The organism is Pseudomonas gingeri, from assembly GCF_013386165.1.
Lineage (GTDB): Bacteria > Pseudomonadota > Gammaproteobacteria > Pseudomonadales > Pseudomonadaceae > Aquipseudomonas > Aquipseudomonas gingeri_C.
Map to the genome: position 1 here is coordinate 282,300 of NZ_JACAOS010000016.1, position 56,621 is coordinate 338,920.

The 56,621-nt window shown below is 61.2% G+C and carries 51 protein-coding genes and 5 tRNA genes (2 of these 56 cut by a window edge); 38 read left to right on the forward strand and 18 right to left on the reverse strand.

The window, feature by feature from the left end; all coding sequences use genetic code 11:
- The 3 genes in view from HX866_RS17630 to HX866_RS17640 are tightly spaced (at most 19 nt apart) and all read left to right on the forward strand, a layout consistent with a single transcriptional unit that may run on beyond the window.
- Positions 1-79, forward strand: the 3' portion of a protein-coding gene (locus HX866_RS17630) for a hypothetical protein (RefSeq protein ID WP_177125115.1). The gene continues 62 nt to the left of window position 1, outside the view; 79 of the gene's 141 nt are visible here — the last part of the coding sequence; the start codon falls outside the window, past its left edge; the stop codon is at positions 77-79.
- Between the two features lie 6 nt (positions 80-85).
- Complete coding sequence (gene proB / locus HX866_RS17635) at positions 86-1,204, forward strand: glutamate 5-kinase (RefSeq protein WP_177096931.1); 1,119 nt, start codon at positions 86-88, stop codon at positions 1,202-1,204.
- Positions 1,205-1,223: 19 nt separating this feature from the next.
- Positions 1,224-1,685: a CreA family protein gene (locus tag HX866_RS17640; protein WP_177096025.1), complete on the forward strand. Its 462-nt coding sequence runs from the start codon at positions 1,224-1,226 to the stop codon at positions 1,683-1,685.
- A gap of 145 nt (positions 1,686-1,830) precedes the next feature.
- Here the strand turns inward: HX866_RS17640 and rpsT are convergent, their stop codons facing one another.
- Positions 1,831-2,109: a 30S ribosomal protein S20 gene (gene rpsT / locus HX866_RS17645; protein WP_016967023.1), complete on the reverse strand. Its 279-nt coding sequence runs from the start codon at positions 2,107-2,109 to the stop codon at positions 1,831-1,833.
- A gap of 253 nt (positions 2,110-2,362) precedes the next feature.
- Here rpsT and murJ point away from each other — a divergent pair, with 253 nt between their 5' ends.
- The 6 genes from murJ (at position 2,363) to ispH (ending at position 9,745) form a co-directional block, all read left to right on the forward strand.
- Positions 2,363-3,901: a murein biosynthesis integral membrane protein MurJ gene (murJ, locus tag HX866_RS17650; protein WP_177096027.1), complete on the forward strand. Its 1,539-nt coding sequence runs from the start codon at positions 2,363-2,365 to the stop codon at positions 3,899-3,901.
- Between the two features lie 130 nt (positions 3,902-4,031).
- Complete coding sequence (gene ribF, locus HX866_RS17655) at positions 4,032-4,982, forward strand: bifunctional riboflavin kinase/FAD synthetase (protein ID WP_177096029.1); 951 nt, start codon at positions 4,032-4,034, stop codon at positions 4,980-4,982.
- Positions 4,979-7,810 (forward strand): isoleucine--tRNA ligase, encoded by a 2,832-nt coding sequence (gene ileS, locus HX866_RS17660; RefSeq protein ID WP_177096031.1) that lies wholly within the window; start codon positions 4,979-4,981, stop codon positions 7,808-7,810. Before ribF ends, ileS begins: the two co-directional genes overlap by 4 nt.
- Positions 7,803-8,318, forward strand: coding sequence for a signal peptidase II (gene lspA, locus HX866_RS17665; RefSeq protein WP_177096033.1), 516 nt, complete (start codon positions 7,803-7,805; stop codon positions 8,316-8,318). The genes ileS and lspA overlap by 8 nt, the downstream gene beginning before the upstream one ends.
- A 7-nt stretch (positions 8,319-8,325) precedes the next feature.
- Complete coding sequence (gene fkpB / locus HX866_RS17670; RefSeq protein WP_177096932.1) at positions 8,326-8,763, forward strand: FKBP-type peptidyl-prolyl cis-trans isomerase; 438 nt, start codon at positions 8,326-8,328, stop codon at positions 8,761-8,763.
- Positions 8,764-8,797: 34 nt separating this feature from the next.
- Positions 8,798-9,745 carry a 4-hydroxy-3-methylbut-2-enyl diphosphate reductase gene (gene ispH, locus HX866_RS17675; protein WP_177096035.1) on the forward strand — a complete coding sequence of 316 codons (948 nt, stop codon included), beginning with the start codon at positions 8,798-8,800 and terminating at the stop codon, positions 9,743-9,745.
- On the opposite strand, the gene HX866_RS17680 is transcribed toward ispH, so the two are convergent.
- Positions 9,722-10,267, reverse strand: coding sequence for a GspH/FimT family pseudopilin (locus HX866_RS17680; RefSeq protein ID WP_177096037.1), 546 nt, complete (start codon positions 10,265-10,267; stop codon positions 9,722-9,724). The two genes, ispH and HX866_RS17680, sit on opposite strands and share 24 nt — an antisense overlap.
- Before the next feature lie 139 nt (positions 10,268-10,406).
- Here HX866_RS17680 and HX866_RS17685 point away from each other — a divergent pair, with 139 nt between their 5' ends.
- Genes HX866_RS17685 through thiO form a run of 7 tightly spaced genes read left to right on the forward strand, consistent with a single transcriptional unit; the run spans position 10,407 to position 17,254 of the window.
- Positions 10,407-10,892 (forward strand): GspH/FimT family pseudopilin, encoded by a 486-nt coding sequence (locus HX866_RS17685; RefSeq protein WP_177096038.1) that lies wholly within the window; start codon positions 10,407-10,409, stop codon positions 10,890-10,892.
- Positions 10,889-11,398, forward strand: a complete 510-nt coding sequence (gene pilV / locus HX866_RS17690) for a type IV pilus modification protein PilV (RefSeq protein WP_371319263.1) — start codon at positions 10,889-10,891, stop codon at positions 11,396-11,398. Before HX866_RS17685 ends, pilV begins: the two co-directional genes overlap by 4 nt.
- Positions 11,395-12,087 (forward strand): PilW family protein, encoded by a 693-nt coding sequence (locus tag HX866_RS17695; protein ID WP_177096040.1) that lies wholly within the window; start codon positions 11,395-11,397, stop codon positions 12,085-12,087. Before pilV ends, HX866_RS17695 begins: the two co-directional genes overlap by 4 nt.
- An 11-nt stretch (positions 12,088-12,098) precedes the next feature.
- Positions 12,099-12,605 (forward strand): pilus assembly PilX family protein, encoded by a 507-nt coding sequence (locus tag HX866_RS17700; RefSeq protein ID WP_177096042.1) that lies wholly within the window; start codon positions 12,099-12,101, stop codon positions 12,603-12,605.
- Positions 12,592-15,693 carry a pilus assembly protein gene (locus tag HX866_RS17705; RefSeq protein ID WP_371319264.1) on the forward strand — a complete coding sequence of 1,034 codons (3,102 nt, stop codon included), beginning with the start codon at positions 12,592-12,594 and terminating at the stop codon, positions 15,691-15,693. The genes HX866_RS17700 and HX866_RS17705 overlap by 14 nt, the downstream gene beginning before the upstream one ends.
- 8 nt (positions 15,694-15,701) lie before the next feature.
- Positions 15,702-16,100, forward strand: coding sequence for a type IV pilin protein (locus tag HX866_RS17710; protein WP_177140164.1), 399 nt, complete (start codon positions 15,702-15,704; stop codon positions 16,098-16,100).
- Between the two features lie 53 nt (positions 16,101-16,153).
- Positions 16,154-17,254, forward strand: a complete 1,101-nt coding sequence (gene thiO, locus HX866_RS17715; protein ID WP_177140165.1) for a glycine oxidase ThiO — start codon at positions 16,154-16,156, stop codon at positions 17,252-17,254.
- A 16-nt stretch (positions 17,255-17,270) separates the two neighbouring features.
- On the opposite strand, the gene HX866_RS17720 is transcribed toward thiO, so the two are convergent.
- From HX866_RS17720 to HX866_RS17735, 4 genes are all read right to left on the reverse strand, one after another.
- On the reverse strand, positions 17,271-18,614 hold the full coding sequence (locus HX866_RS17720; RefSeq protein WP_177096048.1) for a sigma-54-dependent transcriptional regulator: 1,344 nt from the start codon (positions 18,612-18,614) through the stop codon (positions 17,271-17,273).
- Positions 18,615-18,616: 2 nt separating this feature from the next.
- Positions 18,617-20,206 (reverse strand): sensor histidine kinase, encoded by a 1,590-nt coding sequence (locus HX866_RS17725; RefSeq protein WP_177140166.1) that lies wholly within the window; start codon positions 20,204-20,206, stop codon positions 18,617-18,619.
- On the reverse strand, positions 20,196-20,429 hold the full coding sequence (locus HX866_RS17730) for a PP0621 family protein (protein WP_177096051.1): 234 nt from the start codon (positions 20,427-20,429) through the stop codon (positions 20,196-20,198). The genes HX866_RS17725 and HX866_RS17730 overlap by 11 nt, the downstream gene beginning before the upstream one ends.
- Before the next feature lie 144 nt (positions 20,430-20,573).
- Positions 20,574-21,596 (reverse strand): outer membrane protein assembly factor BamD, encoded by a 1,023-nt coding sequence (locus HX866_RS17735; protein ID WP_177125122.1) that lies wholly within the window; start codon positions 21,594-21,596, stop codon positions 20,574-20,576.
- 150 nt (positions 21,597-21,746) lie between these two features.
- Here HX866_RS17735 and rluD point away from each other — a divergent pair, with 150 nt between their 5' ends.
- The 7 genes from rluD (at position 21,747) to HX866_RS17770 (ending at position 26,859) form a co-directional block, all read left to right on the forward strand.
- Positions 21,747-22,709 carry a 23S rRNA pseudouridine(1911/1915/1917) synthase RluD gene (gene rluD / locus HX866_RS17740; protein ID WP_177096054.1) on the forward strand — a complete coding sequence of 321 codons (963 nt, stop codon included), beginning with the start codon at positions 21,747-21,749 and terminating at the stop codon, positions 22,707-22,709.
- Complete coding sequence (gene pgeF, locus HX866_RS17745) at positions 22,706-23,431, forward strand: peptidoglycan editing factor PgeF (RefSeq protein ID WP_177140167.1); 726 nt, start codon at positions 22,706-22,708, stop codon at positions 23,429-23,431. The genes rluD and pgeF overlap by 4 nt, the downstream gene beginning before the upstream one ends.
- A 130-nt stretch (positions 23,432-23,561) precedes the next feature.
- A complete protein-coding gene (clpB, locus tag HX866_RS17750) occupies positions 23,562-26,126 on the forward strand; it encodes an ATP-dependent chaperone ClpB (protein WP_177096058.1) in 2,565 nt (854 codons plus the stop codon).
- A gap of 320 nt (positions 26,127-26,446) precedes the next feature.
- A tRNA-Asn gene (locus tag HX866_RS17755) sits at positions 26,447-26,522 on the forward strand.
- Positions 26,523-26,531: 9 nt separating this feature from the next.
- Positions 26,532-26,608 (forward strand) — tRNA-Pro (locus tag HX866_RS17760).
- A gap of 5 nt (positions 26,609-26,613) precedes the next feature.
- Positions 26,614-26,689, forward strand: a tRNA-Lys gene (locus HX866_RS17765).
- A 93-nt stretch (positions 26,690-26,782) separates the two neighbouring features.
- Positions 26,783-26,859 (forward strand) — tRNA-Pro (locus HX866_RS17770).
- A gap of 166 nt (positions 26,860-27,025) precedes the next feature.
- On the opposite strand, the gene HX866_RS17775 is transcribed toward HX866_RS17770, so the two are convergent.
- From HX866_RS17775 to HX866_RS17785, 3 genes are all read right to left on the reverse strand, one after another.
- Positions 27,026-28,324 (reverse strand): NAD(P)/FAD-dependent oxidoreductase, encoded by a 1,299-nt coding sequence (locus tag HX866_RS17775; RefSeq protein WP_177096060.1) that lies wholly within the window; start codon positions 28,322-28,324, stop codon positions 27,026-27,028.
- Between the two features lie 63 nt (positions 28,325-28,387).
- Complete coding sequence (locus HX866_RS17780) at positions 28,388-28,561, reverse strand: DUF3094 family protein (RefSeq protein WP_100941192.1); 174 nt, start codon at positions 28,559-28,561, stop codon at positions 28,388-28,390.
- A 67-nt stretch (positions 28,562-28,628) separates the two neighbouring features.
- Positions 28,629-29,258, reverse strand: coding sequence for a DUF1780 domain-containing protein (locus HX866_RS17785; RefSeq protein ID WP_177096062.1), 630 nt, complete (start codon positions 29,256-29,258; stop codon positions 28,629-28,631).
- A 131-nt stretch (positions 29,259-29,389) separates the two neighbouring features.
- Here HX866_RS17785 and HX866_RS17790 point away from each other — a divergent pair, with 131 nt between their 5' ends.
- A complete protein-coding gene (locus HX866_RS17790; protein WP_177096064.1) occupies positions 29,390-30,076 on the forward strand; it encodes an energy-coupling factor ABC transporter permease in 687 nt (228 codons plus the stop codon).
- A 62-nt stretch (positions 30,077-30,138) separates the two neighbouring features.
- Positions 30,139-30,354 (forward strand): hypothetical protein, encoded by a 216-nt coding sequence (locus tag HX866_RS17795; protein ID WP_177125138.1) that lies wholly within the window; start codon positions 30,139-30,141, stop codon positions 30,352-30,354.
- An 11-nt stretch (positions 30,355-30,365) separates the two neighbouring features.
- On the opposite strand, the gene yacG is transcribed toward HX866_RS17795, so the two are convergent.
- Genes yacG through pilB form a run of 5 tightly spaced genes read right to left on the reverse strand, consistent with a single transcriptional unit; the run spans position 30,366 to position 34,986 of the window.
- Positions 30,366-30,569, reverse strand: a complete 204-nt coding sequence (gene yacG / locus HX866_RS17800) for a DNA gyrase inhibitor YacG (RefSeq protein ID WP_177140168.1) — start codon at positions 30,567-30,569, stop codon at positions 30,366-30,368.
- A complete protein-coding gene (gene coaE, locus HX866_RS17805) occupies positions 30,566-31,189 on the reverse strand; it encodes a dephospho-CoA kinase (protein WP_177140169.1) in 624 nt (207 codons plus the stop codon). The genes yacG and coaE overlap by 4 nt, the downstream gene beginning before the upstream one ends.
- On the reverse strand, positions 31,186-32,058 hold the full coding sequence (locus HX866_RS17810; RefSeq protein ID WP_177140170.1) for a prepilin peptidase: 873 nt from the start codon (positions 32,056-32,058) through the stop codon (positions 31,186-31,188). Before HX866_RS17810 ends, coaE begins: the two co-directional genes overlap by 4 nt.
- Before the next feature lie 3 nt (positions 32,059-32,061).
- On the reverse strand, positions 32,062-33,279 hold the full coding sequence (locus HX866_RS17815) for a type II secretion system F family protein (RefSeq protein ID WP_177140171.1): 1,218 nt from the start codon (positions 33,277-33,279) through the stop codon (positions 32,062-32,064).
- A gap of 3 nt (positions 33,280-33,282) precedes the next feature.
- Positions 33,283-34,986: a type IV-A pilus assembly ATPase PilB gene (pilB, locus tag HX866_RS17820; protein ID WP_177140172.1), complete on the reverse strand. Its 1,704-nt coding sequence runs from the start codon at positions 34,984-34,986 to the stop codon at positions 33,283-33,285.
- Positions 34,987-35,213: 227 nt separating this feature from the next.
- Between pilB and HX866_RS17825 the strand changes: the two genes are divergently transcribed.
- The 6 genes from HX866_RS17825 (at position 35,214) to HX866_RS17850 (ending at position 41,028) form a co-directional block, all read left to right on the forward strand.
- A complete protein-coding gene (locus HX866_RS17825; protein WP_177140173.1) occupies positions 35,214-35,624 on the forward strand; it encodes a pilin in 411 nt (136 codons plus the stop codon).
- Positions 35,625-35,744: 120 nt separating this feature from the next.
- A complete protein-coding gene (locus HX866_RS17830; protein ID WP_177140174.1) occupies positions 35,745-37,391 on the forward strand; it encodes a tetratricopeptide repeat protein in 1,647 nt (548 codons plus the stop codon).
- 41 nt (positions 37,392-37,432) lie between these two features.
- Positions 37,433-38,851, forward strand: a complete 1,419-nt coding sequence (locus HX866_RS17835) for an O-antigen ligase family protein (protein ID WP_256344946.1) — start codon at positions 37,433-37,435, stop codon at positions 38,849-38,851.
- Positions 38,852-38,890: 39 nt separating this feature from the next.
- Positions 38,891-38,966: transfer RNA gene (locus HX866_RS17840), tRNA-Thr, on the forward strand.
- Between the two features lie 71 nt (positions 38,967-39,037).
- On the forward strand, positions 39,038-40,534 hold the full coding sequence (locus tag HX866_RS17845) for a DNA-3-methyladenine glycosylase 2 family protein (RefSeq protein WP_177140175.1): 1,497 nt from the start codon (positions 39,038-39,040) through the stop codon (positions 40,532-40,534).
- Complete coding sequence (locus tag HX866_RS17850; RefSeq protein WP_177103502.1) at positions 40,531-41,028, forward strand: methylated-DNA--[protein]-cysteine S-methyltransferase; 498 nt, start codon at positions 40,531-40,533, stop codon at positions 41,026-41,028. The genes HX866_RS17845 and HX866_RS17850 overlap by 4 nt, the downstream gene beginning before the upstream one ends.
- Before the next feature lie 187 nt (positions 41,029-41,215).
- Here the strand turns inward: HX866_RS17850 and nadC are convergent, their stop codons facing one another.
- Positions 41,216-42,064, reverse strand: coding sequence for a carboxylating nicotinate-nucleotide diphosphorylase (gene nadC / locus HX866_RS17855; protein ID WP_177096085.1), 849 nt, complete (start codon positions 42,062-42,064; stop codon positions 41,216-41,218).
- Between the two features lie 373 nt (positions 42,065-42,437).
- Between nadC and HX866_RS17860 the strand changes: the two genes are divergently transcribed.
- The 4 genes from HX866_RS17860 to HX866_RS34825 all read left to right on the forward strand — a co-directional run bounded on the left by HX866_RS17860 (position 42,438) and on the right by HX866_RS34825 (position 48,406).
- Positions 42,438-44,645 carry a DUF1631 domain-containing protein gene (locus HX866_RS17860; RefSeq protein WP_177140176.1) on the forward strand — a complete coding sequence of 736 codons (2,208 nt, stop codon included), beginning with the start codon at positions 42,438-42,440 and terminating at the stop codon, positions 44,643-44,645.
- 129 nt (positions 44,646-44,774) lie between these two features.
- Complete coding sequence (gene ampD / locus HX866_RS17865) at positions 44,775-45,338, forward strand: 1,6-anhydro-N-acetylmuramyl-L-alanine amidase AmpD (protein ID WP_177096089.1); 564 nt, start codon at positions 44,775-44,777, stop codon at positions 45,336-45,338.
- Entirely contained in the window at positions 45,335-46,171 is an 837-nt protein-coding gene (gene ampE / locus HX866_RS17870) for a regulatory signaling modulator protein AmpE (protein WP_177140177.1), read from the forward strand. The genes ampD and ampE overlap by 4 nt, the downstream gene beginning before the upstream one ends.
- A 1,530-nt stretch (positions 46,172-47,701) precedes the next feature.
- The gene (locus HX866_RS34825) at positions 47,702-48,406 is read left to right on the forward strand and encodes a methyl-accepting chemotaxis protein (protein ID WP_371316747.1); all 705 of its coding nucleotides are present in this window, start codon (positions 47,702-47,704) and stop codon (positions 48,404-48,406) included.
- A 133-nt stretch (positions 48,407-48,539) separates the two neighbouring features.
- On the opposite strand, the gene HX866_RS17880 is transcribed toward HX866_RS34825, so the two are convergent.
- On the reverse strand, positions 48,540-49,340 hold the full coding sequence (locus HX866_RS17880) for a TatD family hydrolase (protein WP_177140179.1): 801 nt from the start codon (positions 49,338-49,340) through the stop codon (positions 48,540-48,542).
- A 2-nt stretch (positions 49,341-49,342) separates the two neighbouring features.
- Entirely contained in the window at positions 49,343-50,338 is a 996-nt protein-coding gene (gene cra / locus HX866_RS17885; protein WP_177096096.1) for a catabolite repressor/activator, read from the reverse strand.
- Between the two features lie 414 nt (positions 50,339-50,752).
- Between cra and ptsP the strand changes: the two genes are divergently transcribed.
- The 3 genes from ptsP to HX866_RS17900 are packed head-to-tail and all read left to right on the forward strand — an operon-like array spanning position 50,753 to position 56,323.
- Positions 50,753-53,614, forward strand: a complete 2,862-nt coding sequence (ptsP, locus tag HX866_RS17890; protein WP_177140180.1) for a phosphoenolpyruvate--protein phosphotransferase — start codon at positions 50,753-50,755, stop codon at positions 53,612-53,614.
- On the forward strand, positions 53,614-54,555 hold the full coding sequence (pfkB, locus tag HX866_RS17895; protein ID WP_177140181.1) for a 1-phosphofructokinase: 942 nt from the start codon (positions 53,614-53,616) through the stop codon (positions 54,553-54,555). Before ptsP ends, pfkB begins: the two co-directional genes overlap by 1 nt.
- Positions 54,556-54,568: 13 nt before the next feature.
- The gene (locus tag HX866_RS17900) at positions 54,569-56,323 is read left to right on the forward strand and encodes a PTS fructose-like transporter subunit IIB (protein ID WP_177125155.1); all 1,755 of its coding nucleotides are present in this window, start codon (positions 54,569-54,571) and stop codon (positions 56,321-56,323) included.
- Between the two features lie 229 nt (positions 56,324-56,552).
- On the opposite strand, the gene HX866_RS17905 is transcribed toward HX866_RS17900, so the two are convergent.
- Positions 56,553-56,621 carry the end of a PepSY domain-containing protein gene (locus tag HX866_RS17905; protein ID WP_177125156.1) on the reverse strand. Its footprint extends 2,463 nt past the window's final position, so 69 of the gene's 2,532 nt are visible here — the last part of the coding sequence; its start codon lies beyond the right edge, outside the window; the stop codon is at positions 56,553-56,555.

A 56,621-nucleotide genomic window follows, 5' to 3' on the forward strand; every position in this document is an offset into this window, starting at 1 on the left:
GTTCTGGTTTCTGGGAACCGGCTACCCTGAACAATCGCATGGGCAGCGCTCGGTCGCGCTGTCCGCAAGCCAAGGTTGAAAGATGATGCGGAGCAAGGTGACAGGTGCGCAGCGTTGGGTCGTTAAGATCGGCAGCGCACTGCTGACGGCGGATGGCAAGGGCCTGGATCGCGCCGCCATGGGCGTCTGGGTTGAGCAGATGGTGGCGTTGCATGAGGCGGGCGTCGAGTTGGTACTGGTGTCTTCCGGTGCGGTGGCAGCGGGGATGAGCCGCCTGGGCTGGACGGTGCGACCGAGTGCCATGCACGAGTTGCAGGCCGCTGCTGCCATTGGTCAGATGGGCCTGGTTCAGGCCTGGGAGTCGAGTTTTGCCGAGCATGGCCGGCATACCGCGCAGATCCTGCTGACCCATGACGATCTGTCCGACCGCAAGCGCTACCTCAATGCGCGCAGCACCTTGCGGGCGCTGGTGGAGCTCAAGGTGATCCCGGTGATCAACGAGAATGACACCGTGGTCACCGATGAAATCCGTTTTGGCGACAACGACACCCTGGCGGCCCTGGTGGCCAACCTGGTGGAGGCGGACTTGCTGGTGATCCTTACGGACCGCGATGGCATGTTTGACGCCGATCCGCGCAACAATCCCGATGCGCAGTTGATTTATGAAGCCCGTGCCGATGATCCGGCGCTGGATGCGGTGGCTGGCGGTACCGGCGGTGCGCTGGGGCGTGGCGGCATGCAGACCAAGCTGCGTGCGGCGCGGCTGGCGGCGCGTTCCGGGGCGCACACGATCATTGTTGGTGGGCGCCTGGAGCGGGTGCTGGATCGCCTGAAGTCGGGCGAGCGCATCGGCACCTTGTTGTCGCCTGAGCGCGAGATGCTGGCGGCGCGCAAGCAGTGGCTGGCCGGGCATCTGCAAACCCGCGGCACGCTGGTGCTCGATGAGGGGGCGGTGAATGCATTGGCACGGGATCACAAGAGCCTGCTGCCGGTGGGAGTGAAGCTGGTCCAGGGCAGTTTCCGTCGCGGTGAGATGGTGGTGTGTGTGGCGTCGGACGGTCGTGAGATCGCTCGTGGGCTGGCGAACTATAGTGCCCTTGAGGCGCAGAAAATTATCGGCCAGACGTCGGATGCGATTGTCGGTGTGCTGGGGTATATGGCGGAACCTGAACTGGTTCATCGCGATAACCTGATTCTGGTGTGATGGATTGAGGAATATGGGTATGGGTATCGCAAAGGGATTGTTGGGGTTGCTGCTGGCGATGCCGTTGTTGGCATCGGCGGAAGAGATTGGTCAGGTGTCGACGGTCTTCAAGTTTGTCGGGCCGAATGATCGTATCGTGGTCGAGGCGTTTGACGACCCCAAGGTCGAGGGTGTGACCTGTTACCTGTCCCGGGCCAAGACTGGCGGCCTGAAAGGTGGTCTGGGGTTGGCTGAGGATCGTGCCGAGGCATCGCTGGCTTGCCGTCAGGTCGGGCCGATTCGCTTCAGTGGTGAGTTGAAGGATGGTGAGGAGGTGTTCAAGGAGCGCACCTCGCTGGTATTCAAGACCATGCAGGTGGTGCGTTTCCTCGACAAGAAGCGCAATACCCTGGTGTATCTGGTCTACAGCGATCGCTTGATCGAAGGCAGTCCGCAGAATGCGGTGACGGCGATTCCGATTCTGCCTTGGCCGCATCAGTAAGGGGTTGAGGTGGCTCCTGCGGGGTGGTGTGATTCTCTGTAGGAGCGAGCTTGCTCGCGATGGCAGCCTGTCAGGCGACGAATGTTGCGGAATTGCAGGCAATAAAAAACCGACCCTAGGGTCGGTTTTTTAACACGCGTGTCGCTTAGGCTGCAGCAGCAAGGTTCAGAGCCTTGATGTGGCCGTTCAGACGACCCTTGTGACGAGCGGCCTTGTTCTTGTGGATGATGCCTTTATCGGCCATACGGTCGATAACAGGAACAGCCAGAACATAAGCGGCTTGAGCTTTGGCAGCGTCTTTTGCGTCGATGGCTTTAACTACATTCTTGATGTAGGTACGAACCATGGAACGCAGGCTGGCGTTGTGGCTGCGACGCTTCTCAGCCTGTTTTGCACGTTTTTTGGCGGAAGGTGTGTTGGCCACCGTCGAGCTCCTCGAAAGACTTTTTAGGGAATAGCAAACAAAATAGGCCGCGAATCATGCCGATGAGTTGGGGACTTGTCAAGGGCGGTTGATGCGCTCCGCTGAGTGGTCGATCGTGAAGAGACGGGATATTTATTTCCGGCGCCTGACCTGTAAACTCGCGAGCTTTGGCTCTGTGCTGTTGCGGCGCGGAGTATCGCACAACTGGGCGCTTTGTTCGCCTGCTCTTTCTCCAAAGGCGCACACTCTTTTAATGAATCTGCTCAAATCGTTGGCTGCCGTCAGCTCTATCACGATGATTTCCCGGGTTCTGGGCTTCGTTCGCGATACGATTATCGCGCGTATTTTCGGGGCCGGAATGGCCACGGATGCCTTCTTTATCGCTTTCAAACTGCCGAACCTGTTGCGTCGGATCTTTGCCGAGGGGGCGTTTTCCCAGGCTTTCGTACCGATCCTGGCGGAATACAAGAGCCAGCAGGGCGAGGAGGCGACCCGCACGTTTATCGCTTATGTCAGCGGCCTGCTGACCCTGGTGCTGGCCCTGGTGACGGTGCTGGGCATGGTCGCCGCGCCCTGGGTGATCTGGGCCACGGCGCCCGGATTCACCGACACGCCGGAGAAATTCAAGCTGACCTCCGACCTGTTGCGGGTGACGTTTCCTTATATATTGCTGATCTCGCTGTCTTCCCTGGCGGGGGCGATCCTCAATACCTGGAACCGTTTTTCGGTGCCGGCCTTCGTGCCGACGCTGCTGAACGTGAGCATGATCATTTTTGCCCTGTTCCTCACGCCGTACTTCGATCCGCCGGTCATGGCCCTGGGGTGGGCGGTGCTCGCCGGTGGCCTGGCCCAGTTGCTCTACCAACTGCCGAGCCTGAAAAAGATCGGCATGCTGGTGCTGCCGCGCCTGAATCTGCGTGATGCCGGAGTCTGGCGGGTGATGAAGCAGATGCTACCGGCGATTCTCGGGGTTTCGGTGAGCCAGATTTCCCTGATCATCAACACCATCTTCGCCTCTTTTCTGGTGGCGGGCTCGGTGTCCTGGATGTACTACGCCGACCGGTTGATGGAATTGCCGTCCGGTGTGCTGGGCGTGGCCCTGGGTACGATTTTGTTGCCGATCCTGTCCAAGACCTATGCCAGCAAGGATCGCCAGGAGTATTCGCGGATTCTCGACTGGGGCCTGCGCCTGTGCTTCGTGCTGGTGCTGCCGTGCTCCCTGGCGCTGGCGATCCTCTCCGAGCCGCTGACGGTGGCGCTGTTCCAGTACGGCCAGTTCAGTGCCTTCGACGCTTCCATGACCCAGCGTGCGCTGGTCGCCTACTCGCTGGGGTTGCTGGGCATCATCATGATCAAGGTGCTGGCGCCCGGTTTTTACGCGCAGCAGAACATTCGCACGCCGGTGAAGATCGCCATTTTCACCCTGACGGTCACGCAACTGCTCAACCTGGTCTTTATCGGCCCCTTGGCCCATGCCGGGCTGGCACTGGCGATCAGTGCCGGGGCCTGCATCAACGCCGGGCTGCTGTTCTGGCAATTGCGCAAGCAGCAGTTGTTCGTGCCGCAACCGGGCTGGGGCGTCTACCTGGCGAAACTGGTGTTGGCGGTGGCGGTGATGTCGGCGGTATTGCTGGGGTTGATGCAGGTCATGCCGGCTTGGGACCAGGGGCATATGTTCGAGCGTTTCCTGCGCCTGGGCGCCCTGGTGGTAGCCGGTGTAGTGGCGTATTTCGGCATGCTGGCGGCGATGGGTCTGCGCCTGCGGCATTTCAATCGCAAGCTGTTGACGTAGTGCCAGGCGCCCCTGCGGGGGTGTCGTGGATGAGAGTTTTGTCGGTTCGATCGATTTGGGTAGCGCTGTTGCCTGTCGTCGGCCGCCGGGTGTGGTTATAATCGACCACTTTATGAGCAAGAAGCGCGTTATGCAGCTGGTTCGAGGCCTTCACAACCTGCGCCCCCGGCATCGGGGCTGCGTCGCCACCATTGGCAACTTTGACGGTGTTCACCGTGGTCACCAGGCTATCCTGGCCCGACTGCGTGAGCGTGCGCTGGAGTTGGGTGTACCCAGCTGCGTGGTGATTTTCGAGCCGCAGCCCCGCGAGTTCTTTGCCCCTGACACCGCGCCGGCGCGTCTGGCGCGTCTGCGCGACAAGCTGAAACTGCTGGCGGCCGAGGGCGTCGACCGGGTCCTGTGCCTGGCCTTCAACCAGCGTCTGAGCAAACTCAGCGCCGCCGAGTTCGTCGATACCATCCTGGTGGACGGTCTTGGCGTGCAGCATCTGGAGGTCGGTGACGATTTCCGCTTCGGCTGTGATCGCGTCGGTGATTTCGAGTTCCTGCAACAGGCCGGCAGTGCCCGCGGTTTCACCGTCGAGGCGGCGCAGACCGTCGAGCTCGATGGCCTGCGGGTCAGCAGCACCCAGGTGCGTAATGCCCTGGCTGCGGCAGACTTTCCCCTGGCCGAGCGTTTGCTTGGCCGCCCGTTCCGCATTGCCGGACGGGTGCTGCATGGCCAGAAGCTGGCGCGCCAACTGGGCACGCCGACCGCCAACGTGCAGCTCAAGCGCCGTCGCGTGCCGTTGACCGGGGTTTACCTGGTCAGCGTCGAACTCGACGGCCAGCCGTGGCCGGGCGTCGCCAATATCGGCGTGCGACCCACGGTTTCAGGTGATGGCAGCGCTCACCTGGAAGTGCATCTGCTGGATTTTACCGGTGATCTGTATGACCGGCGTTTGACCGTGGTTTTCCACCACAAGCTGCGCGATGAGCAGCGATTCGCCTCTCTGGAGGCGCTCAAGACGGCGATCAATGCGGACGTCGCCGCCGCCCGTGCCCACTGGCAGGGTTCACCGCTTAAAAAGAGCCTGAAATGACCGACTACAAAGCCACGCTTAACCTCCCGGACACCGCCTTCCCAATGAAGGCCGGCCTGCCACAGCGCGAACCGCAGATTCTGCAGCGCTGGGACAGCATTGGCCTGTACGGGAAGTTGCGCGAGATTGGCAAGGATCGTCCGAAGTTCGTGCTTCACGACGGTCCTCCGTATGCCAACGGCACGATTCACATCGGTCATGCGTTGAACAAGATTCTCAAGGACATGATCATCCGTTCCAAGACCCTGGCCGGCTTCGATGCCCCTTATGTGCCGGGTTGGGACTGTCATGGCCTGCCGATCGAACACAAGGTCGAAGTGACCTACGGCAAGAACCTGGGCGCGGACAAGACCCGCGAGCTGTGCCGTGCCTACGCCACCGAGCAGATCGAAGGGCAGAAGTCCGAGTTCATCCGCCTGGGCGTGCTGGGTGACTTCGCCAACCCCTACAAGACCATGAACTTCAAGAACGAGGCCGGTGAAATCCGCGCCCTCGCCGAAATCGTCAAGGGCGGTTTCGTGTTCAAGGGCCTGAAGCCGGTGAACTGGTGCTTCGATTGCGGTTCGGCCCTGGCTGAAGCCGAAGTCGAATACCAGGACAAGAAGTCCTCGACCATCGACGTGGCCTTCCCGATTGCCGACCAGGACAAGCTGGCCGCCGCTTTCGGCCTGTCGTCGTTGGCCAAGCCGGCGGCGATCGTGATCTGGACCACCACCCCGTGGACCATCCCGGCCAACCAGGCGTTGAACGTTCACCCGGAATTCAACTACGCCCTGGTGGATGTCGGCGACCGGCTGCTGGTGTTGGCCGAAGAGCTGGTCGAGTCGTGCCTCGCACGCTACAAGCTGGAAGGCTCGGTGCTGGCCATCGCCAAGGGCGAAGCCCTGGAACTGATCAACTTCCGTCACCCGTTCTATGACCGTCTGTCGCCAGTGTATCTGGCCGACTACGTCGAGTTGAGTGCCGGTACCGGTATCGTTCACTGCTCCCCGGCCTACGGCGAGGACGACTTCAAGATCTGCAAGCAATACGGCATGGTCAATGATGAGATCCTCAACCCGGTGCAGAGCAACGGCGTCTATGCCGATGCCCTGGAGTTCTTCGGCGGCCAGTTTATCTTCAAGGCCAACCCGGCCATCGTCGACAAGCTGAGCGAAGTCGGCCACCTGCTGCACACCGAAACCATCAGCCACAGCTACATGCACTGCTGGCGCCACAAGACCCCGCTGATCTACCGCGCCACCGCGCAGTGGTTTATCGGCATGGACAAGGCCCCGGTGGCCGGTGACACCCTGCGTGAGCGGGCGTTGCAGGCCATCGAGCAGACCCAGTTCATCCCGGCCTGGGGCCAGGCGCGCCTGCACTCGATGATTGCCAACCGCCCGGACTGGTGCATTTCCCGCCAGCGCAACTGGGGCGTGCCGATCCCGTTCTTCCTCAACAAGGAAAGCGGCGAGCTGCACCCGCGTACTGTCGAATTGATGGAGCAAGTGGCCCTGCGTGTCGAGAGCGAAGGGATCGAGGCCTGGTTCAAACTCGACGCCGCGGAGCTGCTGGGCGACGAAGCGCCGCTGTACGACAAGATCAGCGACACCCTCGACGTCTGGTTCGACTCCGGCACTACCCACTGGCACGTGCTGCGCGGTTCGCACCCGATGGGTCACGACAGCGGTCCTCGGGCCGACCTGTACCTGGAAGGCTCGGACCAGCATCGCGGCTGGTTCCACTCGTCCCTGCTGACCGGTTGCGCCATCGACAACCACGCGCCGTATCGCGAGCTGCTGACCCACGGTTTCACCGTCGACGAGGCTGGTCGCAAGATGTCCAAGTCCCTGGGCAACGTGATCGCGCCGCAGAAAGTCAACGACACCCTGGGCGCCGATATCATGCGCCTGTGGGTCGCCTCGACCGATTACTCGGGCGAGATCGCGGTGTCCGACCAGATCCTGCAACGCAGCGCCGACGCCTACCGGCGTATCCGCAACACCGCGCGTTTCCTGCTCTCCAACCTGAGCGGCTTCAACCCGGCCACCGACCTGTTGCCGGCCGACGAGATGCTCGCCCTGGACCGCTGGGCCGTGGACCGCGCGCTGCTGCTGCAACGTGAGCTGGAGCTGCATTACGGCGAATACCGTTTCTGGAACGTCTACTCCAAGGTGCACAACTTCTGTGTTCAGGAGCTGGGCGGGTTCTACCTCGACATCATCAAGGATCGCCAGTACACCACCGGCGCCAACAGCAAGGCCCGGCGCTCCTGCCAGACCGCGCTGTTCCACATCAGCGAAGCGCTGGTGCGCTGGATCGCGCCGATCCTGGCCTTCACCGCCGACGAGCTGTGGCAGTACCTGCCGGGCGAGCGTAACGAATCGGTCATGCTCAATACCTGGTATGAAGGCCTCAGCGAGCTACCGGAAGGTATCGAACTGGACCGCGCCTACTGGGAGCGGATCATGGCGGTCAAGGTCGCGGTCAACAAGGAAATGGAGAACCTGCGGGCGGCCAAGGCCATCGGCGGCAACCTCCAGGCCGAAGTGACCCTGTTTGCCGAAGAGGCGCTGGTAGCCGACCTGGGCAAGCTGAGCAACGAACTGCGTTTTGTCCTGATCACCTCCACCGCGACCGTTGCGCCATTGGCGCTGGCCCCGGCGGATGCGGTGGTCACCGAAGTCGCCGGGCTGAAGCTCAAGGTGGTCAAATCCGCCCACGCCAAGTGTGGCCGTTGCTGGCATCACCGCGAGGATGTCGGGGTCAACCCGGAGCATCCGGAGATCTGCGGTCGTTGCGTGGACAATATCAGCGGCAAAGGCGAGGTACGCCACTATGCCTAATGCCAGCGTCGGCCGTTTCGGCCGCCTGGGCTGGTTGTGGTTGAGCGTGCTGGTCCTGGTCATCGACCAGGTCAGCAAGCTCCACTTCGCAAGCTCGCTGTCCCTGTACCAGCAGATCGTGATCATCCCCGATTACTTCAGTTGGACCCTGGCCTACAACACCGGTGCGGCGTTCAGCTTCCTGGCCGAAAGCTCCGGCTGGCAGCGCTGGCTGTTTGCGCTGATCGCGCTGGTGGTCAGTGCCGTGCTGGTGGTCTGGCTCAAGCGTCTGGGGCGCAACGAAACCTGGCTGGCGATTGCGCTTGCCCTGGTTCTCGGCGGTGCCCTGGGTAACCTGTATGACCGCATGGCCCTGGGGCATGTGATCGATTTTGTCCTGGTGCACTGGCAGAACCGCTGGTACTTCCCGGCGTTCAACTTTGCCGACAGCGCCATCAGCGTCGGTGCGGTGATGCTGGCGCTGGACATGTTCAAGAGTAAAAAGTCCGGAGAACCCGTTCATGACTGAACACGCAGTGGCTGAGCAACGCATCGGTCAGAACACCCAGGTTACCTTGCACTTCGCCTTGCGCCTGGAAAACGGTGACACCGTCGACAGCACCTTCGACAAGGCGCCGGCGACCTTCAAGGTCGGCGACGGCAACCTGCTGCCGGGCTTCGAGGCGGCGCTGTTCGGCTTCAAGGCCGGTGACAAGCGCAACCTGACCGTGGCCCCGGAAAATGCCTTTGGCCAGCCGAACCCGCAGAATGTACAGGTCATCCCGCGTTCGCAGTTCCAGGACATGGAGCTGTCGGAAGGTTTGCTGGTGATCTTCAATGATGCGGCCAATACCGAGCTGCCCGGTGTGGTGAAGGTATTCGACGACGCCCAGGTGACCGTTGACTTCAACCACCCGCTAGCGGGCAAGACCCTGACTTTCGATGTCGAGATCATCGAGGTCAAGGCGCTTTAATCTTTCCCCTTGCGCGCAAGACACGAGGCACAGCATGCATATCAAACTCGCCAACCCCCGTGGCTTCTGCGCCGGCGTGGACCGGGCGATCGAAATCGTCAATCGGGCCCTGGAAGTCTTCGGCCCGCCGATCTACGTGCGCCATGAAGTGGTTCACAACAAATTTGTCGTCGAAGACCTGCGCGCCCGCGGTGCCATCTTCGTCGAAGAGTTGGAGCAGGTTCCGGATGACGTGATCGTGATCTTCAGTGCCCACGGTGTTTCCCAGGCCGTGCGCACGGAAGCCTCGGGGCGTGGCCTGAAGGTGTTCGACGCGACCTGTCCGCTGGTGACCAAGGTGCATATCGAAGTGGCGCGCTATAGCCGCGACGGTCGTGAATGCATCCTGATCGGCCACGCCGGACACCCGGAAGTCGAGGGCACCATGGGTCAGTATGACGACAGCAATGGGGGTTCGATCTACCTGGTGGAAGACGAGAAAGACGTCGCCGCCCTGCAGGTGCGCAACCCGGAGAAGCTGGCGTTCGTGACCCAGACCACCTTGTCCATGGACGACACCAGCCGCGTCATCGATGCCCTGCGCACGCGCTTTCCGTCGATTGGTGGGCCGCGTAAGGACGATATTTGCTACGCCACGCAGAACCGCCAGGACGCGGTCAAGCAACTGGCAGACGAATGCGATGTGGTGTTGGTGGTGGGCAGCCCGAACAGCTCCAACTCCAATCGCCTGCGCGAGCTGGCCGAGCGCATGGCGACGCCGGCCTATCTGATCGACGGTGCCGAAGACCTGCAGCGCAGCTGGTTCGACGGTGTCGAGCGGATCGGCATCACCGCCGGCGCTTCGGCACCGGAAGTGCTGGTGCGCGGCGTGATCCAGCAGCTCCAGGCCTGGGGCGCGACCGGTGCCGATGAACTGGCTGGGCGTGAGGAGAACGTGACCTTCTCCATGCCCAAGGAACTACGCGTTCGCTCCTTGCTGTAAGCCGGCGGAGGCGCAGAGTGCCTCCGGCACTGCTCTCTTTTCATGTCTGATCCGACCGGTCGCCGCCAGCACGATTTGATGATGGCTGACGGCACGGTCCGTGGCACAGATATGCACTGTCCCGCCCATCGAGGCGCCGTTCTGCGGATTGATTGAGCCGAGAGCGGTGAAGCGGACAAACTGCTCGAGCCACCGGTTACCCTTGATCGGTGTCATCCCATCGCTACGTCGTTCAACCAGCACCGGATTGTTCGGGTCCAGGTGACCTTGTCCGCTGCGGTCGATGATGATCCGCCAGCCTCGACTCCAATCCTCTTCCAATGCGTGGATCACCACATCGCGCTGGCGCAGGATCGCTTCGGTCCTGGCGGTACGCAGGCTGGTCACCAAGGCATCGGCCGATACCTGTCGGCGATGGGCATCGATGGTTTCCCGGAAGGAAGGCAGGGCCAGGTGCGCGAGCAGGGCGATCAGGCTCAGGCCGATCAAGAGTTGAATCAGGCTTAGGCCACGCTGGGGCATGTCGAGAAACCTCCTTGTTTATTTTCATTGCAGTGTCTGTGCGCACTGGTCCATCCAAAACAACCGTATATCCTGTCGCCGGGTGGTTCGGCTGGTAAGGCTAGTTATAGTCCAGGGCAGTGGGCGGGGGAGTGCGCATATGTTTCAAGGTGCCAAAGGATTTACCTTGGTCGAGTTGTTGGTCGCGATTGCCGTGCTGGCGATCCTGACGGCAATTGCTGCGCCGTCCTTTAACAGCACCATCCAGAAGTCTCGGGTCGATTCCGAGGCGAGTGACCTGCAGCGTGCCTTGAACTACACCCGTCTGGAAGCCATCAATCGCGGGGTGAACGTGCGTATCGGACCCACGAGTGGCGCTGGGAGTAATTGGACGACCGGGCAGAGCACCACGACGGGTGCAACCACCGGGACCAATTTGCGGACGAAGGTATTGCGGGTGATTCCGGCCATGTCGAGCACCACGACGATGGCGGCCAGCACGGTCACCTTCATCGAGTTCAACAACCTCGGGGCCCTGGTTTCCCCGGCGACAGCGGTGAGCCTGTCCTTTGTCGAGGGTTCCTACACCAATACCCTCAGTGTCTGTCTCACGGGGCGGATCGCGCTCAACGGGAGCTGCCCATGAAGCGTCATCATCAGGTTGGAGTGAGCCTGATCGAGGTCCTGGTCGCCATGTTGGTCATGGCTATCGGTCTGCTAGGGGCGGCCGCGCTGCAACTCAATGCCCTGAGGTACACCGACAGCTCGACGATAAGTACCCAGGCCAGCTTCATCGCCTATGACCTGCTCGATCGCATTCGTGCCAACCCATGCTCGAACGCGTCGTCCAGCCCGTGTTCGAATCCTGGTGGGGATTATCAACTGGCCAATGTGGCTGCGGCGCCGACCACGATATCCGGCGTGCGGGACCAGGACTTGTCCGACTTTGCCAGCAACGTGAGGAACTTGGGGGGGACGTCACCCGACGGATCGGTTTCGATCACCGGCGGTGTGGTCACCATCAGCGTCATCTGGGACGACTCGCGGGCGGCCAATGCGGCCAATATCGCGGCAGGGAGCTCCAACGCGGGTATCGCAAGAGTCACCTTTACCCTGGTCAGCCAGATCGCCACTGTATGGACCGGAACATGAAACGTCATTCCCGAGGCTTCGGCCTGATCGAACTCATGATTGCCCTGACCTTGGGATTGGTGGTGACTGCGGGTGTCATCCAGATTTTTTTCGCGGCCAAGTCCACCTACAGCAGCCAGACCGCCTCTGCGAGCATGCAGGAGGATGCACGTTTTGTGCTGAGCAAGATGCTCCAGGAAATCCGTATGGTGGGTATGATCGGGTGCGTGGGTACCGTGGCGGACTCGACTGCTTCCAATACCTATACCACGGCGATGGCGAACCCGATCACCTGGGACAGTACCAACAATATCCTGACCCTGGTCACCGCGGATGTCGGGGCGAACGGCATTGGCCAGAACTGGACGGTGCTGTCCGACTGCCTGGTGCTTTCCACTGCAAACGACGGGGTGGTTGCGCCGGCGGCAGGGCAAATCGCCATTCCGCTCCGGCAAGTGGCCTACACCTTCAAGACCAACCAGATCTATCTCGGCGCGCAGGCCCTGATCAACAACGTGAACGCGTTCAGCGTGCTTTTTGGCATGGCGAAGACACCGCTCGACACTGTGGCCTCCAGTTACTCCGCCACCCCAAGCAACCCGGCATTGATCCGCAGCGTGCGTCTGACCCTGACCTTGCAGGACCCCACCAGCAAAGTACGCAACCAGACCTTCAGTGTCGTGGCGGCCGTACGCAATCGGTTGAGATAAGGGGGATGTCCATGAATCACTACTCTGCTTCGGGTGCACGCGCGCAACGCGGCATGGCCCTGCTGGTCAGTCTGGTGTTCCTGCTGCTGCTGACCCTGATCGGTATCTCGTCGATGCAGAACGCCAATCTGCAGGAGAAAATGGCCGGCAGTACCAAGTTGCGCAACGAATCCTTCCAGTTCGCCGAAACGGCCCTGCGAGCCGGGGAAACCATTGTGCAAGCGCAAGCCTATAGCCTGGCGGTGTGTCCGAACACGACGAAATGCGCGCCGCCGGCCGAGGCGGTGGACCCGAATACACCCTTGGTTGCGGGAGCGAACGCCACTTCCGGGGTGACCTGGGTTACAAGCACCGGCGGTTTATATGGCATCCAGAAGCTGGGTACCACCAAGGACCCGGTGAACATGAACCTGGCGGGCATGGAAGATAGTCTGGGCTGGACCCTGTACCGAATTACCGGCGTAGGTGTGCAAGGCACCTCGAAAACCGTGCTGGAGAGCATCTATGTCAAGAAGTAAGCGCCTGGATCGACTGCGCTCGAAGCTGATGCCCTGGCTGGCCGGCGGGCTTCTGGGGCTGTACCTCAGTGCTCCGGCCTACGCCTTCACCCCCTCCGACTCGCCGTTGTTGAGCGCCGGTTCCGTGCCGCCGAACGTGATGTTGCTGGTGGACGACTCCGGCAGCATGAACAATCTGATCTGGCCGACAGGTTACGATCCTACGGTCACCACCCGACCTCAGGTCTACAACTGCTACTCGTACTCCAACTGCAATACGGTCACCACGCTGGACATGACCAGTGACAACCAGTTCATCAGCAGCTTTTACCCGGGGCCCTGTGCATCGAACTACGACGGCTTCAAGATCGGCACCAGCAACACGGTCTACTGTCTCAAGTTGCCCGACCCGGTGGGCAGCGGCAATACGCGTATTGCCAACAAATACCTGGCCTACCTGATCACCCAGATGACGGGCACGACCAAGGACTACACCGACGGTTCGATCCCCAATGACTACCGGGTCAACGTGGCGCGTAACGTGTCCTCGGCACTGGTGACCAGCAACCGTAACCTGCGTATTGGCCTGGCGACCTTCAACCCGCCCAACAGCCGCGATTCCGGCCCCGGCGGTTATATTGCCCGGGCCATCAGCGACCTGTCGGTGACCAGCTCCACCACCCAGGCCCAGGCGGATACCAACTACAACGCGCTACTGACATCCATCAGCGGCCTGGCGGCCATCGCCAACACGCCACTGGCCGAGACCTACTACGAGATCACCCGTTATTTTCGCGGCATGACGCCCTACTACAACTCGACGCCGACCACCTACACCAGCCCGATCCAGTACCGTTGCCAGAAAAACTACGGCGTGGTTATCACCGACGGCTTCCCGACCTACGACCGGACCTTTCCCAGCAATGATCCGCTGGGTGGGTCGAATCTTCCAAACTGGGACGGTGTCAACAACGACGGCAACAACCCGTTGGGCGGGGACAACGAGGGCGACTCGCTGTTCCTGGATGACATTGCCAAGTTCGCCTATGACATCGACATGCGCTCCAGTGGCAACGATGCCGCTGGCAAGAGCTGGGATGCGACGGACTTCCCCAAACAGAACATGTTCACCTACTCCGTGGGTTTCACCGCCGCCAATCAGATGCTCGCCGATACCGCGACCTATGGTCACGGCATCTACTATCAGGCCACTGACAGTGCCGGCCTCAACGCCGCGTTGTCGTCAGCCCTGAACGACATCACGTCCAAGGCCGGATCCGGTGGCGGTGGTGCCACGAGTGCGTCGAACTTCACCACCAGCTCGGTTTACTACACCTCCCAGTACGACCCGACCGACTGGCGTGGGACCATCAAGTCCTTTGGATTCGGTACTGATGGGTCGCTCAACGCCAATGCCAACTGGACGACCGACACCACCATCATTCCCGGGAGCACCAATACGGCGACCTTCCAGTCCTGGAATACCAGCACAAACCTGGGGATTACCCTGGCATACGCCAACTTCTCCACCACCCAGCAGACGGCCCTCAGCGCCAGCCTACCCTCGGGGATCAGCGGCACCGATCTGGTGCAATGGAGCGTGGGTGTCAACAAGACCGGCCTCAAGGTTCGCACCGTACTCCTTGGCGATATCATCAATTCGCGTCTGGTCTATGCATCACCCACCGACCATACGGCGTCCGACCTCACCGGGGATACCAGCTATACCGCTTACCTGGACGGCAAGTCTTCCTCGACAGGGATGAGTCCACGCCTGGTGGTGAACGCCAACGACGGCTTCTTCAACGTCATCAATCCGACCTCGGGCAATCGTCTTTATGCCTATATGCCCTCCAGTGTGATGACCAACCTGCACTACGTGGCCGACCCGGCCTACATCAATGGCACGACCCACAAATTCCTCGCCGACGGCCAGATTTCCGTGGTGGACGCCAAGCCTGGCACGACCTGGAAGACCATTGCCGTGGGGGGCGTGGGGGCGGGCGGCAAGGCGTTCTTCGCGATTCAGCTGTACGACGCGACGGCTGGCAACAGCATCAATGCCTTGTGGGATATCAAGGCCCCCGATGTTTCCACCGCCGGCAACAAATACAACAACCTGGGATATGCCTACGCCAAGCCGGAAGTGGCGCGTTTACAGGACGGTCGTTGGGCGGCGTTTATTGGCAACGGCTACGGCAGCTTCAACGGTGTCGCTTCGCTGCTGGTCCTGGATATGAAAGATGGTTCGGTGATCACCGAGATTCCCGTCGATACCACGGGCAACAATGGCTTGAGTTCAGTGAAGCTGCGCGTCAATGCGCAAAGCCAGGTGCTGTATGCCTACGGTGGTGATCTCAAGGGGCAGATGTGGAAGTTCGACCTGACTGCTTTGTCCCCGGCCAGTTGGAAAGTCGCCTTCTCGGGGGCGCCGCTGTTCACCGCCTCGGGTGGCACGGCGCAACCGATTACGGCACAACCGGTGATCGGTAATCTGCCAGGGCAGGGCAAGCTGATCTACTTCGGCACCGGCAAACTCAGCGAAACGGCAGACAAGACCAGCACCGCGCGCCAGGCGTTCTACGCCGTGCTCGACAACGATGGCACCACCGCCAGTATCACGGAAGGCAGCCTGGTGGCGCAGACCATCAATGCGCCCGCCGCTGGCAGTGTGCTCTTCACCTCCAGCCAGAACACGGTCGACTACACCAGCAAGAAAGGGTTCTACTTCTCCCTGGTGATCAACAGTGTGCTGACCGGGGAGCGGGTGATCTATCCGGGGGTGCTGACTTTTGGCCGACTGCTTTTCACCACGGCGATTGTCGATACCACTGATCCCTGCTCAAGTTCGGGGTCGGGGCGCCTCATGGATGTCGATGCCGTCACCGGGGCGATGCTGACCTATCCGGTGCTGGACACCAATGGCGACCGCAAGGTCAATGCCAGCGACCAGATCGTCAGCGGCATGAACTTTGTGGGCGGGGTGCCGAACCTGTCCGGGCAAATGAGCTATTCCGATGGTTCACAAGCATTGCTGGGCCTGCAGGGCGCACCTGTAGAGTTCGGCGGTGTGACCAACCGTCGTATCATGTGGCGTCAATTACAGTGAGTGACTCAATGCGTAGAACCAGTAGCGGTTTCACCCTGATCGAGTTGATGATCGTCGTGGCCATTGTCGGCATCCTGGCTGCCGTGGCTTATCCCAGCTACATGGCATATCTGCAAAGGACCCATCGGTATGAAATCGCCGAGCTTATTTCCGAACAGGCGCAAACCCTGGAGCGGTTCTACACCAGGAACGCGACCTACGTCGGTACGACTGGTTTGAGTGCGGGCAATAACTACTACAACATTACGATAGCACCCGCTGCCACGACCTTCATTTTGACGGCAACACCGATCGCCGGGACGATGATGGCGGGCGACATGTGCGGCAATTACACGCTCGACAATACCGGCGCGCGGGCCAATCCTGGCTCTGTGGGTGCGACGGCCAAGGACTGCTGGGGACGTTGAGGCTTTCATAGGCGCAGTTTGGCGCCTGTTTCCTTTTCTGGTTGGATGATGAGATGGCCGGGCAACAACACGTGGTAATCATCGGCGGCGGCGTGATTGGCCTGCTGACTGCTTTCAATCTGGCTGCCGAAGTCGGGCGAGTGACATTGATCGACCGTTCCGGATTGGGCCAGGAGTCTTCCTGGGCCGGTGGCGGGATCGTTTCTCCACTCTACCCCTGGCGCTACAGCCCGGCGGTCACGGCGCTGGCCCATTGGTCCCAGGATTTCTATCCGCAACTGGGTGAGCGCCTGTTCGCCGCCACGGGTGTCGATCCCGAGGTTCACACCACCGGCCTTTACTGGCTCGATCTGGATGACGAAGCCGAGGCCCTGGCCTGGGCCGAGCGTGAGCAGCGGCCCTTGAGCGCAGTGGATATCTCGGCGGTTCACGACGCGGTGCCGGTCATGGGCAGCGGTTATTCCCGGGCCATCTACATGGCCGATGTCGCCAATGTGCGTAATCCGCGTCTGGTGAAGTCCCTCAAGGCTGCGTTGCAGGCCCTGCCCAATGTGACGATCCACGAGCAGTGCGAAGTAGCCGGGTTTCTCCGTGAAGGCGAACGGGTGGTCGGTGTGCGTACAGCCACGGGCGAACTGCATGCCGACCAGGTGGTGCTGTCGGCGGGCGCCTGGAGTGGGGAGCTATTGGGCGGCCTGGGGCTGACGCTGCCAGTGGAGCCGGTCAAGGGCCAGATGATCCTCTACAAGTGCGCGGCGGATTTTCTTTCGAGCATGGTCCTGGCGAAAGGTCGTTATGCGATTCCCCGGCGTGACGGGTATATCCTGGTGGGCAGTACCCTGGAGCACGAAGGCTTCGACAAGACACCGACACTGTCGGCGCTGGAAAGCCTCAAGGCCTCGGCGGTCGAATTGATTCCGGCGTTGGCGCAGGCCGAGGTGGTCGGGCACTGGGCGGGATTGCGGCCGGGCTCACCCGAGGGTATTCCGTATATCGGTCGGGTGCCGGGGTTCGAAGGGCTATGGCTGAACTGCGGGCATTATCGCAACGGGCTGGTGCTGGCGCCGGCTTCCTGCCATCTGTTTACCGATCTGTTGCTGGGACGTGAGCCGATCATCGATCCAGCACCTTATGCGCCTGAGGGCCGGATCTGAGGTGAGCGGCTAGGTCTCAGTCCAGCCCGAGCTTCTTGAGCCGATAACGCATCGAACGAAACGACAGGTTCAAGCGCTGGGCCGCTGCTGTGCGGTTCCAGCGGGTTTCCTCCAGCGCCTGGAGAATCAGTTTGCGTTCGACGCTTTCCAGGTAGTCCTCCAGATTGTCGATCTGCGCCAGGCTCGGTTCGCCGACTTGCGCGCAGCTCCCGCCGCCTTCGGCCAGGCGCAGGTCGCCGGCTTCGATCTGCTCGTTTTCACACAGGGTGTAGGCCCGTTCGAGCATATTCTCCAGTTCCCGGACGTTACCGGGAAAGCGGTAGCCCTTGAGCGTATCCAGCGCCAGCGGATGCAGACGGGCCGCCGGCATGCCGCTGCCCGAGGCCAGTCGCTTGAGGACATTGGTGGCCAAGGGTTCGATATCGTCGCGGCGTTCGCGCAAGGATGGCACCCGTAATTCAATGACATTCAAGCGATAGTAGAGGTCTTGGCGAAAACGCTCTGCGCTGACCTCGGCGTTCAGGTCCTTGTGGGTGGCGCAGAGAATCCGCACATCGACGATTTCTTCCTGCTGCCCGCCAACGCTGCGCACGGCTTTTTCCTGGATGGCCCGCAGCAGCTTGACCTGCATCGCCAGCGGCAAGTCGGCGACTTCATCGAGAAACAGCGTGCCGCCATTGGCCGCCTGGAACAGACCGGGTTTGTCCTCCACCGCGCCGGTAAAACTGCCTTTGCGATGGCCGAAAAATTCGCTCTCCATCAGTTCGGCCGGAATCGCCCCGCAGTTCACCGGGACGAACGGCCGCTCGGCGCGCGGTCCCTGTTCATGGATCAGGCGCGCCACCAGTTCCTTGCCGCTGCCCGATTCGCCGCTGATATACACCGGTGCCTGGCTGCGGGCGAGTTTGTCGATCTGCTTGCGCAGGGCGCGCATGGGCAGTGAGTCACCCAGCAGGCGGCTGTCGATGGACGGCGGTTTACCACCGCTGGTCGGCAAGCGCAGGGCGCTGGCGACCAGCTCGCGCAGGCGCGCCAGGTCCACCGGTTTGGTCAGGAAGTCGAAAGCCCCGGATTTCAGGGCGTTGATTGCCGTATCGAGGCTGCCATAGGCGGTGATCATCGCCACCGGCACCTGGGGATAACGTTGCTGGATATGCTGCACCAGCTCAAGGCCGGTACCGTCCGGCAGGCGCATGTCGGTCAGGCACAGGTCGAAACTTTCCTCGGCCAGCTTTTCCCGGGCTTGTGCGACGTTGCGGGCGCTGCTGGTGTCGAGCTTCATCCGTCCCAGGGTTATTTCCAGGAGTTCGCGGATATCCGGTTCATCATCGACGATCAGGATTCTTTGCCGTGGGCCCATGTTCAACTCTGTTTGCGTGCGTGAGCGAAGGTGATGCGAAAGCAACTGCCGCCTTGGCGTACCGAGTAGTCTAGGCGGGCCTGGTTGCTTTCGCATAGCTCGCGGGACAGGTAGAGGCCAAGGCCGGTGCCTTGGTTCTCGGTGGTGAAGAAGGGTTCGAACAGATGTTGGCGTTGTTCGGCGTCGACGCCGGGGCCGTTATCCAGGACTTCCAGGGTCGGCAGCCCGTTGTTCGGGTCCACTGACAAGGTCAGCCAGACCTGCGCCAACTCGTGCAACTGGGCGCTGTAGCGCAGACCGTTTTCCAGCAGGTTGTTCAGCACCTGGGCCAGTTGCAGCGGATCGGCGCGGGTCTGCAGGGACGTGTCGTCGATCTGCAGGTGCAGGCACTGTCTGGGCCGGTCACGCTCGCGCCATTCGTTGGCAAAGGCCTGCAGCCACTCATTGAGGTCGAGCAATTGTGCTTGTGCCTGGCGTCGTCGGGACAACTGGAGCACGTTCTCGATCACCAGGTTCATGCGTTTGGATTGGTCCTGGATGATCTGGGTGAGACGTTGATCAGCCTCCGGCATCAGCTCCGACTCTTGCAGCAATTGGGCCGCGTGGCTGATGGCCCCCAGCGGGTTGCGGATTTCATGGGCAATACCGGCGGTCAGGCGCCCGAGGGCGGCCAGCTTCAGTTGCTGGGCCTGCTGGGCGATCTGCGACAGGTCTTCCAGGAAAACCAGTGTCTGGGTTTGCTCGCCGCGTTTCAGTGCAATGAAGCTGGGTTGCAGAATCGGACCGGCGCCGAGAATTTTCAGGCTGCGGGGGCGCAGCGTCGGGTTGCTTTGCCACACGTGCAGCCGCTCGACCAGTTCCAGGGAATAAGCGTCGATCACCTGGCCATTCAGTTCATGTTCCCCCATCAGCGTCAGCGCCCCTTGATTGGCGAGCTGTACCCGGTGTTGCTCGTCGAGCACCAGGATGCCGGTGCGCATGCGTTGCAGGATCAGGGCGTTGAGTTCTTCCAGGTTGGTGACATCGCTGGCCCGTTGCTCGGCGAGGGTTTCGCTCACCGCGAGCAGCCGGGTCAGGCCCTGTACCAGTACCGCGGCAGCGAAGCACAAGATGCCCAGCAAGCCGGCCTGCACGTAATAGCCGGCAGCGTCCGGGCGGCTGAAACTCAGGTAGAACGTCAGGTAGATGATGCCGATGGCCGAGACGGCGGCGATCAGCAGGCCGATGCGGCCGCGCAGCAGCACGTTGCTGATGGCCACGGAGGCGATCAGCAGGTTGCCGATGCCGCTCGGTGCGCCGCCGGCGGCATAGAACAGCCCGGACAGCATCACCGCATCCGCCAGCGCCAGGGCGAAGACCTGTGCCTGGCGCTTGGGGTTTTCCAGCAGGGCCACCACCAGGATATTCAGGATCAGGTAGATCCAGCTGCCGGTGCGAAACAGTTCGCCGTCGGCCAGCGCCAGCAACTTGTCGTCCATCTTGCTGGAGATCAGCAACACCAGGGCGATGCCGATACTCAGACGGTAGAGATGATAAAGCCGTAGCAGGCGTTGGGCCTGGGCACCGCCGAGACTGAAGGTCTCAGCGCTCACGAGGGCCCGGGCCTTGCTCGAGGTGGGCCTGGCTGCAATACCAGTCCTGTTGCACGCTCAGGGCGCGGTCGCGGGGCAGGTGCACGCCGCAATGGGCACAGCGGACCATGGGTGCGGCTTCCAGGGTGTCTGCCGGGCGGGTGGGGGCGGTGGGCCGATTGAATTTACGCCAGAACCACACGGCGGCTGCAATCAGTGCAATCCAGAACAGTAGGCGAACCATGGCAACCCGCTTATTGGCAAATGATCCGGCAGTTTAGCCAAGGACATGCCGGGCGCACAGCGCATTCGGTGGGGGGCGCCGCGAAGGCAAAAAAAAGAGCCCCGAAAGGCTCTTTTCTGAATCAGACCGCAGGGGACGCAGGACTCAGTCGAACACGCCGAAGGTCATGTAGCTGAACCAGGAGCGGTCGTTGCTGCCTTTGCTGCCCTCGGCCTGGTGCTGTTCTTCCTGGACCGCATCGCCTTCAAGCGGCTTCAGGTCCGCCGGAATCGCATCCTTGGCGTCCTGGAACTGCTTGACCACGTCCTGGTTGGCGCGGGTTTCTCCCGGCGGCAGCGGTGGACGGGATTCGATCAGGCCCAGGGTGTACTTGCTCAGCCACGAACGGTTGTCGGCTTCGGCCACCCGTGGCACGAACTTGCCGTCCACCAGCGTTGGGTGGTTCGGGTAGTTGGCTTTCAGCACTTCAAGGCTCGAGGCCGCCAGTTCGTCGAGGTGCAGACGCTGGTACGACTCGACCATCACCGCCAGGCCGTCGCCGACCGCAGGGGTTTCCTGGAAGTTTTCCACTACGTAACGACCACGGTTGGCGGCGGCAACATAGGCCTGACGGGTCAGGTAGTAGTCGGCCACGTGGATCTCGTAGGCCGCCAGCAGGTTGCGCAGGTAGATCATGCGCTGCTTGGCGTCCGGTGCGTAGCGGCTGTTCGGGTAGCGGCTGGTGAGCTGGGCGAACTCGTTGTAGGAGTCGCGGGCAGCGCCCGGGTCACGCTTGGTCATGTCCAGCGGCAGGAAGCGCGAGAGCAGGCCGACGTCCTGGTCGAACGAGGTCAGGCCCTTGAGGTAGTAGGCGTAGTCCACGTTCGGATGCTGCGGGTGCAGGCGAATGAAACGCTCGGCGGCCGACTTGGCAGCTTCCGGTTCGCCATTCTTGTAGTTGGCGTAGATCAGTTCAAGCTGGGCCTGGTCGGCGTAGCGACCGAACGGATAACGCGACTCCAGAGCCTTGAGCTTGGCGGTGGCGCTTGAATAGCTGTGGTTGTCCAGGTCGGCCTGCGACTGCTGGTACAGCTCGACTTCGCTCAAGTTTTCGTCGACGACTTCCTTCGACGAGCAAGCAGCAGTCAGTGCGAGGATGGCGATCAGCAGCAGGTGTCTCACTTGCATGGCGGCTTGCGTCCCTATGACGGCCGCTGTCTTGGGCGGGGCCGTCCTGTTATGATGAGTGCCCCGTTGATAGCCTCGGGGCAAAAGACGCCGTATTTAACCACAAGCGCGCAGCCGAAACCAAAGGCTGTGCCGACGCCTAGTCCGAGCATGTCCGATAAAATTGAACTTCGCGCAGAGGTGCCGTCCGAACTGGGCGGCCAACGCCTCGATCAAGTCGCCGCCCAACTCTTCGCTGAGCACTCACGCTCGCGCCTTTCCGCCTGGATCAAGGACGGCCGCCTGACGGTGGACGGAGCCGTGATCCGACCACGCGATATCGTACATGGCGGTGCCGTGCTCGAGCTGACTGCCGAGCAGGAAGCCCAGGGAGAATGGATCGCCCAGGACATCGAGCTGGACATCGTCTATGAAGACGACGACATCCTGGTGATCAACAAACCTGCGGGCCTGGTGGTGCATCCGGCTGCCGGTCACGCCGATGGCACCTTGCTCAACGCCTTGCTGCACCACGTGCCGGACATTATCAATGTGCCGCGCGCGGGTATCGTGCACCGCCTGGACAAGGACACCACCGGTCTGATGGTGGTCGCCAAGACCATCCAGGCCCAGACACAGCTGGTGACGCAGTTGCAGAGCCGCAGCGTCAGCCGGATCTACGAATGCATCGTGATCGGCGTGGTCACCGCCGGTGGCAAGATCAACGCCCCCATCGGTCGTCACGGCCAGCAGCGCCAGCGCATGGCGGTGATGGAAGGCGGCAAGCAGGCGGTGAGTCACTATCGCGTGCTGGAGCGCTTCCGTTCCCACACCCATGTGCGGGTGAAGCTGGAAACCGGTCGCACGCACCAGATTCGCGTGCACATGGCCCACATCAACTTTCCGTTGGTCGGCGATCCGGCCTACGGTGGTCGCTTCCGTATTCCCCCTGCGGCCAGCGTGACCATGGTTGATTCGCTGAAAAACTTCCCACGCCAGGCCCTGCACGCGCGTTTCCTCGAGTTGGATCATCCGACGAGCGGTAAGCGCATGAGCTGGGAATCGCCACTGCCGGACGATTTCGTCTGGTTGTTGACGCTGCTCAAGCAGGACCGCGAGGCGTTCATCGGGTGAGTGACTTCCTGATTCCCGACTGGCCTGCGCCGGCACGGGTCAGGACCTGCGTGACCACGCGGGCGGGCGGCGTCAGTCTGGCGCCGTTCGACAGTCTCAATCTGGGCGATCATGTCGACGACGATCTGCTCGCCGTCACGGAGAATCGCCGTCGCCTCACTGATACCTTCGCGATTCGCCCGGCCTGGTTGCGTCAGGTGCACGGTGTCGGGGTGGTTGAGGCCGATCCGACGCTGACCGCCGAAGCCGATGGCAGTTGGACCCGTACGCCAGGCGTTGCCTGCACCGCCATGACCGCCGATTGCCTGCCAGCATTGTTTTGTGACCGTGCCGGTACCCGCGTGGCCGCAGCCCATGCCGGTTGGCGTGGACTGGCCGCGGGTGTGCTGGAAGCTACCGTCGACCGGCTTGACGTGCCGGCCTCGGAAGTCCTCGTCTGGCTGGGTCCGGCCATCGGTCCCGGGGCCTTCGAAGTGGGGGCGGAAGTGCGCGAAGCCTTTCTCTCTACGCATCCTGAAACAATCGAAGCCTTCGTCCCCAGCGTCAATGCCGGACGCTTCATGGCCGACATTTATGCCCTGGCGCGCCTGCGTCTGGCCGCCTGCGGAATCACCGCCGTCCATGGTGGCGGGCTGTGTACGGTCACTGATCCGCGCTTTTTCTCCTACCGGCGCAGTCCGCGTACCGGTCGCTTTGCCTCCTTGATCTGGCTGCAAGACTAGACTCTTCTGATCTTCGTCAAGCTGATGACGCTTGAATCTCCCAGAATAGGCCGCATCTACTTGGGCATCTGGCAGGTTTCTTTATTCAGGTGCGTCCTTTGCTCCGGCCTGCTCCAAAGGAAGGTGACTCATGCGTATAGATCGTTTAACCAGCAAGTTGCAGTTGGCGTTGTCAGACGCCCAATCCCTGGCGGTCGGCCTCGATCATCCGGCCATTGAGCCTGCGCATTTGATGCAGGCGCTGTTGGAGCAGCAGGGCGGCTCGATCAAGCCCCTGCTGCTGCAAGTCGGTTTCGACATCAACAGCCTGCGCAAGGAGTTGAGCAAAGAGCTTGATCACTTGCCGAAAATCCAGAATCCCACCGGCGACGTGAACATGTCCCAGGATCTGGCGCGCCTGCTCAACCAGGCCGATCGCCTGGCCCAGCAGAAGGGCGACCAATTCATTTCCAGCGAGCTGGTGCTGCTCGCCGCCATGGACGAGAACAGCAAGCTGGGCAAGTTGCTGCTCGGTCAGGGTGTGAGCAAGAAGGCTCTGGAAAATGCCATCAACAACCTGCGCGGCGGCGAGGCGGTCAATGACCCCAACGCCGAGGGCGCACGCCAGGCTCTGGACAAGTACACCGTCGACCTGACCAAGCGCGCCGAAGAGGGCAAGCTTGACCCGGTGATCGGCCGCGACGACGAGATCCGCCGGACGATCCAGGTGCTGCAACGGCGGACCAAGAACAACCCGGTATTGATCGGCGAGCCTGGCGTGGGCAAGACTGCCATTGCCGAAGGCCTGGCCCAGCGCATCATCAACGGCGAAGTGCCGGATGGCCTGCGCGGCAAGCGCCTGCTGTCCCTGGACATGGGCGCACTGATTGCCGGTGCCAAGTACCGTGGTGAGTTCGAAGAGCGTCTGAAGTCGCTGCTCAATGAGCTGTCGAAGCAGGAAGGGCAGATCATTCTGTTTATCGACGAACTGCACACCATGGTCGGCGCCGGCAAGGGCGAAGGTTCGATGGATGCGGGCAATATGCTCAAGCCGGCCTTGGCCCGTGGCGAGCTGCACTGCGTCGGGGCGACCACGCTCAACGAGTATCGCCAATATATAGAGAAGGACGCGGCCCTCGAGCGGCGCTTCCAGAAGGTGCTGGTGGATGAGCCGAGCGAGGAGGACACCATTGCCATCCTTCGCGGCCTGAAAGAGCGTTATGAAGTGCACCACAAGGTGGCGATCACCGACGGTGCGATTATCGCCGCGGCCAAGCTCAGCCATCGCTATATCACCGACCGTCAGTTGCCGGACAAGGCCATCGACCTGATCGACGAGGCCGCCAGCCGTATCCGCATGGAGATCGACTCCAAGCCGGAAGTGCTGGATCGTCTGGAGCGCCGTCTGATCCAGCTCAAGGTTGAATCTCAGGCCTTGAAGAAAGAAGACGACGAGGCGGCGAAAAAACGCCTGGAAAAACTCCAGGAAGAAATTGTCCGCCTGGAGCGCGAGTACGCCGACCTGGAAGAGATCTGGACCTCGGAAAAAGCCGAAGTGCAGGGCTCGGCGCAGATCCAGCAGAAAATCGAACAGTCGCGCCAGGAACTGGAGGCGGCCCGTCGCAAAGGCGACCTCAACCGCATGGCCGAGCTGCAATATGGCGTGATTCCGGATCTGGAACGCAGCCTGCAGATGGTCGACCAGCACGGTAAGAGCGAGAACCAGCTGCTGCGCAGCAAGGTGACCGAAGAGGAAATCGCCGAAGTCGTGTCGAAGTGGACCGGTATTCCGGTGTCCAAGATGCTTGAAGGCGAGCGCGACAAGCTGTTGAAGATGGAAGGTCTGCTGCATCAGCGCGTGATTGGCCAGGACGAGGCAGTGGTGGCCGTGTCCAACGCGGTGCGGCGTTCCCGGGCCGGCTTGTCCGACCCGAATCGTCCGAGCGGTTCCTTCATGTTCCTCGGCCCGACCGGTGTCGGCAAGACCGAGCTGTGCAAGGCGCTGGCCGAGTTCCTCTTCGATACCGAGGAGGCCATGGTGCGTATCGATATGTCGGAGTTCATGGAGAAACACTCCGTAGCCCGTCTGATTGGGGCGCCACCGGGCTATGTTGGCTATGAAGAGGGCGGCTACCTGACCGAGGCCGTGCGGCGCAAGCCTTACTCGGTGATCCTCCTGGACGAGGTCGAGAAGGCTCACCCGGATGTGTTCAACATTCTGCTGCAAGTGCTGGAAGATGGCCGCCTGACGGACAGCCACGGTCGTACCGTGGACTTCCGCAACACTGTGATCGTCATGACCTCCAACCTGGGCTCGGCGCAGATCCAGGAGCTGGTAGGGGACCGTGAAGCGCAACGGGCGGCGGTGATGGATGCGGTGAGCACGCATTTCCGCCCGGAGTTCATCAACCGGATCGACGAGGTGGTGATTTTCGAGCCCTTGGCCCGGGATCAGATCGCCGGGATCACCGAGATCCAGTTGGGTCGCCTGCGCAGTCGCCTGGCGGAGCGCGAGCTGAAGCTGGAACTGAGTGGCGAGGCCTTGGACAAGTTGATCGCGGTGGGTTACGACCCGGTCTATGGTGCGCGGCCGCTTAAACGCGCGATCCAGCGCTGGATCGAGAACCCGTTGGCGCAGTTGATCCTGTCGGGGCAGTTCCTGCCGGGCACGAGCGTGACCGCCTCGGTTGCCAACGACGAGATCGTATTTGCCTGAGTCCCCTCGGGGATCTGCACGATCCCCTTGTAGGAGGATTGCGATTTCAGAGAGTTTTTTTCAATAGGGCGTTGAACTCGGGGGCAAAGGCTTGTAAAGTGCGCCCCGCAGTACGTCACCCCTCGGATTTCTCCCACAAGGGAAACCCGGAAAAAGATTGCAAATCATTGTCTTGAAAGCAATTTAGGGGGTTGACAGAGGTTTTCAGAGTTGTAGAATAGCGCGCCTCAGACAAGCGAATGCAGCGATGCAAAAGCCTGGATGAGGAAGCTTTCAGCGATGGAAGTCTGCGGTAAAGGTTGTAACTTGAAATATGTAGTTCCGTGATAGCTCAGTCGGTAGAGCAAATGACTGTTAATCATTGGGTCCCAGGTTCGAGTCCTGGTCACGGAGCCAATTTCAAATCGGGGTATAGCGCAGTCCGGTAGCGCGCCTGCTTTGGGAGCAGGATGTCAGGAGTTCGAATCCCCTTACCCCGACCATTTTTGGGTCGTTAGCTCAGTTGGTAGAGCAGTTGGCTTTTAACCAATTGGTCGTAGGTTCGAATCCCACACGACCCACCATTTTTGAAACCAGTTCGCTGGGATTAAATCTTAAGAACAGAGGCCAAAAGCACTGTTCGCAGAAGGCGCCTTTCAAAGGTGCCTTTTTTTTACCGGGGTATAGCGCAGTCCGGTAGCGCGCCTGCTTTGGGAGCAGGATGTCAGGAGTTCGAATCCCCTTACCCCGACCATCTTCAGAAAAAAAGCACCCGAAAGGGTGCTTTTTTTTGCCTGTATTTTACCCCGCGCTTCAATGTCCCTGGGCGCCTCTGCGGCGCAGGTCTTAGTGGGGGGGGCTGGCTTGCCAACGAAGATTTGGCGGTCACAAGGACCTTTTCTTCGCTGGCAAGCCCGCTATCAGTGCAACTTCAACCGCGGATCCGTCCCGCGCCCGATCCGGCTGCCGAGCATCAGCATCAGGGTGCGGAAGGTGCCATACAGCGCCATCTGGTGCATCCGGTACAGCGACACGTAGAACATCCGCGCCAACCAACCTTCCAGCATCACGCTACCGGTCAGGTTACCCATCAGGTTGCCGACGGCGGAAAACCGCGACAGCGAAATCAGCGAGCCGTAGTCGGTATAGCGATACTCCGGCAGGGTCTTGCCTTCGATGCGCAGTTTCAGCGACTTGGCCAGCAAGGACGCTTGTTGGTGGGCCGCCTGGGCCCGTGGCGGCACATTGCGGTCGGTGCCCGGCTGTGGGCAGGCCGCGCAATCGCCGAAGGCGAAGATATTTTCGTCGCGGGTGGTTTGCAGTGTCGGCAACACCTGGAGCTGGTTGATCCGATTGGTTTCCAGGCCATCGATGTCCTTGAGAAAGCCCGGTGCGCGAATCCCGGCAGCCCAGACCTTGAGGCTCGCCGCAATCACCTGACCGTCGGCGGTCACCAGGTTGTCCGCGGTCACTTCGCTCACGGCCGAATTGGTCATGACCCGGACCCCGAGTTTTTCCAGGGTCTTGTGCACCGGTCCGCCGATACGCTCCGGCAAGGCCGGCAACACGCGAGGGCCGGCCTCGATCAGGGTGATATGCATGTTTTCCGGCTTGATCCGATCCAGGCCATAGGCCGCCAGCTCGTGGGCGGCGTTATGCAGTTCGGCCGCCAGCTCCACGCCGGTGGCACCGGCACCGACGATGGCGACGCTGATCTGTTCCTCTGCATCGGTTTGTCCGGCATGGGCGCGCAGGTAGTGGTTGAGCAACTGCTGGTGGAAGCGCTCGGCCTGTTTGCGCGTGTCGAGGAACAGGCAATGTTGCGCCGCGCCCTGGGTGCCGAAATCGTTGGTGGTGCTGCCTACCGCGATCACCAGTGAGTCGTAGCCCAACTCACGGGCAGGCAATAGTTCTATGCCGTTTTCGTCGTAGGTGGCGGCCAGCTGGATCTTTTTCTGCTCACGATCGAGCCCGCTCATGCGCCCCAGCTGGAACTCGAAGTGGTTCCATTTCGCCTGGGCAACATAGTTGAGCTCGTCGGCCGAAGAGTTGAGGGAACCGGCCGCTACTTCGTGCAGCAGGGGTTTCCAGATATGGGTCAGGTTCGCGTCGACCAGCATGACGCTGGCAATGCCGCGTTTACCCAGGGTTTTACCCAGGCGGGTCGCTAGTTCCAGGCCGCCGGCGCCGCCGCCGACGATCACGATACGATGGTTCATGGGGATATCTCGCAAGGCTAAAGGAAATCTGTGCCTGCGTTATCCGGGCGAGCGCGAGGCAGCTCATAGCACCAGGTAACTCAGGAAACGGCTCAACAGGCCCAGGCCGATGACCACGGCGAGCACCACCACCAGGAGCATCCACGGCCGAAAAGGCCGGCGCTCGACTTGGTGTTGGGGGAGCTGCAGGTACTGATCGACATGCTGCTGGTCGTCGGGGTTCAGGCGGCTGGTCATGGGAGCCTCGTCAGGTAGACGTTACTAAGGTGCTTTGTATCACTGGCGCGGTGATTTCGCCATGGGCTTACAAACTGATGCCGACGTCGAAAACAATGCTGCGCCCCAGATTGCCCCGCAGGAAGTCCGGGGCGTCGGGGTGGGCGAACAGTACCCGGGCGAATGTCGGCCCCACCAGGGACAGTGAACGCCAGCCCTGGCGCAGGTATTCGGTCGGGGGCGGGAAGTGGCTGTTGAGGTCCAGCACCTCGCGCTTGAGGCTGGTGAAGGCGATGATGTCCAGTTCGCCCAGGTCCAGCCCACGCTCCTGGTAGTTGTGGGCTTTCTTGCGCAGGGTCGGTGCCAGTCGCTGGAGCAGCTCGGAGGCGGGAATGCGCCTGGGCTTGGCTTCGCGGCGCACCAGTTGGCTCAGGGAGAAGGCGCTGCGCCGGCGCTGCAACTCTTCGCGCCACTCATCGTTGAGCCGCCGGCCTTCGTCGAGGACGAAAAACACCTCGAAGCAGGCGTCGCGAAACAGCACATCCGGCGGCTCCTGCCCGGCGGGGTGGAAGTCCTCGGTGCGATAGGCAATGTTCAGCCCTTGCAGCAGGCGTTGGCAGACCCAACGCTCACGCTCCCATTTGCGGGCATTGGAAAGAAACGTGTTGGCTTGCTCGGCCTGGATGGTCAGCAAACGTAAAAAGTCTGAGTCGTCCATGGCCCAAGCTTAGCGTCGAAACCGCAAGGTCTGGAAGTCCGGAGCAATTTTTGTCGACGTAGTGTGTTGTAAAAGGCGGTGTAGACTTCAGGACCCAGTGTGATCGAGTCCACGGAGGGGGAGATGTCTCTATGATCGGAGCGCAACTGCTGTCGCCGGCCAGCCTGGTCATTGGCTGGCTGATCTATTTGCCGGTGGTGGTCTGGGCGATCTGGCGTTCGCCCTGGGTCGAGCTGTTCACTGACAGTCGCCGCCAGCATCTGCTGTTCGGGACAGTCTTCGCCCTGTTCCTGCTCTGGCTGGTGCGACGCGACTTCGACACCGGGGTCTCCTATCACTTTATCGGCCTGACGGCAGTGACCCTGCTGTTGGACTGGCCGCTGGCGATTGTCGGTGCGCTGGTGGCGCAGCTCGGCCTGGTGCTGCTGGGGCGCCAGGACCTGGCGGCGCTCGGCGTCAACGGCACCTTGCTGATCCTGCTGCCCGTGCTGGTGACGGAGGTCTGCGCGATCCTGGTGGAACGGGCGCAGCCGCGTAATCCCTTTGTGTATATCTTTTGCTCGGGCTTTTTCGCCGCGGCCCTGGCGGCCTTGCTCTGCCTGCTGTCGACCCTGGGCGTGCTGTGGTTCGACGAGCGTTTCGCCCTGCCGGAGTGGTTGGAGGATTTTGTCGGTTACCTGTGGCTGATCATTTTTCCTGAAGCCTTTATCAACGGCATGGTGGTCAGCGCGTTGGTGGTGTTCTGTCCGGAGTGGCTGGAAACCTTCAACCGCACCCGCTACCTGTCGGCGCCCTGGAAGGACAATGAGCCCCGTTGACCTGGGTCAACCACGGCGGATCGGCGCGCGACCATGCTGCGGAAAAAAACGGGAGCAAGGTCATGAGTGTGTACGAGTGGGCGCGTCAGGAAGTGCGGGCCAGCCTGGAGGCGGCGCAAGTCGAGGGATTTGACCCGGGGCTGGGCCTGCGGGCCTTGCTCAGCGCGGTGGTACAGCAGAGCAAGGCTGTGCGCAGTGCGGAGGATCTGGCTGACGAACTGCAATTTCTTGCCGAGAACCTCGATGACGATCAGGACTACGGTTTTATGCGGCCCTGATCCTTCAGTGATCAGTGGGCGCGGGGTGGTAGATCGTCCGAGAACAGATCGTCTTCGGCATCGGGGCTGACGGGGATCTTGTGTTCCTCGGAAGCCCAGGCGCCGAGGTCAATCAGCTTGCAGCGGTCGGAGCAGAACGGCCGCTGGAGATTGGCAGCGGTCCATTCCACGGGGGCGCCGCAGGTCGGGCATTCAACGGTCAAGGGTTGGCTCATGGTTGGCCTCCACGCAAAGTCAGATAAAAGTGATGCAGGCGTTCGACCTCGCTATTCAGCCATATCAGGTCGCGGTCGTTGACCAGCACATCGTCGGCATGGCGCAGGCGTTCTTCGCGACTGGCCTGGACCTTGAGGATGGCCTGCACCTGTTGTTCGCTGGTCTGGTCCCGTTGTTGGGTGCGTTGGATCTGCAACGCTTGCGGGGCATCGATCACCAGCACGCGCTGGGTGTTCTTGTATTGCCCCGATTCCACCAACAGCGGCGACACCAGGATCGCATAGGGCGATTGTGCCCGAGCCAGGTGGCTGGCGATCTCTGCACCGATCAGCGGATGCAGCAGGGCTTCGAGCCAGCGGCGTTGTTCCGGGTCTTCGAAGATCAGCGTGCGCAGGGCCGCGCGGTCCAGTTGGCCGTCGGCTTGCAGCACGCCGGGGCCGAAGTGTTCGGCGATCTTTTCCAGCGCCGGGCGACCCGGTTCCACCACCCAGCGGGCGGCGTGATCGGCGTCCACGGTGTGGATGCCGAGGTCGGTAAAGTGTTGGGCCGCTGCGCTCTTGCCGCTACCGATGCCGCCGGTAAGGCCGAGAATCCAGGGTGTTGAAACGGCTGTGGTCATTTGAAACCGGCAAACTGCAGATAGGAAGCGGTTATTTGACCACCCCAGAGCAAGGCAATCCAGCCGGCAATCGCCAGATAGGGACCGAAAGGGATCGGGGTCGAGGTCTGGGCGTTGCGCAGGCGCAACAGAATCAGGCCGAGCACGGCACCTACTAGGGATGACAGCAGGATGGTCAGCGGCAGGATCTGCCAGCCGCCCCAGGCACCGAGCATCGCCAGCAGCTTGAAGTCGCCGTGGCCCATGCCTTCCTTGCCGGTGAGCAGTTTGAACGCCCAGTAAACCGACCACAGGCTCAGGTAGCCGGCCACGGCGCCCCACAGGGCCGCGTCCAGGCTGGTGAAGAGGCCGAAGTGGTTGGCGATCAGGCCGAGCCAGAGCAGCGGCAGGACCAGGGCGTCAGGCAGGAGTTGGTGATCGGCGTCGATCAGGCTCATCGCCAGCAGACCCCAGGTCAGCAGCAGCATCAGGCCGGCCGTCCAGCCAAAACCGAAATGCCAGGCGACAAAGGCCGAGAGCAGGCCGCAGGCCAGTTCGGTAATTGGGTAACGCTTGCTGATGGGGGCCTTGCAACTGGAGCATTTGCCGCGCAGCAGGGTGTAGCTGATCAGTGGCAGGTTTTCCCAGGCGCGCAGTTGGTGATTGCAGTGTGGGCAATGGGAGTGGGGCAGTAGCAGGTTGTAGGTCGGGTCCGGCGCGGGTTGGGGCAGGCCTAGCACCTCATGGGCCTGGGTGCGCCAGTCGCGTTGGAGCATTTTCGGCAGGCGCCAGACCACGACATTGAGGAAGCTGCCGACGATCAGGCCGAGAAGCAGGGCGAAAAAAACAAAGGCCAGCGGGCGGCTGGCCAGGAGGTCGGGTAGGGGCATCGGTTAAACCACTTGTCCAAGCTTGAAGATGGGCAGGTACATGGCGATCACCAGGCCGCCGACGATCACACCGAGCACCGACATGATGATGGGTTCCATAAGGCTGGTGAGGCTGTCGACCATATTGTCGACTTCGGTTTCGTAGTAGCTCGCCACTTTGTCGAGCATATCGTCCAGTGCTCCGGACTCCTCTCCAATGGCGGTCATCTGAATGGCCATGGTGGGGAACACGCCGGTACTGCGCATGGAGAAGTTCAACTGCATGCCGGTGGAGACGTCCTGCTTGATGCGCTGGACTGCATTTTTGAAAACGATATTGCCGGTGGCGCCGGCTACGGAGTCAAGGGCTTCGACCAGTGGTACTCCTGCGGCGAACGTGGTCGACAGTGTGCGAGCGTAGCGGGCCACGGCGGATTTATAGAGTAACGGACCGATGATCGGGATTTTCAGTAGCGTCCTGTCTATCCAGTTGCGAAAACGCTCGGATGTCTTGTGCGCCCGCCTCAGGCAGTAGATGCCTCCAACCAGCGCCAGAATAATGATCCACCACCACTCCTGCACTACGTTGGAGAGCCCGATCACCATCAGAGTGAAGGCCGGAAGCTCCGCGCCAAAGCCCTTGAAGATTGCCTGGAACTGCGGCACAACCTTGATCAGCAGGATCCCGGAAACAATGATTGCTACCAGCACGACGGCAATGGGGTAGTTCATTGCCTTCTTGATCTTGGCTTTCAGGGCCTCGGTTTTTTCTTTGTACGTGGCCACTCGGTCAAGCAGGCTTTCCAGGGCGCCGGCTTGTTCGCCAGCGTCGACCAGATTGCAGTACAAATCGTCAAAGTACTCCGGCTTCTTGCGTAGCGAAGTCGCAAAACTGTTGCCGGCGGCGACCTCTTGCTTGATATCGTCCACCAGCTTGCGCATGTTCGGGTTCTCGAAACCCTCGCCGATGATGTCGAAGGACAGTAGCAACGGCACGCCCGCTTTCATCATCGTCGCCATCTGGCGGGTGAACAGGGCAATGTCCAAGGGCTTGATGCGTTTACCCTTGCTGAAGACCGAGTTGCTTTTTTTCCGTACTTTGCCCGGGTTGATACCTTGCTTGCGCAGCTGTGCCTTGACCAGTGCCGGGTTATGGCCGGTGAGCTCACCGGACATTTTATTACCTTTCTTGTCGGTCCCTTCCCAGGCATAAACGCTGATTTTGACTGCTTTGGTCGCCATGGGTTAGTCCTTGGTCACACGGTTGACTTCTTCCAGGCTGGTCAGCCCTTGCATGGCTTTTTGCAGGCCTGAGGTGCGCAGGTCATTGAAGCCGTCCTTGCGCATCTGGGTGGCGATTTCGATGGAATTGCCTTCGGCCATGATCAGCCGTTGCAGGTCCGAGGTGTTCTTGACCACTTCGTAGATCCCGATCCGGCCTTTGTAGCCGCCATTGCATTGTTCGCAACCGACGGGCTCGTAGATCTTGAAGGTGCCGACTTTATCCGCTGGGAAGCCTTCCTTGATCAGGGCTTCTTCGGGGACGTCGATTTCCGTCTTGCAATGGCCACAGAGTTTTCGTGCCAGTCGCTGGGCGATGATCAGGTTTATCGAGGTGGCGATATTGAAACCGGGAATGCCCATGTTGTGCAGGCGGGTCAGGGTTTCTGCCGCGCTGTTGGTGTGCAGGGTGGAGAGGACCATGTGGCCGGTCTGGGCGGCCTTGATGGCGATCTCTGCGGTTTCCAGATCGCGGATCTCTCCGACCATGATCACATCCGGGTCTTGGCGCAGGAACGAACGTAGGGCTTGGGCAAAGTCCAGGCCCTGTTTCGGGTTGACGTTGACCTGGTTGATGCCTTCCATGTTGATTTCCACCGGGTCTTCGGCGGTGGAGATATTGATGTCCACGGTGTTGAGGATATTCAGGCCAGTGTAGAGCGAAACGGTTTTACCCGAGCCGGTGGGGCCGGTGACCAGAATCATGCCCTGCGGCTGTTTCAGAGCAGCCATATAGAGTGCTTTCTGATCCGGCTCGTAGCCGAGTGCATCAATACCCATCTGCGCACTGGACGGGTCGAGGATCCGCATCACGATCTTTTCGCCCCACAGAGTCGGCAGGGTGTTGACCCGGAAGTCGATGGCCTTGGTCTTCGAGATACGCATCTTGATGCGCCCGTCCTGGGGCTTGCGGCGCTCGGAGATATCCATGCTGGCCATGACTTTCAGTCGTGCAGCGATACGGCTGGCGAGATGGATTGGCGGTTTGGCGACTTCGCGCAGGATGCCGTCGGTGCGCAGGCGAACGCGGTAGACCTTTTCATAAGGCTCGAAGTGCAGGTCCGAGGAGCCGCCCTTGATTGCATCCAGCAACATCTTGTTGACGAAACGCACGACGGGGGCATCGTCAGCATCCTGGCCGGCGATCTGTTCGTTCTTCTTGTTCTCATCGACCGACTCGATATCCAGGCCTTCGAGGTCGACGTCGCCCATCTCTTCAAAGCCGCTGCTGTTACTGTCAAAAAACTTGTCGATGGCATCGGCAAGCTTGTCATCTTCGACCAGGATCGCTTCAGTGGTCAGCCCGGTGCTGAACTGGATGTCGGTAATCGCTTGATGATTACTGGGGTCGGAGATGCCGACAAATAATTTATTACCGCGCCGCCAGAGTGGCAGCACATGGTGCTGGCGAATCAGCTTTTCACTGACCAGGCCTTTGGGTTGGCTTTCCTTGTCGAGGCAGCTCAGGTCGAGCAGGGCGACACCGAAATGCTCCGAGGCGATTTCCGCGACCTGGCGGCTTTTGACCAGCTTGTTCTGCACCAGATAGCTGACGAGGGATACCCGAGTGCGCTGGGCCTGTTGATACGCCTGCTGAGCGTTTTTGTCGGTAATCAGCTCGGCGGCAACCAATTGCTTGGCCAGACCGGAAAGGGCGATATCGTTCATTTGAGCACCAAACGCAAACAGTCGGAGTCTTATAGCGTAGTCGGGCGATGGTGCCAAATCGGGGGAGGGTAGGTGACAAAAAATGTCAGGTTTTGTTGTTCTGAAGCAGCATTCCGAGCGTGGAAGGGCATTTCAACAGGTACTGGGCTGCGCGCTGGGTTATGGCACGGGCTGTGCTAACACCTAACAGGAGTCATCACGCCTTTGCTCACGTTTGGAGATGAAATATGAATGCTCAGAAGGGTTTCACCTTGATCGAACTGATGATCGTTGTTGCGATCATCGGTATTTTGGCGGCGATTGCGTTGCCGGCCTATAACACCTATACGCAAAAGGCCCGCTTTGCCGAGGTCATTTCGCTTGCGGATGGATACAAGAGTGCTGTGGCAGTTTGTATGGGTGAGAACAATATGATCGCCGCTAACTGCAGTGCGGGCTCAAATGGTGTGCCGGCGGTTCTGACGACGGCGACTACAGGCCTATCTTCGATGACGGTTACGGGCGGGACTATCACAATGACTGCGACGACTGCTGCAGGCGGTTATACCTACTCGCTTACGCCCGCTGTGGCTACTGTAGGTGCTGGGCTTACTTGGACTGTTGGCGGTAGCTGTGTCCAAGCTGGTTTCTGCAGGTAATATTTGTCGTTATGCATGAGGCCTAAAGGCCTGTCGTAGTGAAATTAAACCGGCATCCCCTTCAAGGCATGCCGGTTTTTATAAGCGCTGAGCGTTTGAAAGACTGAATATAGGAACGCCATGGTTTCGCGCCGATTGGTTTTTTTGCTGCTGGCTGTTCTCTCTGCTGGTCTGTTGTTGATACTTTGTTTTTCCTTTCTGAATAATCCCCTGGTTTTTGACGATGAGGCCTTTTTCAGCGAGGGTGGGCCCGCCGCGTTGTTATCCAAGGGGTTTAGCCTGACTCCACGGCTGTGGGTACACGATTCCATCGCCGCTACCATCGTCTACCTCAGTGACAAGCTCATCTTGTTACGGGCGGAGAACCTGATTCTTCACGGCTGCACGGCACTGGTATTGTTTGGTTTTGTTCGGCAACTCCTGCGTAGTGTGGAGCAGCGCACGTCTTTTTTTCTGAATGCTGACACAGCAGCCTTTATCGCTGCCTTTCTATTCGCCATACACCCGCTGGCTATTCTGACCCAGGGTTACCTCATCCAGCGGACGATCGTCTGCGCCACTCTTTTTGGTCTGCTGGGGCTATGGGCTTTTTGGCAAGGGCTTTGCGGGAAACGTTGGGCTCTTTGGGCATCTTGCCTGTGCATGTTGTTGTCTTTGTATGCCAAAGAGCATGCGGTGATGCTGCCAGCGTTATGCTTCCTACTGTGGGTATTGCATCGCCGTAGCCGACTCCCTGAGTCGTTCGGGACTCGGGAGATTTTTTCAGTATTGGCGATTCAAGCGATTATTGCCCTGTCAGTTGTGCTCTGGTCCAAGGGTGTGATCGGGAATGCGTACGAGATCAAGACTGAAGAGGTGCTCAGTGATGAGACCTTCCAGCCGGATGGTTCGCTTTATGTGTTGAGCGTGCTCAATCAGATGGGGCTTTTCTTCAAGTACCTCTCAACGCTGATCTTGCCTCAGGGGAGCAGCATGGCGCTTGATCTTCGTGTGCCTTTTCCTCTGGGATATGGTGTCTGGTGGGCTTGGGCTGGTCTGATGGCGTTTGTTGCCTATGGCTTGGCAGCCTTCATATTGCTGCTGCGTGGGGCGAGTAAAGGTCTCCTGGGGTTCGCGCTGCTATTCCCATGGGTGCTGTTTGCCACGGAGTTAGTCTCAGTCCGATTGCAGGAACCTTTTGTACTGTATCGCAGCTATCTCTGGATACCAGGATTGTTTATTGCCTTGGCGCTGGGGTTGCGGCGACTCAAGAAAATTTATCTGGTCACCTTGACTCCTATTTTTGCACTTTACCTGTTTGGGCTTTCCTATGATCGTTTGATGACCTTGTCGGCACCTGTATTGGTATGGAATGAAGCCGTGCAATATTATGAAGACCAGGGCGACAAGCCGGGGCTCTTTGGCGGTTACCGGGTTTATTACAATCTGGGGATTGCCTACCTCAATGAGGGGTTCGTTGATTTGGCGTCGGAGAACATTGATAAAACCGTCGCGCTGAAGCCGAAATATGAATATGCCCATTATCAACGGGGCCAGATTTTTCTTTTGCGTGGAAAGGCAGAAGAGGCTAAGTTGGAATTTGAGCATGCCATAAGCCTCCGGCCCAGTTATGCAAGCCCTTACGTCGGCATGGCAGACGCGTTGAAAAGCCTCGATCAACCTGACGAGTCCCGACGTTACCTTGAACTTGGATGTCGCGAGGGCAGTCAGCTTGCCTGCGACCGGGCACACCCCAAGCCTCTCTTGATGTTGGCTCCGAAAGCCTGATCCGTCTGTAAACTGCCTGAAATGGAGATTCCGAGGTCATAATGGAGATTGCCTGGACTGGGCGAACCAAGGCTTGGCTGATAACCACACTGCTCATCATGACCCTGATGATCCTTGGACACGGCCTGGACGGGCATACGGTCCAGCGTTTTGGGCAGATCGTCGTTATCAGTACGGCAGTGGTTTTCCTTCTCTATTGCCGGACACCCTCCGTGTCTGGTCTTGTCGATAGGCCCGTGCTTCTGGTCTGCGGCCTGATCCTGGTGGGTGGAGTTCTTTCGGCCTTCCATGCGCACCAACCTCTCTGGTCACTTACAGAGATCGCCCTGATCGCAGCCTCTTGTTGCTGTGCTGAAGCCTTCGCTCGTACACGGCGAGCAGGTGGGGCCTCCCTTGATCGAGTGTTGATGTTGTTCGTCGTGTTTATCTGTGCTCTCAAGAGCTTTGATTTTCTGGCATTGGCGTTTCGTTCCTTTTCCGCAGGCACAGGGACACTGAATGCAGACGGTCTTCTGAGCGGTTTTTCCAACAAACGCTTCTACGGCCAATTCCAGACTTTCACCTTGCCGCTTTTAGCCCTGCCGCTCCTGTTACCCAGCATCCGACGTTCATCTCAAACCTGGATTTTTTTGCTCCTGAGCCTCTGGTGGCTGATCGCAGTCAGTGGCGGTACTCGCGGCACCTGGCTGGGTATGGGCGTTGCCGCCTTTGTGTTGTGCCTCTGCGGTCAATCCGGCAGACGATGGGTCACCTGGCAACTGTTTGCTGCAGTAACGGGAGTGACGCTTTACTGGTTGCTATTCAGCGTTCTCACCGGCTATCTCGGTATTGAGGTACGCAACGCTGCGAGCGAACGCCTGACCACCACGCTCTCCGACCGGGGTCCACTCTGGCAACAAGCCTTGGACATGATCCGTGAACGGCCCTGGCTCGGCTTTGGCCCCATGCATTTTTCCGATATCCACAACCCCATCGCTGCCCACCCGCATCAGGCCATCCTGCAATGGGCCAGTGAATGGGGTATCCCTTCCACCTTGCTGGTCATGGGCTTGGTCGGGCGAGGGTTGTGGGCGACCTTCAGATTGGTCCGCGAGCATTCGACCTCCGACGATCCGACCGATCTGCTGCGCCTGTGCCTTTTGGCCAGCCTGATCGGTGCCTTGACCCAGTCCATGGTGGACGGCGTGATCGTGATGCCGTACTCCCAAGTCTGGCTGGCGTTGGTGGTCGGCTGGTTAATGGGCATCCATGTTTGTAAGGGTAAACCCGCCAGCCCTGACACTCTCCTTCACTGGTCATGGCGAGGTATCAGCACCGCAGCGATGCTGCTCCTGGTCTATGTGGTGATTCGTGATCTCCCGCACCTGGGCGAGCGCAACAAACGCTACCAGCAGCAGTATGGTGGTAATTATCAACCACGTTTCTGGACCCAGGGCGTGATCGCGATCAAGCCCGAGTAACTTGCCCACCCCGGCATCGGATGCTAGCTTTAGCGCCACGCCGGTGTAGCTCAGTCGGTAGAGCAGCGCACTCGTAACGCGAAGGTCGTAGGTTCGATTCCTATCCCCGGCACCAAGATTTTCTTCGACATCATTCACGTCCGAAAATGGCGAGAACAGCCCCATCACCGGTGCTAGTCTCTGCCCATGAACACGACTATCACTTCCTCATTCCCATCGGCCGATATCTGCGAAAAGGCCCGCCTGAGCCGCGATGCGCGCTTCGACGGGGTGTTTTTCACCGCCGTCCTCAGCACCCGGATCTACTGCCGTCCCGTCTGCCCGGCGCGCCCGCCCAAGGTTGAGAATGTGCAGTACTATCCCAGCGCCGCAGCGGCTGAAGCCCTGGGTTTTCGCCCCTGCCTGCGTTGCCGCCCCGAACTGGCGCCGGGCAACAATATCTGGCTGCACGGCGAGCATCTGGTCGGTCGTGGATTGAAGCTTATCCACGAAGGCTTTCTCGCCGAACAGTCCCTCGAGGACCTGGCCGACCGGCTCGATGTCGGCGCTCGGCAACTGCGTCGCCTGTTCGTCAAACACCTGGGCGCCCCGCCCATTGCGGTCCATGCCACCCAACGGCTGTTGTTCGCCAAGCAATTGCTGACCGAAACTTCGTTGTCGATCACCGAAGTGGCGCTGGCATCAGGCTTTCAGAGCCTGCGTCGCTTCAACTCGGCCTTTGCCGAGGCGAACCATGCGCCGCCCCGGGAGTTTCGTCGCAAGCCATTGGCCAACGCCAATAACGCGCTGGTCCTGCGCCTGGGCTACCGACCCCCCTACGATTTCAAGGCTGTGTTGGCGTTCCTCGGCAGTCGGGCCTTGCCGGGCATCGAAGTGGTCGACGAGCAGGGCTATAGACGAGTCTTCGGCAACCGCGAGTCGCCCAGTTGGCTACAGGTCTGCGCCTGGCCGGAGGGCGGGCATGCCCTGAAGCTGGAACTGTTCAATGTTTCGCCCAGCCAGATGCTCCCGGTGGTCACGCGGATTCGCCGGATGTTCGATCTGGACGCCGATCCCCAGGCCATTGCCTCCACCCTGGGCGCCAGTCCGGTGCTCGCGCCGCTGGTGGAGCGTTATCCCGGTCAGCGGTTGCCGGGTGGCTGGGACGGTTTCGAGATCTCGGTGCGGGCGGTGCTGGGGCAACAGGTTAGCGTCGCGGCTGCCCGCACCTTGGCCTCGCGATTGCTGACCCGTTTCGGTACTGTTCTCGAAACTCCACCGGCACCTGGCCTGGATCGGTTGTTTCCGGCGCCGGAGCAACTGGTCGACGCGGACCTGGGTTCAATCGGTGTGATCAGGACACGCACGGCCACCATTCAAGGCATCGCCCAGGCTTTGCTGGAGGGGCGCGTAAGTTTTCGTACAGAACAACGTCTCAATGATTTCGTCAAAAGCTGGGTGGCACTACCGGGCATTGGCGAATGGACCGCACACTACATCGCCATGCGCGCACTCAATCATCCCGATGCCTTCCCGGCGGCGGACCTGATCCTGCGCCGCGAGGTGGTCAGGGATATTCCGCCCTTGAGTACCAAGGCGCTGGAGCTGCTCGCCGAAGACTGGCGTCCGTGGCGCGCCTATACGGTGATGTACCTGTGGCGTGGGGCGAGTGAGACAGAATCGATACGCAGGAGCAAAAAATGACAGCAAGTCCTATTTACTACGACATCATCCCTTCGCCCATCGGCCCCATGATGCTGGTGGCCGACGACGACGGGCTGCGCGAGTTGCGCTTCGAGCTGGACTATCGGCCGCAGACGCCATCGGACGGCTGGGTGCATGCGCCGGAAAAGCTGGCGCAGGTGCACACACAGTTGCAGGAGTACTTTGCTGGCGAGCGCCTCGAGTTCGATCTGAAGCTCAATATGCGCGGGACGGACTTCCAGAAAGATGTCTGGCAGGCCCTGGTAACCATTCCCTACGGCGTGACCACCAGCTATGGCGAAATTTCCCAGCAGATCAATCGACCCAAGGCTTCAAGGGCGGTCGGGGCGGCCAATGGGCGCAACCCGGTGCCGGTGATTGTGCCCTGTCATCGGGTGATTGGCAGCAACGGCACCCTGACCGGATTCGGTGGCGGGCTGGCGGCCAAGCAATGGTTGCTGGAGCATGAGTCGCGAGGCTTTTCGTTGCGTTGAGCCGGCCGAATCACGGTTCTCAGCTACAGTTTTTTTGGCTCGCAGAGAGTGTGCGGCGAAGCGCAGATTTGTAGGCGCCGGCTTGCTGGCGATGGCGATAATGCAAATATCATCGAAATACCAGCCTGTCGGCTGATCGCGAGCACGCTTGCTCCTACAGAGGAATATGCCGTCTTCAAGGGGACTGTCAGAGGCTCAAGCGCATCGACAGGTCGACGGCCTTCACATCCTTGGTCATCGCGCCAATGGAGATATAGTCCACGCCCGTCTCCGCAATCGGTCGCAGCGTGCTTTCATTGATCCCGCCGCTGGCTTCCAGCTTCGCCTTGCCAGCGTTCAGGCGCACAGCTTCGCGCATATCGTCCAGGCTCAACTCATCGAGCATGATGATATCCGCCCCCGCCGCCAGCGCTTCCTTGAGCTCGGCCAGGCTCTCCACCTCGATCTCCACCGGCTTGCCCGGGGCGATTTTGTGCGCCGCGTTGATCGCTTGGGCGATCCCGCCGCAGGCGGCAATATGGTTTTCCTTGATCAGGAACGCGTCGTACAAGCCAATCCGATGGTTATGACAACCGCCGCAGGTCACCGCGTACTTCTGCGCCAGGCGCAAACCCGGCAAGGTCTTGCGGGTATCCAGCAGCTTGACCGCGGTATCGGCGACCTGGTCGGCGTAATAGCGCGCATGGGTTGCGACCCCGGACAGCAACTGGAGGAAATTCAGCGCGCAACGTTCGCCGCTGAGCAGCGAGCGCGCCGGGCCTTCCAGATGGAACAGTGGCTGGTTCGGTTGGACTCGCTCTCCGTCACGCACCTGCCAATGCACGGCCACCCGCGGGTCGAGCTGGCGAAACACCGCATCCACCCAGGCCGTGCCGGCAATGGTCGCCGTGTCGCGGGTAATAATGGTGGCCTTGGCCAGGCGCTCGGCCGGGATCAACTGGGCGGTGATGTCGCCACTGCCGATGTCTTCGAGCAACGCACGGCGCACGTTGGCTTCGATTTCGGCGGTCAGGTCGGCGAGGCGTAGATTCGGCATAACGGACTCCACAAACAAAGTCTCTTGATTATAGGGCCAGGGCGCTGCCCAACCCAAGGCGTGCGGTCCGACACTGAGCCCTCGAACCTCGCCTTTGGTCGATTGCCGCGAGCGTTTTGCCGGTTTGACGGTCTATTCCCGTACGAAGATGAAAAAGGAATTGCACGGGCCACTAGTAAAAGTGACATCATTTGCAAGATAATCTGCCTTGTAATTGACGCCATAGCTTTGACGTCCCTGTGATTCCCCGATTATCGATAGCCGGTGAGTGCCCGAGGTGCTCGCCGAGAAGCGGTCGTGAGCCTTGTTGCTCTCTCCCGCACACACCGATCTTTCACCAGAACTGACAGAACCACTGCAGCAGGAGGCTTTGATGCACATTGACGGAAAAGTCGTGCCTTTGCACAAGGCTGCCGATGATCAAGCGACGCCGTCGCCGCTTGCCCGTTTGCCCGTGGTTCTGACTCAGGTCCGTGACAAGGCCGCGCTGCAGCTCAAGCAAGGCTTGCAGGCGCTGTTCGATAACGCCGACGACACCTTGTTCGAAATGGCCGACAAGGCCCAGAACAACGTCGACCAGAACACCTTTTTCGAAGCCATGCGCGATCTGCGCCTCAAGCGCAAGAGCATCGAGCGCGGTTTTCTCGAGCGGTTTTTCGAGGCCTTTGATTGCCTTGGCCAGTACGACATCAGTGAGCCGACGCTGTCTTCGGCGGTGTCCTACGAAACCCTGGCGCTGGTGCCCAACGATGAACTCGAACGCACTGTCGCTCTGGACGCCATGGTTGCCAAGGTCCTCAGTCGCGACGGTTTTGCCCTGGGGCAACTCAGCACCCGCCTCAATGCCCTGATCACCCGGCGTGTCGACGACGCGAGCAACCCCATGGGCCCGGCGATGCTCTGTGGGTATTTCCTCGAGGCCGGGCGTAACCTCGGGGTGGAGATCAAGGTCAAGTTGATCATCCTCAAGCTGTTCGAGAAATACGTCCTCAGCGACGCCGACCAATTGTTTGCCGAAGCCAACCAATTGTTGATCGCCACTGGTGTATTGCCGGAACTCAAGGCGGCCCCGGCGCGGCGTGCCAGTGATCGTTCGGCGGCCAACGCCCGCGACCGCCAGGCCCCGACCGCCAGCGTCAAACCCCTGGATGAAAGCGTGCAAGAGGTGTTCGCCGCCTTGCAGGAGTTGCTGCTGCATGTGCGGGGCAGCGTGGCGCCCAAGCTTGAGGCCGGCACCGAGGTCCAGCCGATTTCCACCAACGACCTGCTGCGCCTGCTCTCGCACCTGCAGCAATATGTGCCCGAGCCCAGCTCACCGGAAGATTTCGACCTGCGCAATCAGCTGGAACAGCTGTTGACCCGGGTTAGCGTGAAAAGCGGCAAGTCCCGGGTGGTCGGGGGCATGGACGAGGACGTGATCAATCTGGTCGCCATGCTCTTCGAATTTATCCTCGATGACCGTGTCCTGCCGGATTCGCTGAAGGCACTGATCGGCCGTTTGCAGATCCCGATGTTGAAAGTGGCGGTACTGGACAAGAGCTTCTTCAGTCGCGGCAGTCATCCGGCGCGTCGTCTGTTGAATGAAATTGCCTCTGCCGCCCTGGGCTGGGGCTCTCGTGATGACTATCAGCGTGATGCCCTGTACGTGCGCATCGAGCAGATCGTCCAGCGCCTGTTGAATGATTTCGTCGACGACCCGGCGATTTTCGCCGAGTTGCTGGTGGAGTTCCTCGCCTTTACCAGCGACGAACGCCGCCGCAGCGAGTTGCTCGAACAGCGCACCCGGGATGCCGAAGAGGGCCGGGCCAAGGCCGAACAGGCGCGCCAGCGGGTTCAGGAAGTGTTGAACGAGCGGCTGTTGGGCCGCACGTTGCCGGAGGTGGTGGTGCGCCTGCTCCAGGAGGCCTGGAGCAAGGTGCTGTTGCTGACCTGGCTCAAGCAGGGCGAAGCGTCGGCCGAATGGCAGAGCGGCTTGCAGACCATGGACCAGTTGATCTGGAGCGTCGAACCCGAGGACCCGGTGGATGCACGCCTCAAGCTGCTGGAGTTGGTGCCGGGGTTGCTCAAGGCGCTGCGCGATGGCCTGACCAGCGCCGCGTTCGATCCCTTCGCCACCAGCGAGTTTTTCGGCCAGTTGGAAGGCCTGCATGTCCAGGTGCTCCAGCGACTGGCACGGCAGAGCAGCGAGCCTGCGGTGAGCGCGAAAACACCGGCGATGGTCGAGGTGGTGGAGGAAATTGTCCTCAGTGCGCCCCACGAACACCTGGCTGAAGACATGAAGTTCGAGTTGCCAGCCGATGACGCCGCGCTGCTCTGGGTTCGGCAACTGCGGGTCGGGCAGTGGGTGGAAATCCGCGAGGATGAGGATAATTCCCTGCGCTGCAAGCTGACGGCGATCATCGAGCCGGGTGGCAAGTACATCTTCGTCAATCGCACCGGCATGAAAGTGCTGGAGCGGACGGCCCAGGCCCTGGCCGTGGAGTTCCGCCGTGGCGCGGTCCGGCTGCTGGATGACGCCTTGTTGTTCGACCGGGCGCTGGCGTCGGTCATCGGCAATCTGCGGCGGATGACGACGCGCTGAGTGGGTGTCGCTTGTCCCGTTGCCTGAATGTTCGCTGAGAAAAATTCCTGCATAAGCGCGGATTGCTGACCCATCCGCGTGCCTATCGCGGCATACTGGGCCTGTCGTTTTGTCTTCGAAGGAATCGGTATGCAGTTGGATCCCGCCAGCGGTTGGTGCCAGGACGTGCGTCACTGTCCGTCGCCCAACTTCAACCAGCGCCCGGCTGGGGAAATTTCCCTGCTGGTGATCCACAACATCAGCCTGCCGCCGGGGCAGTTCGCCACGGGCAAGGTGCAGGAGTTCTTCCAGAACCGCCTGGATGTCACAGAACATTCCTACTTTGAAGGCATCGCCGACCTGCGCGTGTCCGCGCATTTTCTGATTGAACGTGACGGTAAGGTCACTCAGTTTGTCTCTTGTCTGGAGCGCGCCTGGCATGCCGGCGTTTCGTCTTTCGAGGGACGGGAAACCTGTAACGATTTTTCCCTGGGCATCGAGTTGGAAGGCACGGACGAGCTGCCGTTCACCGAAGCGCAGTACATGGCACTGATCGGTTTGACCCGGCAGCTGCGGGCTGCTTACCCGGCCATCACCGCGCAACGGATTTGCGGTCATAGTGATATCGCCCCGGGCCGCAAGACCGATCCAGGGCCGGCGTTCGACTGGGGGCGCTTTCGTGCCGCCGTGCTGGAAAAAGGAGAGTCACAATGAGTTTTCTGGTGTTGCTGCTGGCGGTCTGGATCGAAAAGTTCTCGGCCTTGCGCCAGCGTGTCCAGCGTGACGGCGCCTGGCTGCGGGAGCTGGCCAGGCTGGAAGCCGCTCCGCGCACGGCCGGGCGTCCCTGGCTGGTGCTGATCCTGCTGGTGTTGTTGCCGGTGGTGGTGCTCGGCCTGGTGCTGATGGCCCTGCAACCACTGGCCTATGGCTTGCTGGCTTTGCCGGTGCACCTGCTGGTGGTGATTTACAGCCTGGGTCGTGGTGATCTGCTGGCGGCCCTCGGTCCCTTTCGCGATACCTGGCGGCGTAGTGATGTACAGGCGGCCGTGCATGTGGCCAAACGTGACCTGGACGTGTGCGCCGAGAGTGGCGACGATCTGCTGGAGCAGGTCCAGGGTTATCTGTTGTGGCAGGCCTACCAGAGTTTCTTCGTGGTGATTTTCTGGTATTTCCTGTTGGGCCCGGTGGCGGCGCTGAGTTATCGGCTGCTGGCGCTGGCGACGGAACATGGCCAGAACCCGGCGTTGGTGGAGCGCGCGACCTTGCTGCGGCATGCCTTCGACTGGTTGCCGGTGCGCTTGCTGGCGGCCAGCCTGGCGTTGGTGGGCAACTTTGTCGGGGTCAGCCGGGTGATGCTGCATGAGTTGCTCAACTGGGACATCACGGCGCGGCAACTGGTGGAGAAAGTCGGTCGTGTTGCCGGGGAAATCCCGGCGCCGGTAGTCGGTGCCGATGGCGTGACCAGCCTGGACAGCTTGTGGGAGTTGCTGCTGCGGGCGGCGGTGCTCTGGTATGCCGGGTTTGCCCTGTGGACCGTATTGATCTGATTTCGCACGATTCTCGAAAACCTGTAGGAGCAGTCGGTCGACGCTCCTACAGGCTGAGAATCCTGGGTTGTCGGGCGAAGCGGCATTAACCTTAAGTTACAAAACTCTCTTTCAAATTAAGTTATACAAGCAGTAGCTGCGGATACTGGCTTTATGCCTTGCCGTGCCTGCCACTATAAAAATAATACGAAAGGGAGCATTCCAGTGAAGCGCTTGCTATATCCCGCCGTCGCCCTGATGAACCGCTTGAGCTTCGGGATGAAGTTCAGTTTGATCAGCGTGCTGTTCTTCGTACCGATGCTGGTGACCAACTTCTATCTGGTGCATGACTCCTATCGCGAATTCTCTGGCACCCAGGTCGAGCTGCAAAGCCTCGATCTGCTGGGCAGCAGCCTGAGCTTGCGGCGCGATCTGGAAACCTTGAACAACCAGGTGCAGATCGACGCCGTCCTCGGCCAATCCGGCAAGGCGGGGGACCTGGAAAGCAAGATCCACAGTCTTGAGCAAAGTGTCCTCGAGCGCTTGCAAGGCCTGGCGCCGGTAACGATCGATCCGGAACAGGTCGACGCCTTCAACACCAAGCGCGATGAAATGATCAGCGCCTTCAAGGCCCAGCAGGCCGAAACCTCCTTGCAAAGCAAAAGTGCACTGATCACCAAGCTGCTCGCCAAGGCGCAGATTTTCAGCCAGATCATTGCCAGTCAGTCAGGGCTCAGCCGCGATAATCAGAGCGACCTGCGGCAGTTGAGCGAACTGGTGACCAGCGTCACGCCGCAGGTCACCCAGACCCTCGGCGAAGGCCGCTCCATGGGCGCCTATTCCCTGGGGCAGGGCTTTCTCAATTCGGCCTCGAGCACGCGTTTCGACGAGCTGTTGCAGCAGATCGAGAAGTTGCAGGCTGAATACGCCCTGAAACTCCAGGATGCCCTGGGGAACAGCAAAAATGCCCACGCGTCCCTGGACACGCAGGCCGCCGCCAGCAAGGCCTCGCTGAAAAAAGGCAGTGAGTTGTTCGAGGAACAGGTGGTGATGGCTGAAACCCTCGATGCACCCTGGCCGGCTTTCTACGACCAGGTCAGTGCACTGATGGCGCAAACCTACCAGCTCAATGATGCGACCCTGGCCTATCTCGGCCAGGAGCTTGAACAGCGCCTGGCACAAAATCGCCTGCACATGCTCTGGCTGGTGGTCGCGCTGGCGGCGGTGTTCTTCTCCATCGTCTATCTGTATGGCGGTTTTTACGCCTCGACCCGGACCACCTTGCGGCGCCTGGGGGAAATGATGAACAAGGTGGCGGCCGGGGACATGACGGTCAATTTTGTTGCCCACAGCCGTGATGAGTTGGGTGAGTTGGGGGGCGTGTTCAATGGCACCGTCGCGAAGATCCATGACCTGATCGAGCGGGTCGGGCAGACCGTCAGTGAGGTTGAGCGCCAGGCCGGGCAGGTCGAGTCGGTGTCGGCCCGGAGCAATCTGGCGGTGGCGGGGCAGCGTAGTCAGATCGAACTGGTGGCGACCGCCATGAACCAGATGTCCGCCACGGCCCAGGAGGTCGCCCGCAGCGCCTCCGCCGCGGTGAACAGTGCCCATAGCGTCAATGGTGAAACCCTCAGCGGCCGTGGTCTGGTCGAGTCGCAGCAGAACAGCATCGTGCAGTTGGCCGGCGAGATCGATCAGTCGGTGCAGGTGATCAATCAGCTGGCGACCGACAGCCAGTCCATCAGTCGGGTGTTGGAAGTGATCAAGAGCATCGCCGAGCAGACCAACCTGCTGGCCCTCAACGCGGCGATCGAGGCGGCTCGGGCCGGCGAGCAGGGGCGGGGGTTTGCGGTGGTGGCCGATGAGGTGCGGACCCTGGCCAAGCGCACCCAGCAGTCGACGGGGGAAATCGAGCAGATGATCAGCCGGCTGCACGGTGGCGTGGGGGCGGCGGTGAAAGCCATGGGCATCAGCCATGGGATGGCGAACAGCACGGTGAGTCAGTCGGAAAAGGTCCAGCGGGCGTTGGACAATATCCTCGGTGCGGTGGGCATGATCGTCGACCAGAACCAGCAGATTGCGGCGGCCGTCGAGCAGCAAACCGCCGTGGCCCATGATATCGACCAGAATATCGTCGAGATCAACCGCGCCGGCGAGCGCACGGCCGAGGGCGCGCACCAGACCGAAAGTGCCAGTCGCCTGCTCTCGGTGCAGGTGGTGGAGCTCAAGCAATTGATTGGCGCGTTCAGGGTTTGACGCTTGCTGACAGGCGAATTTCCTGTAGGAGCCGGCTTGCCGGCGATTAGGCCCTTGAGTCTTGCATCGACTTCAGGGACGCCATCGCCGGCAAGCCGGCTCCCACAATGATCGCGTGGGTCGTGGTTGCAAGTTAAGGGGCGGCACTCGTCATCGACGGCCAATTGAACAGCGCACAAGCATTGGCGGTACTGGCGCTGGCCAGGGTTTCCGGGCTCACGCCCATCAGGCCGGCCAGTGCCGCACAAATCGCCGGCAAGTGCTCGGGACTGTTGCGCTGGCCGGCGAACATCACCGGTGCCATATCCGGCGAATCGGTTTCCAGCACCACGCTGTCCAGCGGCAGGTTGGCGATGACCTTGCCCAGGCGCAAGGCCTGGGGCCAGGTGCCGGCGCCACCCAGGCCCAGCTTGAAACCCAGCTTGAGGTATTCCCGGGCTTCCTCGCGACTGCCGGCGAAGGCATGGATGATGCCGCCGCGAGCCGGACGAAAGCGCTTGAGGGTGGCGATGGTCGCCGCATGGCTTCTACGCACATGCAGCAGCGCGGGCAGGGCGAAGTCGGCTGCCAGTTTCAACTGGGCTTCGAACAGCGTCTGTTGGCGTTCGCGGTCCAGTTGCGGCAGAAAATAATCCAGGCCGAATTCCCCCACCGCACACAGCTGCGGATGACCGGCGCAGCGGCTCAGCCAGTCGCCCAGTTCATCGAGATCGGCCGGGCGATGATCATCCAGATACACCGGGTGCAAACCGAACGCCGCCTGCAACCGCGAGTCGCTTTGCACCAGGTCCCAGAGCCGCTGCCAGTTGGCTTGATAAACCCCCAGCACCACCATCCGCCCCACACCCAGGGCGCGGCTGCGTACGAGGACTTCGTCGCGATCGGCATCGAAGTCGGCAAAGTCGAGGTGGGTGTGGGTGTCGATCAGCTCCACGTTCAGGCCTCGTGGAGTCGCTGTTTGAAGGTGCGGGCGATCGCCTGGACACCGGGCTGGTAGTGCTTGTCCTCGATGGCGGTGAGGGCCAACTCCAGGGCTTTTTCGGCGATCAGTTGATGCTGTTGGGCCATGGCGTTGACCGGCAACGGCAGGAAGTCCAGCAGTTGAGTATCACCAAAGGTGCCCAGGCGCAGCGGTTGCGGCTTGAGCGGGTGATCGTGGAGGGCATCGAAGACGCCTTGCAGCAGGACGTAGGAGGTGGTGATCAGGGCATCCGGCAGGTGGCCGAGACGCTTGAGCAGACCGTCCATCAACTGGCGACCGCACTCACGGCTGAAGGCCTCGCCGTGTTCGATCAGCACTTCGCCCTTGAAGCCCTTCAAGGCCTCCTGGAAACCGGCGGCGCGCTGGCGGCTGATGCTCAACTCGGCGCGGGCGCCGATCAGGGCGATATGCCGTGGCAAAGGTTGCAGCAGGCTGCGGGTCAGTTGCAGGCTGGCTTGACGGTCGTCACTGACCACCGAGCAGAAGTGCGCCGGTTCCATTTCCCGGTCGATGGCAATCACCGGGGTCCCCAGTGCCTGCAACTGGCGATAGCTGTCGTCATCGGCAGGCAGGCAGCTGGCGACGAACAGCGCATCGCAGCGCCGCGCGCGGAACAGTTGCAGCAGTTGCCGCTCGCTGTCCGGGGCGTCGTCGGAACTGGCGATCAGCAACTGATAACCACGGGCGCGGGCGCCTTGCTCCAGCAGCTTGGCGATACGTGCGTAACTGGGGTTTTCCAGGTCCGGCAGAATGAAACCCAGGGTTCGCGTCTTGCGACTGCGCAGCCCGGCAGCCTGGGGGTTGGGCGTGAAGCCATGCTGCTCGACTACCGCCCGCACCCGTTCCACGGTGCTGCTGCTGATACGCTGTTGCTCGGCCTTGCCGTTGATCACGTAGCTGGCGGTGGTGACGGACACACCGGCCAGTTGGGCGATATCACTGAGTTTCAAGCGGGGAGTTCCTTATTTTGCTGCAGCATTCAGGTCTGCATTTTCGCTGATCGTATCCTATTCCGGCAGCCGACCTTCGCCGTCCAGTTATCAAAAGACGACGAAGTTTCAACTATTGGGCTGTATACAACCCGGATGGCGGAGTCATGGGGCGATCAAACGCTTCTCTGGCCAGCCATGCCTCGCGGGTTTGTCCCCGCATTTTCACCTCGGCGCGGGCTTCAACACCGGACAATAATCGAGTAACGTGACAAACACTCTAGATTAAACGTTTCAGCAAGCGTATTTTTGGGACATTCGGCCGGTGTCACGGTCCTGCCAAAAGACCGTTTCACATTGTTCAGGCCACCCGCCTAAGCTGACTCATTCAAAACAATACCTAGCGTCCCTCATGACGCTGAATAGGAGAAAGGCATGCTCGAGCTCACCGTAGAGCAGATTTCCATGGGCCAGTCGGCCGTGGACAAGTCTGCTGCCTTGCAACTGCTCGCGAACAGACTGGTGGCCGACGGCCTGGTGGCCGAGGGTTACCTGGCGGGCTTGCAGGCTCGTGAGGCCCAGGGCTCGACCTTTCTCGGCCAAGGTATTGCGATTCCCCATGGCACCCCCGAAACCCGTGACCAGGTGTTTGCCACCGGTGTGCGCCTGCTGCAATTTCCCGATGGCGTGGATTGGGGCGACGGTCAGATCGTCTACCTGGCGATCGGTATTGCGGCCCGCTCCGATGAGCACTTGCGCCTGCTGCAACTGCTGACCCGGGCCCTTGGCGAAACCGATCTGGGTCAGGCTCTGCGCCGTGCCAGTTCCGCTGAAGCGCTGCTCAAGCTGTTGCAGGGCGCGCCGCAGGAACTGGCGCTGGATGCACAGATGATTGGCTTGAGCGTAGCCGCGGACGATTTCGAAGAGCTGGTCTGGCGTGGCGCTCGGTTGTTGCGCCAGGCCGATTGTGTCAGCAACGGTTTTGCCGCTGTATTGCAGCAAGTCGAAGCGTTGCCCCTGGGCGATGGCCTGTGGTGGTTGCACAGCGAGCAGACGGTCAAGCGTCCGGGCTTGGCCTTTGTGACCCCGAACAAACCGATGCGCTACCTCGGTCAGCCCCTGAGCGGCCTGTTCTGCCTGGCCAGCCTCGGTGAAGCGCACCAGGCTCTGCTCGAGCGCCTGTGTGCGCTGCTGATCGAAGGCCGAGGTCACGAACTGGGTCGCGCCACCAGCAGCCGGGCGGTGCTCGAAGTGCTGGGCGGTGAGTTGCCGGCCGACTGGCCTAGCGCACGGATTGGTCTGGCCAATGCCCATGGACTGCATGCCCGTCCGGCGAAAGTCCTGGCGCAACTGGCGAAAAATTTTGAAGGCGATATCCGGGTACGCATCGTCGACGGTGCCGGTAGCGCGGTGTCGGTGAAAAGCCTGAGCAAGTTGCTCAGCCTCGGCGCACGCCGTGCCCAGGTGCTGGAATTTATCGCCGAACCGAGCATTGCCGCCGATGCCTTGCCGGCGATTCTGGCAGCCGTAGCAGAAGGCCTGGGCGAGGAAGTCGAGCCGTTGCCGGCAATCAGTGTCGAGACGCCGGCGCTGGAGGAAGTCCTTGTGCCGCTGGTGGCGCCGAGTGCCGGCAGCCAACTCCAGGCCATTGCCGCCGCACCGGGGATCGCCATCGGCCCGGCGCATGTCCAGGTCTTGGCGCAATTCGATTACCCGTTGCGCGGTGAGTCCGCGCTGGTCGAACGCCAGCGCCTGCAACAGGCCCTGGACCTGGTGCGCCAGGACATCGAGGGTCTGATCCAGCGCAGCAAGGCCAAGGCGATCCGGGAAATTTTCATTACCCACCAGGAAATGCTCGACGACCCGGAACTGAGCGACGAAGTCGAAGCCCGTCTCAAGCAAGGCGAAAGCGCCGAGGCCGGCTGGATGGCGGTGATCGAGGCGGCGGCCCGTCAGCAGGAGTCGTTGCAGGATGCCTTGCTGGCCGAGCGTGCGGCGGATCTGCGGGATGTCGGCCGGCGCGTGCTGGCGCAACTCTGTGGCGTCGAAACCCTGGCCGAGCCGGATCAGCCCTATGTGCTGGTGATGGATGAAGTCGGCCCTTCGGACGTCGCACGCCTGGATCCGGCGCGGGTCGCCGGGATTCTCACCGCCCGCGGCGGGGCCACGGCCCACAGTGCGATCGTGGCACGGGCCCTTGGGATTCCGGCGTTGGTCGGTGCCGGCGCGGCGGTGTTGCTGCTGGCGCCGGGCACGTCGTTGCTGATCGATGGGCAGCGCGGTCGCCTGCATGTGTCGCCGGATGACGCGACCTTGCAGCGCGCCTTGCAGGAGCGTGATACCCGCGAGCAGCGTCTGCGCCTGGCTTCGGAGCAACGCCACGAACTGGCGTTGACCCGCGATGGTCACGCGGTCGAGGTGTTCGCCAATATCGGCGAAAGCGCCGGCGTCGTCAGCGCAGTGGAGCAGGGGGCTGAAGGCATCGGCCTGCTGCGGACCGAACTGATTTTCATGGCTCATCAACAGGCCCCGGACGAGGCGACCCAGGAAGCTGAATACCGTCGTGTACTCGATGGCCTGGCGGGTCGCCCGCTGGTGGTGCGGACCCTCGATGTCGGCGGCGACAAACCGCTGCCTTACTGGCCGATCGCCAAGGAGGAAAATCCCTTCCTCGGCGTGCGCGGCATTCGCCTGACCCTGCAACGTCCGCAGATCATGGAAGGACAGTTGCGCGCCTTGCTCCGTGCCGCCGACAACCGACCGTTGCGGATCATGTTCCCGATGGTCGGCAGTGTCGCCGAGTGGCGCCAGGCCCGGGACATGACCGAACGTCTGCGCCAGGAAATCCCGGTGGCCGATCTGCAACTGGGGATCATGATCGAGGTGCCTTCGGCAGCGCTGCTGGCGCCGGTATTGGCCAAGGAAGTGGACTTCTTCAGCGTTGGCACCAACGACCTGACCCAATACACCCTGGCCATCGACCGCGGTCACCCGACGCTCTCGGCCCAGGCCGACGGCCTGCATCCGGCTGTACTGCAACTGATCGACATCACCGTGCGCGCCGCCCATGCCCATGGCAAATGGGTCGGCGTGTGCGGCGAACTGGCGGCGGACCCCTTGGCGGTGCCGGTGCTGGTAGGGCTGGGGGTGGATGAATTGAGCGTCTCGGCCCGCAGTATTCCCGAGGTCAAGGCGCGGGTGCGCGAGCTGAGCCTGCCCCAGGCGCAAGCACTGGCCCAGGCCGCCTTGGCGGTGGGCAGCGGCGACGAAGTGCGTGCCCTGGTGGAGGCTTTGTAATGGCACGGATTCTGACGCTGACCCTGAACCCGGCGCTGGACCTGACCGTGCAGTTGGCACGGCTGGAACCCGGCCAGGTCAACCGCAGCGAAGCGATGCAGACCCATGCCGCCGGCAAAGGGCTGAACGTCGCCCAGGTGCTGGCGGACCTGGGGCATCAACTGACCGTCGGCGGCTTTCTCGGCGACAGCAACCCGCAAGCGTTCGAGGCCCTGATGGCACGGCGCGGTTTTGTCGACGCCTTTGTCCGGGTGCCGGGGGAAACCCGCAGCAATATCAAGCTGGCCGAGCATGACGGGCAAATCACCGATATCAATGGTCCCGGCCCGCTGGTCAGCGAGCAGGCGCGGCAAGCCCTGCTGGACAAACTCGACCTGATCGCTCCCGGGCACGACGCTGTGGTGGTGGCCGGCAGCCTGCCGCAAGGGGTGAGCCCAGAGTGGTTGCAGGCGCTGTTGCTGCGCTTGAAGAACCTCGGTCTGAAGGTTGCCCTGGACACCAGCGGCGCAGCCCTGCGCGCCGGTCTCGCGGCGACGCCCTGGTTGATCAAGCCTAATGGCGAGGAACTCGCCGAGGCCTTGCGGATGCCGGCTACCTCGCTACAGGACCAGGCCGAAATCGCCGGACGGTTGTTGGTCCAGGGGATCGAACACGTGGTGATTTCCCAGGGTGCCGAAGGGGTGAACTGGTTTTGCGCCGCGCCGCCTTTGCAGGCCTTGCCGCCGAAAGTGAAAGTCGCCAGCACCGTCGGTGCCGGTGATTCATTGCTGGCCGGGATGCTCCACGGTCTGCTCAGCGCTCATTCGGCCGAGCAGACCCTGCGCACCGCCACCGCGATTGCCGCCCAGGCGGTGACCCAGATCGGTTTCGGCATCAACGACACGGCGCAACTGGCGCAGCTTGAAAGCGGCGTCCGCGTGCACGCCCTGACAGAACAATAAGAGAGGGATAGTGATGAAGTTAGCCATTGTTACCGCCTGCCCGAACGGCATGGTTACCAGTGTGCTCTGCGCCCGCCTGCTCGATGCGGCGGCCCAGCGCCAGGGTTGGAGCACCAGCGTCGAAGTCCACGACAGCCAGCACCCGGAGCGCCAGTTGTCGGCGGCGACGGTGGATGCCGCCGAGTGGGTACTGCTGGTCAGCAGCGTGCCGGTGGAGATGTCGCGGTTTATCGGCAAGCGGGTCTTTCAAAGCACCCCGGCCCACGCGTTGCAGGATGTCGAGGCGGTCTTGCGTCGCGGCGCCGAAGAGGCCCAGGTGTTTGTTGCGCCCAAGGTCGTGCCTGGGGCCGCGGTTGAGCCGGCGGTGGCGCCCAAGCGCGCACCACGCCTGGTAGCGGTGACCGCCTGCCCGACCGGCGTGGCTCACACCTTCATGGCTGCCGAAGCCTTGCAGCAGTCGGCCAAACGTCTGGGTTACGACCTGCAGGTGGAAACCCAGGGTTCCGTCGGCGCGCGCAATCCGCTCAGCGCGGCGGCGATCGCCGAGGCCGATGTGGTGTTGCTGGCGGCGGATATCGAAGTTGCCACCGAGCGTTTCGCCGGCAAGAAAATCTACCGTTGCGGCACCGGCATCGCCTTGAAGCAAGCGGACGCGACCCTCAACAAGGCCCTGGCTGAAGGCCAGCTGGAACAGGCCGCGACGGGCAACGCCGCGACCTCGGCCAAGCAGGAAAAGACCGGTGTCTACAAACACCTGCTGACCGGTGTTTCGTTCATGTTGCCGATGGTGGTGGCGGGCGGCTTGATGATCGCCTTGTCGTTCGTCTTCGGTATCACCGCCTTCAAGGAGCCCGGCACGCTGGCGGCCGCCTTGATGCAGATTGGTGGCGAAAGCGCGTTCAAGCTGATGGTGCCGTTGCTGGCCGGCTACATCGCCTATTCGATTGCCGACCGTCCGGGCCTGGCGCCGGGGATGATCGGCGGATTGTTGGCGAGCACCCTGGGTGCGGGGTTTATCGGTGGCATCGTCGCCGGTTTTCTGGCCGGCTACAGCGCCAAGGCGATCAATCGTTATGCGCGCTTGCCCAGCAGTCTTGAAGCCCTGAAGCCGATCCTGATCATCCCGTTGCTGGCGAGCCTGTTCACCGGTCTGGTGATGATCTATGTGGTGGGCAAACCGGTGGCGGGGATGCTCGAAGGGCTGACGCATTTCCTCGACAGCATGGGCACCACCAACGCCATTTTGCTCGGCGTGTTGCTGGGCGGGATGATGTGCGTCGACCTCGGTGGGCCGATCAACAAGGCGGCTTATGCCTTCTCGGTCGGGCTGCTGGCGTCGCAGAGTTATGCACCGATGGCGGCGACCATGGCGGCGGGCATGGTGCCGCCGATCGGCCTGGGGATCGCCACGCTGATTGCGCGACACAAGTTCGCCCAGAGTGAGCGCGAGGCGGGCAAGGCGGCGTTTGTGCTGGGGCTGTGCTTTATCTCCGAGGGGGCGATTCCATTTGCCGCCAAGGACCCGCTGCGGGTGATCCCGGCGAGCATTGCCGGTGGCGCGTTGACCGGTGCCTTGTCGATGTATTTCGGCTGCAAGCTGATGGCGCCCCACGGCGGCCTGTTCGTGATGCTGATCCCGAATGCGATCAACCATACGCTGCTGTACCTGCTGGCGATTGTGGCCGGTAGCCTGCTGACGGCGCTGGCTTATGCCGTGCTCAAGCGCCCGGAGGCTGTTGAGCTGAGTATCGAGCCGGCACGAGCTTGACTGGGTTGTTTCTTGTGGCGAGCGGGCTTGACGTAATGTCAGTCGGTTAAGAACGGTCTCAAGTCCGGCGAGATTTGTGGCGAGCGGGCTTGCCCGCGTTGGGGTGCGAAGCGCCCCTAAAACCAGCGAGCGCGGTCTGTCAGGCAGACCGAGGTGCGCGGGTTTGCGACTGCTTCGCAGCCGAGCGCGGGCAAGCCCGCTCGCCACAACGTGGTGCCTTGATCGTGCCTCAGTACACATCCCGCCGATAACGGCCCTGTTCGATCAGTTCCTCGACCGCCTCGGCCCCGAGCAATTC

What these genes read in the sequence shown, in the direction of transcription:
- HX866_RS17780 (WP_100941192.1), bottom strand. Translation starts at nt 28,561, where the DNA reads ATGACCAGCCGCCTGAACCCCGACGACCAGCAGCATGTCGATCAGTAC.
- HX866_RS17735 (WP_177125122.1), bottom strand. Translation starts at nt 21,596, where the DNA reads ATGCAAGTGAGACACCTGCTGCTGATCGCCATCCTCGCACTGACTGCT.
- HX866_RS17900 (WP_177125155.1), top strand. Translation starts at nt 54,569, where the DNA reads ATGAAGTTAGCCATTGTTACCGCCTGCCCGAACGGCATGGTTACCAGT.
- ptsP (WP_177140180.1), top strand. Translation starts at nt 50,753, where the DNA reads ATGCTCGAGCTCACCGTAGAGCAGATTTCCATGGGCCAGTCGGCCGTG.
- pfkB (WP_177140181.1), top strand. Translation starts at nt 53,614, where the DNA reads ATGGCACGGATTCTGACGCTGACCCTGAACCCGGCGCTGGACCTGACC.
- ribF (WP_177096029.1), top strand. Translation starts at nt 4,032, where the DNA reads ATGCAGCTGGTTCGAGGCCTTCACAACCTGCGCCCCCGGCATCGGGGC.
- HX866_RS17860 (WP_177140176.1), top strand. Translation starts at nt 42,438, where the DNA reads ATGCACATTGACGGAAAAGTCGTGCCTTTGCACAAGGCTGCCGATGAT.
- HX866_RS17850 (WP_177103502.1), top strand. Translation starts at nt 40,531, where the DNA reads ATGACAGCAAGTCCTATTTACTACGACATCATCCCTTCGCCCATCGGC.
- rluD (WP_177096054.1), top strand. Translation starts at nt 21,747, where the DNA reads ATGTCCGATAAAATTGAACTTCGCGCAGAGGTGCCGTCCGAACTGGGC.
- yacG (WP_177140168.1), bottom strand. Translation starts at nt 30,569, where the DNA reads ATGAGCCAACCCTTGACCGTTGAATGCCCGACCTGCGGCGCCCCCGTG.
- ampD (WP_177096089.1), top strand. Translation starts at nt 44,775, where the DNA reads ATGCAGTTGGATCCCGCCAGCGGTTGGTGCCAGGACGTGCGTCACTGT.
- pilB (WP_177140172.1), bottom strand. Translation starts at nt 34,986, where the DNA reads ATGAACGATATCGCCCTTTCCGGTCTGGCCAAGCAATTGGTTGCCGCC.
- murJ (WP_177096027.1), top strand. Translation starts at nt 2,363, where the DNA reads ATGAATCTGCTCAAATCGTTGGCTGCCGTCAGCTCTATCACGATGATT.
- HX866_RS17685 (WP_177096038.1), top strand. Translation starts at nt 10,407, where the DNA reads ATGTTTCAAGGTGCCAAAGGATTTACCTTGGTCGAGTTGTTGGTCGCG.
- HX866_RS17810 (WP_177140170.1), bottom strand. Translation starts at nt 32,058, where the DNA reads ATGCCCCTACCCGACCTCCTGGCCAGCCGCCCGCTGGCCTTTGTTTTT.
- HX866_RS17835 (WP_256344946.1), top strand. Translation starts at nt 37,433, where the DNA reads ATGGAGATTGCCTGGACTGGGCGAACCAAGGCTTGGCTGATAACCACA.
- HX866_RS17720 (WP_177096048.1), bottom strand. Translation starts at nt 18,614, where the DNA reads ATGGGCCCACGGCAAAGAATCCTGATCGTCGATGATGAACCGGATATC.
- HX866_RS17640 (WP_177096025.1), top strand. Translation starts at nt 1,224, where the DNA reads ATGGGTATCGCAAAGGGATTGTTGGGGTTGCTGCTGGCGATGCCGTTG.
- HX866_RS17680 (WP_177096037.1), bottom strand. Translation starts at nt 10,267, where the DNA reads ATGCCCCAGCGTGGCCTAAGCCTGATTCAACTCTTGATCGGCCTGAGC.
- HX866_RS17730 (WP_177096051.1), bottom strand. Translation starts at nt 20,429, where the DNA reads ATGGTTCGCCTACTGTTCTGGATTGCACTGATTGCAGCCGCCGTGTGG.
- HX866_RS17790 (WP_177096064.1), top strand. Translation starts at nt 29,390, where the DNA reads ATGATCGGAGCGCAACTGCTGTCGCCGGCCAGCCTGGTCATTGGCTGG.
- clpB (WP_177096058.1), top strand. Translation starts at nt 23,562, where the DNA reads ATGCGTATAGATCGTTTAACCAGCAAGTTGCAGTTGGCGTTGTCAGAC.
- proB (WP_177096931.1), top strand. Translation starts at nt 86, where the DNA reads ATGCGGAGCAAGGTGACAGGTGCGCAGCGTTGGGTCGTTAAGATCGGC.
- HX866_RS17695 (WP_177096040.1), top strand. Translation starts at nt 11,395, where the DNA reads ATGAAACGTCATTCCCGAGGCTTCGGCCTGATCGAACTCATGATTGCC.
- HX866_RS17700 (WP_177096042.1), top strand. Translation starts at nt 12,099, where the DNA reads ATGAATCACTACTCTGCTTCGGGTGCACGCGCGCAACGCGGCATGGCC.
- HX866_RS17705 (WP_371319264.1), top strand. Translation starts at nt 12,592, where the DNA reads ATGTCAAGAAGTAAGCGCCTGGATCGACTGCGCTCGAAGCTGATGCCC.
- ampE (WP_177140177.1), top strand. Translation starts at nt 45,335, where the DNA reads ATGAGTTTTCTGGTGTTGCTGCTGGCGGTCTGGATCGAAAAGTTCTCG.
- ispH (WP_177096035.1), top strand. Translation starts at nt 8,798, where the DNA reads ATGCATATCAAACTCGCCAACCCCCGTGGCTTCTGCGCCGGCGTGGAC.
- HX866_RS34825 (WP_371316747.1), top strand. Translation starts at nt 47,702, where the DNA reads ATGTCCGCCACGGCCCAGGAGGTCGCCCGCAGCGCCTCCGCCGCGGTG.
- nadC (WP_177096085.1), bottom strand. Translation starts at nt 42,064, where the DNA reads ATGCCGAATCTACGCCTCGCCGACCTGACCGCCGAAATCGAAGCCAAC.
- HX866_RS17785 (WP_177096062.1), bottom strand. Translation starts at nt 29,258, where the DNA reads ATGGACGACTCAGACTTTTTACGTTTGCTGACCATCCAGGCCGAGCAA.
- HX866_RS17775 (WP_177096060.1), bottom strand. Translation starts at nt 28,324, where the DNA reads ATGAACCATCGTATCGTGATCGTCGGCGGCGGCGCCGGCGGCCTGGAA.
- pilV (WP_371319263.1), top strand. Translation starts at nt 10,889, where the DNA reads ATGAAGCGTCATCATCAGGTTGGAGTGAGCCTGATCGAGGTCCTGGTC.
- ileS (WP_177096031.1), top strand. Translation starts at nt 4,979, where the DNA reads ATGACCGACTACAAAGCCACGCTTAACCTCCCGGACACCGCCTTCCCA.
- HX866_RS17710 (WP_177140164.1), top strand. Translation starts at nt 15,702, where the DNA reads ATGCGTAGAACCAGTAGCGGTTTCACCCTGATCGAGTTGATGATCGTC.
- HX866_RS17830 (WP_177140174.1), top strand. Translation starts at nt 35,745, where the DNA reads ATGGTTTCGCGCCGATTGGTTTTTTTGCTGCTGGCTGTTCTCTCTGCT.
- HX866_RS17845 (WP_177140175.1), top strand. Translation starts at nt 39,038, where the DNA reads ATGAACACGACTATCACTTCCTCATTCCCATCGGCCGATATCTGCGAA.
- lspA (WP_177096033.1), top strand. Translation starts at nt 7,803, where the DNA reads ATGCCTAATGCCAGCGTCGGCCGTTTCGGCCGCCTGGGCTGGTTGTGG.
- thiO (WP_177140165.1), top strand. Translation starts at nt 16,154, where the DNA reads ATGGCCGGGCAACAACACGTGGTAATCATCGGCGGCGGCGTGATTGGC.
- coaE (WP_177140169.1), bottom strand. Translation starts at nt 31,189, where the DNA reads ATGACCACAGCCGTTTCAACACCCTGGATTCTCGGCCTTACCGGCGGC.
- HX866_RS17825 (WP_177140173.1), top strand. Translation starts at nt 35,214, where the DNA reads ATGAATGCTCAGAAGGGTTTCACCTTGATCGAACTGATGATCGTTGTT.
- HX866_RS17815 (WP_177140171.1), bottom strand. Translation starts at nt 33,279, where the DNA reads ATGGCGACCAAAGCAGTCAAAATCAGCGTTTATGCCTGGGAAGGGACC.
- HX866_RS17795 (WP_177125138.1), top strand. Translation starts at nt 30,139, where the DNA reads ATGAGTGTGTACGAGTGGGCGCGTCAGGAAGTGCGGGCCAGCCTGGAG.